The organism is Enterobacter sp. 296B2, from assembly GCF_034106185.1.
GTDB classification, from domain to species: domain Bacteria; phylum Pseudomonadota; class Gammaproteobacteria; order Enterobacterales; family Enterobacteriaceae; genus Enterobacter; species Enterobacter cloacae_N.
Window position 1 is genome coordinate 1 of sequence record NZ_JAWNCA010000015.1, and the last position, 56,548, is coordinate 56,548.

The following is a 56,548-nucleotide window of genomic DNA, read 5'->3' on the forward strand; positions in this document are numbered from 1 at the left end:
ATATTAGTAATTTCAACATTCATGTAGATGAATGTGCTAAATAATAACCAGTTGTTAAATTTTTGTACAAAATCACGCGACGATAGCGCAGCGACGCGCTTGTAGAGAAAACTTTCTCTATCATTTTGAATATTATTGGTTTTTCTTAATGTTCAACGTCTGGCAGGGCCGCCACCAAAGATACGGCACTCACCGTAAAAGAGAATTGCTTAACAAATTTGCAAAATGTATTGGCGCGTGTTTACGCCATTTGATACTTTCCGGCCTAATATTTTGCAGCATAAAACAACCAGATGAGAATTATTTTCATATAGTCCTCTTCTCAGATATCCGGCACAGGTCTCAAACAGGGGAGGCCTGGCAAGAATCGACGCAAGACGGCCATACGAGCGGTCAGTAATAAAAAAGTCGGTGATAGCAAGAAGTAAAAAAAGAACCTGACAGCAGCAAAAAAAACTCCTGCGCTGTACAGGCCCCAACAGGGGATTAAACAGCTGGCGAAAGCCAGTAATTATAATGAGTGGAGTACCAACACAATGTCCATCATCACAAAAAAAAATCTGGTAGCGGCGGGGATTTTAACTGCGCTAATCGCGGGCAACGCTGCAATGGCTGCGGACGTTCCTGCAGGTGTTCAACTGGCGGAGAAACAGACGCTGGTTCGTAACAACGGTGCGGAAGTGCAGTCTCTCGACCCGCACAAAATTGAAGGCGTTCCTGAGTCGAACGTTAACCGCGACCTTTTCGAAGGCTTGCTGGTGACTGACGTAGACGGCCACCCGGCACCGGGTGTGGCAGAAAAGTGGGAAAACAAAGATTTCAAAGTCTGGACCTTCCATCTGCGTAAAGATGCCAAATGGTCCGACGGTACACCGGTTACCGCCGAAGATTTCGTGTATAGCTGGCAGCGTCTGGCGAATCCAAACACCGCTTCTCCGTATGCGAGCTATCTGCAGTATGGCCACATCGCCAATATCGATGACATCATCGCTGGTAAAAAGCCGGTCACCGACCTGGGCGTGAAGGCGATTGATGCTAATACCTTTGAAGTGACGTTGAGCGAACCTGTTCCGTACTTCTATAAGCTGCTGGTTCACCCGTCCGTATCGCCTGTACCAAAATCCGCTGTCGAAAAATTTGGTGAAAAATGGACACAGCCTGCCAATATCGTGACCAACGGTGCCTATAAGCTCAAAGACTGGGTGGTCAACGAACGTATGGTGCTGGAGCGTAACCCGCAGTACTGGGATAACGCTAAGACCGTTATTAATCAGGTCACCTACCTGCCAATCTCTTCCGAAGTGACCGACGTTAACCGCTACCGCAGCGGCGAAATCGACATGACCTATAACAACATGCCGATTGAACTGTTCCAGAAGCTGAAGAAAGAGATCCCGAAAGAAGTTCACGTCGATCCGTATCTGTGCACCTATTACTACGAAATCAACAACCAGAAAGCACCGTTCACCGACGTGCGCGTTCGTACTGCGCTGAAGCTGGCACTGGATCGCGATATTATCGTGAACAAAGTGAAAAACCAGGGCGATCTGCCAGCGTACAGCTACACACCTCCGTATACCGATGGGATGAAGCTGGTTGAGCCTGAGTGGTTCAAGTGGTCACAGGAAAAACGAAACGAAGAGGCGAAAAAACTGCTGGCTGAAGCAGGATACACCGCAGATAAACCGCTGACGTTTAACCTGCTGTACAACACATCAGATCTGCATAAGAAACTGGCGATTGCGGTCGCGTCTATCTGGAAGAAAAACCTGGGCGTGAACGTTAAGCTGGAAAACCAGGAGTGGAAAACCTTCCTCGATACGCGTCATCAGGGGACCTTCGACGTGGCGCGTGCGGGTTGGTGTGCGGACTATAACGAACCGACCTCATTCCTGAACACCATGCTCAGCGACAGTTCCAACAACACGGCGCACTATAAGAGCCCGGCGTTCGACAAGATCATCGCCGAAACGCTGAAAGTGTCTGACGATGCGCAGCGCGCAGAGCTGTACGCGAAATCAGAAGAGCAGCTCGATAAAGATTCTGCAATTGTACCGGTTTACTACTACGTTAACGCCCGTCTGGTGAAACCGTGGGTAGGGGGTTATACCGGTAAAGACCCGTTGGATAACATTTCCGTTAAGAATCTCTATATTATCAAGCATTAATGGCAATACGTGGGGCGAGCCTGGCTTGCCCCACTGTGTCTACTTTGTAACATTCATCAGGCACACGCCAGAAGGTACGGGCAATGTTGAAATTTATCCTGCGTCGCTGCTTAGAAGCGATACCAACGCTATTTATTCTAATTACGATTTCCTTCTTTATGATGCGTCTCGCGCCGGGAAGTCCATTTACCGGTGAACGCACGCTGCCGCCGGAAGTTATGGCGAACATCGAGGCGAAGTATCACTTAAACGATCCCATCACCACTCAATACTTCAACTATCTGAAGCAGCTGGCGCACGGTGATTTTGGACCGTCATTTAAATATAAAGACTATTCCGTTAACGACCTGGTGGCCTCCAGCTTCCCGGTGTCGGCAAAACTGGGTGCTGCAGCATTCATTCTGGCCGTCGTTCTCGGAGTCACCGCAGGCGTTATCGCCGCGCTCAGACAAAATACCAAATGGGATTATGCCGTAATGGGGGTGGCAATGACCGGGGTAGTGATACCCAGTTTCGTTGTCGCGCCATTGCTGGTGATGATATTTGCCATCACGCTGAAATGGCTGCCCGGGGGCGGCTGGAACGGCGGGGCTTTGAAGTTCATGATTTTACCGATGGTGGCATTATCGCTGGCATACATCGCCAGTATTGCGCGTATCACCCGTGGTTCTATGATCGAAGTGCTGCACTCAAACTTCATCCGTACCGCACGCGCGAAAGGGCTGCCGATGCGCCGGATCATCTTCCGCCACGCGCTCAAGCCGGCGCTGCTGCCAGTGCTTTCCTATATGGGACCGGCATTCGTCGGCATCATTACGGGTTCAATGGTTATCGAAACGATCTATGGCCTGCCGGGCATTGGTCAGCTGTTTGTTAACGGGGCGCTTAACCGTGACTACTCGCTCGTTCTGAGCCTCACGATCCTCGTGGGCGCGCTGACCATTCTCTTTAACGCCGTTGTCGATGTGCTGTATGCCGTTATCGACCCGAAAATCCGTTACTAACGCTGGAGCACGCCATGATGTTGAGTAAGAAAAACAGCGAGGTGCTGGAAAACTTCAGTGAAAAACTGGAAGTAGAAGGTCGTAGCCTCTGGCAGGACGCGCGCCGTCGCTTTATGCACAACCGTGCCGCGGTCGCCAGCCTGGTGGTTCTGGTGATCATCGCGCTTTTTGTGACCCTGGCACCTATGCTGTCGCAATTTACCTATTTCGATACGGACTGGGGCATGATGTCCAGCGCGCCGGATATGGAGTCTGGCCACTATTTCGGTACCGATTCATCCGGCCGTGATTTGCTGGTGCGCGTGGCGATTGGTGGTCGTATTTCACTGATGGTCGGTATCGCTGCCGCGCTGGTGGCGGTGATTGTGGGGACGCTTTACGGCGCGCTCTCCGGCTACCTTGGCGGCAAAGTAGACTCAGTGATGATGCGTTTGCTGGAAATCCTGAACTCCTTCCCGTTTATGTTCTTCGTTATTTTGCTGGTGACCTTCTTTGGCCAGAACATTCTGTTGATCTTCGTGGCTATCGGGATGGTTTCCTGGCTGGATATGGCGCGTATCGTGCGCGGCCAGACGCTGAGCCTCAAACGCAAAGAGTTTATCGAAGCGGCGCAGGTAGGGGGCGTATCAACCAGTAATATCGTGGTTCGTCATATCGTGCCTAACGTGCTGGGCGTGGTGGTGGTCTATGCATCACTGCTGGTGCCAAGCATGATCCTGTTTGAATCCTTCCTCAGCTTCCTGGGGCTGGGTACGCAGGAGCCACTGAGCAGTTGGGGCGCGCTGCTGAGCGACGGCGCAAACTCGATGGAAGTTTCACCGTGGCTGTTGCTTTATCCGGCGGGTTTCCTGGTCGTCACCCTGTTTTGTTTTAACTTTATCGGCGATGGCCTGCGTGATGCCCTCGACCCGAAAGACCGTTAAGGAGCGCCGTCATGACAATAATTGAAACGGCCACCGCGCCTCAGGCGCAACAGCAGAGCAACCTTCTGCTGGATGTGAAAGACCTCCGCGTGACCTTTAAAACGCCGGACGGGGATGTGACCGCAGTCAACGATCTCAACTTTAACCTGAGCAAAGGTGAAACGTTGGGGATCGTGGGGGAATCCGGTTCCGGAAAATCCCAGACCGCCTTTGCGCTGATGGGCCTGCTGGCCGCGAACGGCGTGATTGGCGGTTCGGCAAAATTCAACGGCCGTGAAATCCTCAACTTACCGGAGCACGAGCTGAACAAGCTTCGCGCCGAGCAGATCTCAATGATTTTCCAGGATCCGATGACTTCGCTGAACCCGTATATGCGCGTCGGCGAGCAGCTTATGGAAGTTCTGATGCTGCACAAAGGCCTGGGCAAAGCGGAAGCCTTTGAGGAATCCGTGAAAATGCTGGATGCGGTGAAAATGCCGGAAGCGCGCAAGCGCATGCGCATGTTCCCGCACGAGTTTTCCGGCGGTATGCGTCAGCGCGTGATGATTGCGATGGCGTTGCTGTGTCGGCCGAAGCTGCTGATTGCCGATGAACCGACTACCGCGCTGGACGTGACCGTTCAGGCGCAAATCATGACCCTGTTGAACGAGCTTAAGCGTGAGTTCAACACGGCGATTATCATGATCACCCACGATCTCGGTGTCGTGGCAGGTATCTGTGACAAAGTGCTGGTGATGTATGCCGGGCGCACCATGGAATACGGCAAAGCGCGTGACGTGTTCTATCAGCCTGCCCATCCTTACTCCATTGGCCTGCTGAACGCGGTGCCGCGTCTTGATGCGGAAGGGGAATCCCTGCTCACCATTCCTGGCAACCCGCCAAACCTGCTGCGTCTGCCGAAAGGCTGTCCATTCCAGCCGCGCTGCCCGCACGCAATGGAAATCTGCAACAGCGCGCCGCCGTTGGAAGAATTTGCCCCAGGCCGTCTGCGCGCCTGCTTTAAGCCGCAGGAGGAGCTGGTATGAACGCAGTAGATGAAAAACGCAACGTGCTTCTCGAAATCGCTGACCTTAAGGTGCATTTCGACATCAAAGACGGCAAGCAGTGGTTCTGGCAGCCGCCGAAGACCCTGAAAGCGGTGGATGGCGTCACGCTGCGCCTGTACGAAGGGGAGACCCTGGGTGTGGTGGGAGAGTCTGGCTGCGGTAAATCCACCTTTGCGCGTGCGATTATCGGACTGGTGAAAGCCACCGGCGGCAAAGTAGCCTGGCTGGGTAAAGATCTGCTGGGCATGAAACCTGACGAGTGGCGCGACGTGCGCAGCGATATCCAGATGATTTTCCAGGATCCGCTGGCGTCATTAAACCCGCGTATGACCATCGGTGAGATTATCGCCGAACCGCTGCGCACCTATCATCCTAAGATGTCGCGTCAGGAAGTGCGCGACCGCGTGAAGGCGATGATGCTGAAAGTCGGCCTGTTGCCTAACCTCATCAACCGTTATCCGCACGAATTCTCCGGCGGCCAGTGCCAGCGTATTGGTATTGCCCGTGCGCTGATCCTCGAACCTAAGCTGATAATCTGTGATGAGCCGGTTTCCGCGCTGGATGTGTCTATTCAGGCGCAGGTGGTGAACCTGCTTCAGAAGCTGCAACGCGAAATGGGGCTGTCGCTGATCTTTATCGCGCACGACCTGGCGGTGGTAAAACACATCTCAGACCGCGTGCTGGTGATGTATCTCGGCCATGCCGTGGAGTTAGGTACCTACGATGAGGTGTATCACAACCCGCTGCACCCTTACACCAGAGCGCTGATGTCGGCGGTGCCGATCCCTGACCCCGATCTGGAAAAGAATAAAACGATTCAGCTTCTGGAAGGGGAATTGCCGTCGCCAATTAACCCACCGTCGGGCTGCGTGTTCCGCACGCGATGCCCGATGGCGGGGCCGGAATGTGCGAAAACGCGACCGGTGCTGGAAGGCAGTTTCCGACATGCGGTTTCCTGCCTGAAAGTAGACCCGTTATAATCGTAAGGGCTGACATGATGTCAGCCCTTATTTTTTGCGAGGTTATCGTGTCGCGTTTATTCACCTCAGCCCGTCGTCGGCTCTATCATCTTTTATTCGATCCCGAAACGGTATCGGGACGCCGTTTTGAAGGTCTCTGCGCGCTGTTTGCGTTACTTAGCGTAGTGGTCATATTTATTGAATCCGGTGTCGGTACGCAGTATCACCTGACATTTGAGGAATGGCATGCCTTTGTCTGGCTGGAATTGATTATCACCCTGGTCTTTACCGCTGAGTATATTTTGCGGGTAGTTTGTTGGCCCAACCCGGCAAAGTACGTCTTCAGCTTCTGGGGCTTCATTGATTTAGCCACTATCCTGCCGCTCTATGTGATGTGGTTGTGGCCGGAGATCAGCCTCAACTATGTTTTCGCCTGGCGAGCGATGCGCGTTATTCGGGTATTACGTATCCTGAAGTTGCTGCGCTTTATGCCGTCGCTGCGGGTATTCTGGAGCGCGATCGTCAGCGCACGACACCAGCTTATTCTTTTCTATTCGTTTATTGCCATCGTCATGATTGTTTTCGGCGCGCTGATGTATTTGATAGAAGGGCCGAAATATGGCTTCGCGACGCTCAATGCGTCCGTCTACTGGGCGATAGTGACCGTTACGACCGTGGGGTATGGCGATATCACGCCCCATACGCCGCTGGGGCGGATAGTGGCATCCGTGCTGATTCTGATTGGGTACTCGGTTATTGCCATCCCGACGGGGCTTATCACCACGCACATGAGCAGTGCGTTTCAGAACCATAAACAGCGGCGCAAATGTCCGAACTGCCACCAGGCCGATCATGAACATAGCGCGCGGTTTTGCAACCGCTGCGGAAGTGCGTTACCGGATTAAATAAAAAAGGCTGCCATCGCAGCCTTTTTTATTATTCGCGCCAGAGTATATGGCACAGCTTGTGGTCTTTCTCGCGACACAGCAGGACGCGGGCGAAGATGTCGTTAATTTCCCCTCCGTCTTCATCAGCCAGCCCAATTACCACTTCGGCAAAGAAGTCAGGATTCAGGTCGAAATCCACATGTTCGGCCCAGTCCTCTGAAGGGTCGAATAATTCGGCACCGCCGCGCTCTTCGAACTGCAGATTAAAGAGGATCACGTCTGCGGGATCGAGGTTATCAACCGCCAGTTCGAGAAAAATGTCATAGGCCTGCTCGAGCGTTTCGTCTTCGGTCAGGCGATTGTTCAGATCCATTTCCATGATGACTACCTGTTTAACATCGTTGGGCACGTTTTACAGCAACGGACTAAAGAAGTAAAACAGTCGTTCAGCTATTCGCTGCCATAGCGGACGTTTTACCCAGAGCCTGGCATCCAGCAGCCGCGAGCGGGAGATATAGTCATCCTGAACCGCCGCCAGGTCACCGCCAAAGCCGGCGTCATCAATCACCAGGGTGATTTCAAAGTTTAGCCACAGGCTGCGCATATCAAGGTTAACCGTGCCCACCAGGCTTAACTCGCCGTCAACCAGCACGCTCTTGGTGTGCAATAGCCCGCCTTCAAACTGATAAATTTTCACCCCGGCAGCCAACAGTTCGCTAAAGAAGGCACGGCTGGCCCAGCCCACCAGAAGGGAGTCATTTTTGCGCGGCAGAATGATACTCACATCGACACCGCGCTGCGCTGCGGTACAAATCGCGTGCAGCAGGTCATCGCTGGGGACAAAGTAGGGCGTCGTCATGATCAGATATTCACGCGCGGAGTAGGTTGCCGTCAGCAGCGCCTGATGAATCAAGTCCTCCGGGAAGCCTGGTCCGGAGGCGATGGTATGAATTGTATGGCCGCTGGCCTCTTCAAACGGCATGATATTGCCATCCGGCGGCGGCGGCAGGATACGCTTGCCGGTCTCTATCTCCCAGTCGCAGGAGTACACGATGCCCATCGAGGTGGCAATCGGCCCCTCCATTCGCGCCATCAGATCCACCCATTGCCCGACGCCGGAATCCTGTTTAAAGAAGCGCGGGTCAACCATGTTCATACTGCCTGTGTAGGCAATATAGTTATCTATCATGACCATTTTACGGTGCTGGCGAAGGTCCATCCGGCGCAGAAACACGCGCAGGAGATTAACCTTCAGCGCCTCAACCACCTCGATACCGGCGTTACGCATCATGCCCGCCCAGGGGCTACGGAAAAATGCCACGCTGCCCGCGGAGTCCAGCATCAGACGGCAGTGGATCCCCCGGCGCGCGGCCGCCATCAGGGATTCAGCGACCTGGTCAGCCATGCCGCCGGGCTGCCAGATATAAAACACCATCTCAATATTATGGCGAGCCAGCTGAATATCGCGAATCAATGCCTGCATGACATCATCGGACGACGTCAGTAGCTGGAGCTGATTGCCCTTCACGCCGCCAATCCCCTGGCGGCGCTCGCAGAGCTTAAACAGCGAGGAGGCGACGCTGCTGTTCTCCTCGGCAAAGATATGCTTGCAGGCTTTGAGATCGTTAAGCCACTTCGCAGTGGAAGGCCACATGGCACGCGCCCGCTCGGCCCGGCGTTTACCCAAATGAAGCTCACCGAAAGAGAGATAGGCAATAATTCCCACCAGTGGGAGGATATAAATGATCAGAAGCCAGGCCATGGCAGAGGGTACGGCTCTGCGCTTCATCAGGATGCGTAACGTCACACCCGCGATTAACAGCCAGTATCCCAGAATGACCAGCCAACTCACCACGGTGTAGAAGGTTGTCATAGTTAAAAAAATCCTTTTGAAAGCGTATTGTTATGAGTGTACGCATCAGGATTCATCTGGCAAATAAAAACGCCAGGTAAAAGCGCTGGTTTGCTGCCGGGTTGGGTTTATAATGGCGACTCTGTTTGAGAAAGAGTTGTAGACATGAAGCGCAGTAGAACAGAAGTAGGGCGCTGGCGCATGTTGCGACAGGTGAGTCGTCGTAAGGCTCGTTGGCTGGAGGCACAATCCCGCCGCAATATGCGTATCCACGCCATCAGAAAATGTGGATTGACCCGGCACCGCAATGCGTTGCTGTTCGCAGTCCAGGATATCTGAAACCCATGAGGGCACCGCAAGGTGCCCGCTGATTTTATAGTGTCTGATTTTGCGAATATCGTTATTGCGGCGATATTCCGGTTATTTTTAGCAAAAGGAGAGAGAGGTGTTTGCGGAGTTTGGTGTACTGAATTTCTGGACGTATGTTGTTGGCGCATTTTTTATCGTGCTGGTTCCCGGGCCAAACACCCTGTTTGTGCTGAAAACCGGGATTGGTCACGGAGTGAAAAAAGGGTATCTTGCCGCGACCGGTGTGTTTATCGGTGATGCGGTATTGATGTTTCTGGCCTGGGCGGGTGTTGCGGCATTGATCCAGACGACCCCCGTACTCTTTAATATCGTGCGCTATCTTGGGGCCTTCTATCTGCTGTGGCTGGGGGGCAAAATGCTCTGGTCGGTAATTACCCGTCAGAATAACGCTCAAGAGAGCGGAACCGAGCCGGCCAGCACGATCATGAAACGCTCCCTCGTCCTGAGCCTGACCAATCCAAAAGCGATTCTGTTCTACGTTTCGTTCTTTGTGCAGTTTATCGACGTGAATGCGCAAAATACCGGGACCTCTTTCCTGATCCTCGCCACCACGCTTGAGCTGATTAGCTTTATGTACATGAGCTTCCTGATCTTCTCCGGGGCGTTTGTCACGCGTTATCTGAAAACCAAAAAGAAGCTGGCAAAGTTGGGGAACGGGCTGATAGGGCTGCTGTTTGTTGGATTTGCGGCGCGGTTAGCGTCGCTGCATTGATGTGAAAAGAGGCTCCTGCTGGAGCCTTTTTACATCAGAACACTTTCTTATATGGCCGCACCGTCACTTTCGCATACACACCCGCCGCAACGTATGGGTCTGCGTCAGCCCAGGCCTGCGCCGCTTCCTGAGACTCAAACTCCGCAATGACCGTGGAGCCAGAGAAACCGGCGGCGCCAGGGTCATTGCTGTCAACAGCAGGCATTGGACCTGCGGTCAACAAACGGCCTTCGTCCTGGAGCAACTGCAGGCGAGCCAGATGGGCAGGGCGAACCGAGAGACGTTTTTCGAGGGAATCAGCGACATCTTCAGAGTAGATCACGTAAAGCACGGTGAAGCTCCTTAAGCGTAATAAAGTGTCAGTTACGTTATGTGAAAGGGCAATTAACTGCAATGTAAAGATAAAAGCAACGTTAATCCCCCGATCTGAGTGCCCCTTTTTTGACCACTCCAGCGCTTAAATTGCGCCAGAACAAAGTGTCTTATTGAATATGATTGCTATTTGCATTTAAAATCGAAGTTCGGTTTTTTAACGTTGATGATTATGATTTCGATGACCCTTGATTTACCTCGCCGCTTTCCCTGGCCGACGCTGCTGTCCGTAGTGATTCACGGTGCCGTCGTCGCGGGTTTGCTCTACACTTCGGTTCATCAGGTTATTGAAATGCCCGCACCCGCCCAGCCGATCTCGGTGACCATGGTCTCGCCAGCGGATCTCGAACCGCCGCAGGTTGCGCCGCCCCCGCCACAGCCTGTTGCTGAGCCTGAGCCGGAACCCGAGCCTGTCCCGGAACCACCGAAGGAAGCACCGGTGGTGATCCATAAACCTGAACCAAAGCCAAAACCTAAGCCGAAGCCAAAGCCGGTTAAGAAGGTTGAAGAGCGTCCAAAACGTGAAGAACGCCCGATTGAACCGCGCGCGACCCAGCCGGTCGAGAATACGGCGCCTTCGCGTCCGGTTATGAATAACAGCGCGCCGGCCGCGAAGCCGACGGTTGCCGCACCGGCAGGCCCACGTGCGTTGAGCCGTAATCAGCCTCAGTACCCGGCGCGAGCTCAGGCCTTACGCATTGAAGGCCGCGTACGGGTGAAATTTGACGTCACTGCGGATGGCCGCGTTGATAACGTGGAAATCCTGTCTGCTCAACCTTCAAATATGTTTGAGCGCGAAGTGAAATCGGCAATGCGCAGATGGCGCTACGAACCCGGTAAACCGGGTAGTGGACTGATCGTGAACATTGTTTTCCGCCTTAATGGCGGGGCGCAGATGGAATAAGAAAAGCCTCCGGAAGGAGGCTTTTTTTTGCCTGTCGTTCAGGCTGGCGGAAGCTGACGAGGTTTACCCTCGCTATCGACAGCTACATAAATAAACAGCGCTTCAGTTGCTTTATAGCGCTGCCCAATCGGTTCAGAAGAAACTTTCTTCACCCAGACTTCAATGTTGATGGAGATGGAGGTATTGCCGCGTTTTACGCAGCGGGCGTAACAGCAAACCACATCACCTACCGCAACCGGGCGCAGGAAGGTCATTCCATCCACCCGCACGGTCACCACGCGCCCATGAGCAATCTCTTTTGCCAGAATTGCGCCGCCCATATCCATCTGCGACATCAGCCAGCCGCCAAAAATATCGCCATTGGCATTAGTGTCAGCGGGCATTGCCAGTGTGCGTAAAACCAGTTCGCCCTGAGGGGCGTTATTTGTTGTCATTGTTTTAACTCATAACGGAAGACTTCAGGCGGGATGCTACTATGATTTCACAGCGGAGAGAATAGACCAGAACGCCTGTCGAACACGTTCTGGTCAGTCAGCAATCAGTGCTTATCGTCCTGCGGCATGTGGCGATAAATATAAACGCCGCTTAGCAGGGTGAAAATCAGCGTCAGGGCCGTCAGGCCGAAGACCTTAAAGTTGACCCAAATGTTTTGCGGCAGCCAGAAGGCAATATAGATATTGGCAAGACCGCAAAGGATAAAGAACACCGCCCAGGCGATATTCAGGCGAGACCAGACCTCCTGAGGCAGCGTCAGCTCTTTGCCGAGCATGCGCTGAATCAGAGGTTTTTTCATCACCCACTGGCTGATCAGTAAGGCACCCGCAAACAGCGCATAGATCACCGTAACTTTCCACTTAATGAATTCATCATTGTGGAAGAAAAGGGTTAGTCCACCGAATACGGCGACCAGGACGAACGTCACCAGCGCCATTTTTTCAACTTTACGGTAGCGCACCCAGCTGTAGATCAGCACAACCGCAGTCGCAATAATCAGCGCCGTGGTCGCAGCATAAATGTCATACAGCTTATAAAATGCGAAAAAGACAACCAGCGGTAAAAAATCAAGAAACTGCTTCATTCTGTGATTCCATCTTCTCTGTTGAGCCGGGAAAGATCATCCTCCCGGCATCAGGATTACTGACGAATTAACATATACAGGCGGAACAGATAGACCAGCAGTACCGCTGAAATCAGGTTGCTCAGCGTATTCGCGACCACCGCGCCAACATTCGGGGTTAATACCGCAAAATTGGGTGCAAACAGGAGCAGGAGCGTTTTTGCCAGCAGCCAGCCGATCACGGCGGGCGCTACCAGACGCATGTTCGCCCATGCCAGCCTGATGCTGCTGCGCATCGCGGTAAAAATCCCCATTTTATCCTGCACAACCATCACGGGAGCAAAAGCAAGCACGATAGCCAGTAACACGCCCGGCACCACGACCAGCATAATCCCCATCTGCACCAGCATGGTGGTTAAAAAGATCAGGATAAACAGCTTAGGTAAGACCGGCGCGCTGGCTCCAATCGCCCGTAAGGCGCTGACCCGGTGGCCCGCCGACACCAGCTGAATCATCAGCAGAACGCCACCTGCCAGAATCGCATTACCAATGAGCCCGGAGAAAGTGGATGCGGCAGAAGCCCGCAGCAGAATCTGTTGCTGCTCCGGCGTCATGTTTTGCACCAGTTCAAACAGCCCCACGCTTCCTGCCAGATGGTCGCCCTGGCTCAGGCTGGCAATCTGTTCTTCACTCGGTGAGAACGCATGACCCAGCACCACAGTGATAAAGGCGCAAAGCAACGCGATCAGTAAAAAGGTAATGAACTGATTGCGGAAAAAATTTCCCGTGTCACGGTAGACAGACTTCGCCGTGATAGACATGCACTCTCCTTGAGTATTGCAGGTGTTAATTAGCCGGCAATTGTACACCGGATGCACCTGCTGTGGCAGCATCAAGGCTTGTATGGAAAAGCATATCTTTGTAAAGCGGCGGTAATCCAAAGCGTGCCCGGGCACGATTACAGGCTTCATTGACCTGCCCATCTTCGCCGGACATGGCAAATTCCCGGCACGGGCTGGGGCGATCTTCATAGATAGCGCACCGGGTAGAGATGCCCGGCTCCCCCTGTAAGGCCGCGCAGCGGCTCTGCTTTTGGTTTGTGCCGCGCATACACCGCAGAAAAGGAGTGACTGGCTCAGTGAGATGAACCGGAACGGTACCGCCGCCATCGCTGGCTTCGGCCCAGTAGAAAGAGACTCGAAAATACGCACAACAGGCTCCGCACGTCATGCACGGGTTAACTTCACTCATGGCACACCTGCAAAAGAAGAACGCATCAAATCAACTTGTGAGAACGATAAATTATCCAGCCGCCAGAGGAAGAGCAAGAGGGAGAAAAGAGAAAATTTTGTAACTGTGAAATGCTAAAAATTGACATAGAAACAACTTATTGCTTTTCAGGGCGCCACAAAAAATTAACCCAGATCAATGAATGTTAACTTACTGGTTTTAATGTGATCTGTGGCAGATCACTTATTACTCTTTTGTGAGTATATTCTCATCCGCGATTAAAACCACAACGATGGAGCGGATATGAAAAAATTAGCGGTGGCAGCCCTTGTATTAAGCAGTCTCTCTGGCGGCGCGTACGCGCATGAAGCAGGCGAGTTCTTTATTCGTGCCGGTTCGGCCACGGTTCGCCCAACTGAAGGTTCGGATAACGTGCTGGGGATGGGCGGTTTTAACGTCAGTAACAACACCCAGTTGGGGTTAACGTTCACCTATATGGCGACGGATAACGTTGGCGTTGAGCTTCTGGCGGCAACGCCGTTCCGTCACCGGGTCGGTCTTGGGGCAACCGGTGATATCGCCACGGTTCACCACTTGCCGCCAACGCTGATGGCGCAATGGTACTTTGGCGATGCCAGCAGCAAGGTGCGTCCGTATATTGGCGCAGGTGTCAACTACACCACCTTCTTCGATGAGAAATTCAACGATACCGGGAAAGAGGCAGGTCTCTCCGATCTCAGCCTGAAAGACTCGTGGGGCATGGCGGGGCAGGTTGGTCTGGACTATCTGATTAACCGCGACTGGCTGATCAACGCCTCGGTCTGGTACATGGACATTGATACGGACGTGCGCTTCAAGGCGGGCGGTGAGCAGCAAAGCATCAATACGCGTCTGGATCCGTGGGTGTTTATGTTCTCTGCGGGTTATCGTTTCTAATTCAGGCTGTTCGATGCGCCCCCGAGGGGGCGCATTTCGTATATTACTTCTGAATCAAATAGCGAATGGTTGGCCCATCCTGCTGGATATCCAGCACCGTATAACCGTGGTTTTTTGCATCCAGCGGAATGTTGTTGATGGACTGCGGACAATCGCTGACCACCTCCAGAATTTCACCTTTTTTGAGCTGCGGTAGCGCCTCAAGCGTGGCAACCGCCGGATACGGGCAGGGTTCACCGACCATATCCAGTCGATAATCGGGGACGATCTCTTTCATGCAGCGTTCTCCTGCGTTTCAGTTTTAACGGTGGCGCGGCGGAAGAAACGTTTCTCCTGCGCAACAACCAGTAAAAAAGCGACCAGCAGCAGGGCATAGGTGACCAGCAGACCGCCAAGGGGACCGAAGGTGCTCAGCAGGTTGACCTTGTCCCAGTTCGTTGCAAGTACCGGAGAGACGTCGTCCCAGTAGTACGCCAGAATGGTTGAGCCGATGACGTTACCCAGCCCGACCCACCAGTAGTGCACCTGTCCCTCTACCGCGCGATACATCCAGCCGGTTTCACACCCGCCCGCCAGCACAATCCCGAAGCCAAACAGCAGGCCGCCAATCACCGCGTTTGGGCCAGCCCACATGATTTTCGGTTCCACGCCTAACTGAACGTAGCTGAAGATGCCGATAGCGCTCACCGCCATACCGGCAATGATTGCCTTCGCCATCATCGTCCGTCCGGTGATCCACATATCGCGAAACGCGGAGGTAAAGCAGATCTGCGCGCGTTCGATCAGCAGACCAAAGCCGACGCCGAACAACATCGCCAGGCCAAGCTTCGGCTGATTCATCGCCGTGCAAATGGCCCACGCGATCATGGCAAAAAAGACCAGCATACCCAGGCGGAAACGACGCTTTGCCTGGTCCGGCTTCTGGGTTAGCGGGGACGCCGCGCTGACTTTTGTTATTTTCACCGGGATGCGGAACAGCGGCAGCAGGGTGAATTTTGCCCCAAAGTAAGAGCCGATTGCCGTGGCGACAGCAAAAAACCAGGCATGAAGCGAGAACTGCGGAATCCCCGTAAAGAAAGCGGCCAGGTTGCAGCCCATCGCCAGGCGGGCACCAAACCCGGCAATTATACCCCCTGCTACCGCCTGCAGAATGCGAATACGGCTTTTGGGCATGCGCAGCTTAACGTTGTTTGCCCACAGCGCCGCGGCGAAGCAGCCGCCAAACATGCCGACAATCATTATCCCGTCGATGCGGGTAAGCGGTGTGCCTTCCAGGTGAATCAGTTTGAAGTAGCCCCACTCTTCGGTATGCACGCCTGCAAGTTGCAGCAGCTGACCACCCCAGCGGGTGAACTCGCCGGTGACGGCCCAGAAGGTGCCGGTAATGCCGAAATAATAAGTAGAGAGAATGCCTGCCGCGATGACGGCCGGAACTGGTGACCAGAACTTAACCAGGTAAGTCTGCTTGAAGTATTGCCATGACATGAATAAGCCTCTGAACTCAGAAGGATTAAAGATAAAAAAGAGTCCAGATCATACGCCTGCAGGCAAGAATGGGAAGCTATTCACACCGAAAATATCGAAGGGATCAATTTTGACGTGATCCTTTGTAGTGGATGGTGAAGGAGGCGTAACCGTCTGGCAGAGATGCCAGACGGTGGAGGGATTATGCTTTCCGCGTCGCCGCTTTCATTGCGGTCACGAACGCTTTCAATTCGTTCAGCATCTGCTCGGGCTTGTCCACGTTCTTCTCGATGATCTTCACTATCGCGGAGCCGGAGATGGCGCCAGCCGCCTTCGCCTCAATTGCCGCAGTGACCTGATCCGGAGAGGAAATCCCGAAGCCCTGCAGCGGAGGCGCGGCATGGTATTCGGCCAGCTTCTCCACCAGATGATGCAGCGGCAGTGCTGCTTTATTCTCGGCACCGGTCACGCCTGCGCGGGAGAGCAGGTAGGTATATCCGCGTCCGTAAGAGGCAATCTGGCGCAGCAGTTCGTCATCAGCGTTTGGTGGGCAGATGAAAATCGGGGCGACATTATGGCGCATTGCCGCCTGGCGGAACGGCGCAGACTCTTCAACGGGCACGTCTGCTACCAGCACCGAGTCAACACCCACGCGCGCGCACTCGGCGTAGAACTCGTCAACACCACGGTTAAACACCAGGTTGGCGTACATCAGCAGGCCAATCGGAATGGTCGGGTGCTTCTGGCGGATCGCCGCCAGCATCTCAAAGCACTGGGTTGGGGTTACGCCTGCGGCAAACGCGCGCAGGGTGGCGTTCTGGATGGTCGGGCCATCCGCCAGTGGATCGGAGAACGGAATGCCCAGCTCCAGCGCGTCGGCGCCGGCTTCGATCAGGGCGTCGATAATCTTCAGAGACTGCTCCGGGCCAGGGTCGCCCAGGGTAACGAAGGGAACGAACGCGCCTTCCTGGCGGGATTTCAGTTCAGCAAATGCATTATCGTAGCGTTCCATCAGATTTCCCCTCGTGCTTTCAGAATATCGTGAACGGTGAAGATATCTTTGTCACCGCGACCGGAAAGGTTAACGACCAGCAGCTGCTCTTTTTCCGGGTTCTCTTTCATCATTTTCAGCGCGTGCGCCAGCGCGTGTGAAGACTCAAGTGCCGGGATGATACCTTCGCTGCGGCACAGCGTTTTGAAGGCTTCCAGCGCTTCATCATCGGTAATGGAGACATAATCCGCGCGCCCCGTACTGTTCAGAAACGCGTGCTGCGGCCCAACGGACGGGAAATCCAGTCCGGCAGAAATCGAGTAAGACTCTTCAATCTGCCCTTCATCGGTCTGCATCATCGGGGCTTTCATGCCGAAGTAAATCCCCACGCGGCCATGCTTCAGCGGCGCGCCGTGCTCGCCGGTTTCAATCCCGTGACCGGCAGGCTCGACGCCAATCAACCCTACGCGGGTTTCGTCGATAAAATCGGCAAACATGCCGATGGCGTTAGATCCGCCGCCAACGCAGGCAATCACCGCATCCGGCAGACGCCCCTCTTTTTCAAGGATTTGCGCTTTGGTCTCTTCACCGATCATGCGCTGGAATTCGCGCACGATGGTCGGGAACGGGTGCGGGCCCGCCGCGGTACCGAGCATATAGTGCGCGGTTTCGTAGCTGCCTGACCAGTCGCGCAGCGCTTCGTTACAGGCATCTTTCAGCGTCGCGGAGCCGCTGTGCACCGGGATCACTTCCGCACCCATCAGGCGCATACGGAACACGTTCGGCGACTGACGCTCAACGTCTTTCGCGCCCATGTAGATGCGGCACTTCAGGCCGAGCAGGGCGCTGGCGAGCGCAGAAGCCACGCCGTGCTGTCCCGCGCCGGTTTCGGCGATGATTTCGGTTTTACCCATACGCTTTGCGAGCAGCGCCTGGCCCAGCACCTGGTTAGTTTTATGCGCGCCGCCGTGCAGCAGGTCTTCACGCTTAAGATACAGCGTGGTTTTGGTGCCTTCGGTCAGGTTGCGGCATTTGGTCAGCGCGGTTGGACGGCCGGCGTAGTTTTTCAGCAGGTCGGTAAACTCCGCCTGAAACGCAGGATCTTTCTGCGCGCTCACGAACGCTTCTTCCAGCTGGCGCAGCGCGGGCATCAGGATTTGCGGAACGTACATCCCGCCGAACTCACCAAAATACGGATTAAGTAATGTCGTCATCTTCTCTTCCTTAATATGCACGCAGAGTTTTAAACACTGAGGCCAGCTTGCTGGCATCTTTTATACCCGGTTGCGACTCTACGCCTGAATTGAAATCGAGGCCTGCACAGCCGGTTTGCGCGGCTTCCACACAGTTATCCGGACTTAGTCCGCCCGCCAGCAGGACGTTGTCCAGCTTTTCGCCGTTCAGCAGCGACCAGTCAAAACGCTGTCCGGTGCCGCCCTGACCGTTATCGAGCACGTATTTGTCAACGTGGTTAAGATTACGTGCGGGCAGGGTGCTGCCCACGCTTTGTGCTTTCCAGATCTGAACCTGCGGTGCCAGCGCATCGCGCAGGGCATTGATATACGCCTGATCTTCTTCGCCATGGAGCTGAACGGCACTCAGGGATAACGTCGCGGCTTTTGCCACAACGTCCGCGATATCCGCATTGCGGAATACGCCAACATAGCTCAGCGGGGCCGCTGCGATTACCTTGCGGGCCTGTTCCTCATTGACTGTGCGAGGTGAGGCGTCAACGAAGATCAAACCGCCATAGATTGCCCCAGCCTCATACGCGGCCAGTGCATCCTGTTCACGGGTTAAGCCGCAGACTTTGTTTTCACCCAGCAGCACGCGACGCACCGCCGCGTTGAGATCGTCATGCTCCATCATGGCGGAGCCAATCAAGAAACCGTTGGCGAAGTGGCTCAGCTCGCGCACCTGGGCGTAGCTGTTAATGCCGGATTCGCTGATCACCGTGACGCCAGAACCCAGACGCGGAGCCAGCTGGCGCGTGCGGTTCAGGTCAATCGACAGGTCGCGAAGATCGCGGTTGTTGATGCCGACCACTTTGGCTTCCAGCGCAATGGCACGCTCGAGCTCTTCTTCGTTACTCACTTCGGTCAGCACGCCCATTTTCAGGCTGTGCGCCACGGCAGCAAGCTGGCGATACTGTTCGTCGTCCAGTACCGAGAGCATCAGCAGGCAGGCATCGGCCTGGTAGAAACGCGCCAGCCAGATCTGATACGGATCGATAATAAAGTCTTTGCACAGGATCGGCTGCGGCGCGATGCCGCTGACGATCGGCAGAAAATCGAAGCTGCCCTGGAAATATTTCTCATCCGTCAGCACGGAGATAGCCGACGCATGATGCTTATAAATACCGGCGATACGCGCCGGGTCAAAATCGTCACGAATAACGCCTTTTGAGGGAGACGCCTTTTTGCACTCCAGAATAAAGGCGGTGCGTGCACCCTGCAGGGCGTCATAGAAACGACGGCTGCTTGGGACGACGTCATTCTGGAAACTGGCAAGCGGCTGCTCTGCTTTGCGTGCTTCCACCCAGATGGCCTTATCGGCAACGATTTTCGCTAAAACGGTCTGCATTCTTTACCCTCTTGCCGCAAGTGCGGTAACGCGATCGTAAGCTGCACCGGAGCGCAGTACATCCAGAACTTTTTGAGCATTGGCCTTCAGGTCTTCCTCACCGTGCAAACGCATCAGCATGGCGACGTTGGCAGCCACGGCGGCCTCATGAGCGGCCTCACCTTTACCTTGTAGTAAGCGCGTCAGAATGTCACGGTTTTCTTCCGGCGTACCGCCTGCCAGCGCTTCCTGATGGTACGGCGTTAAGCCGAAATCAGACGCCTCAAGCTGATAGCTGAGCACTTCGCCATCGTTAAGCTCGGCCACCAGCGTCGGCGCATGCAGCGAAACTTCATCCATTCCGCCGCTGTGCACCACGGCGGCGCGTTTGTAACCCAGCACGCGCAGCGTTTCGGCAATCGGCAGGACCAGCTCAGGGCTGTAAACGCCAATTAATGCCAGTGGCGGATGGGCCGGGTTGATCAGCGGGCCGAGCACGTTAAACAGCGTGCGGGTTTTAAGCTGCTGGCGAACCGGCATGGCGTGGCGGAAACCGGTGTGATATTTCGGCGCAAACAGGAAGCAAACGCCCAGATCGTCCAGCGCTTCGCGTGAACGCTCGGCATTCATCTCCAGGTTGATGCCAAAAGCGGCCAGCAGATCGGACGAGCCTGAACGGCTGGAGACGCTGCGGTTACCGTGTTTCGCTACCTTCAAACCACACGCCGCCGCCACGAACGCGCTGGCGGTGGAGATGTTAATACTGTTGCTGCCGTCACCACCGGTTCCGACGATATCGGCAAACTGATAGTCAGGGCGCGGGAACGGGGCGGCATTTTCCAGCAGGGCAGTGGCCGCGCCGGCGATCTCCTGCGGGCTTTCGCCGCGCACCTTCATGCTGACCAGCGCTGCCGCCAGTTGTTCAGGCTTCAGCTCACCGCGCACCACGGCGGAGAAGAGCTGGTGGCTCTCTTGCTGGCTCAGGGTCTGCGCCTGATATAGTTTTTCCAGAATCGGCTGCAGGGTGTTGGTCTGCTCCAGCTTCTGTAATGCCCAGTCAAGGGTCTGCTCCAGCAGGCGTGCGCCATTGGAGGTCAAAATAGATTCCGGGTGGAACTGCATCCCGCAGACGCGATCCGCATCGTGGCGTACCGCCATCACCATCCCTTCGAACGAGGCGTTGATGGTCAGCCCGGCCGGAATGTTGCTGCCGACCAGCGAATGGTAGCGCGCGACCGGGAGCGGATTCGGCAGCCCGGCAAACATTGCCTGGCCGTCATGTTCAATACTGGAGGCTTTACCGTGCAGGATCTCTCCCGCCTGGCCGACGTAGCCGCCGTAGGCTTCCACGATCGCCTGGTGACCCAGGCAGATACCGATAATTGGCAGCTTGCCGCGCATGCGGGTCAGCAGCTCGGGCATACAGCCCGCTTCGCTCGGCGCGCCCGGCCCCGGGGAGAGCATCAGCACCGGGTTTTGCATGGTCGCCAGACGGTCAATCAGGGTCTGAGCCGGAACGTGGTTACGGTAGATAACGACGTTGTGGCCATTTGCACGCAGCTGATCTGCCAGGTTATAGGTAAAGGAGTCGATATTATCGAGCAGCAGAATGTCAGCCATCAGAAAATCTCCTGTGCGTGGTGTGCGGTAGCGATGGCGCGCAATACCGCGCGCGCTTTACTGCGGGTTTCGTCAGCTTCAGACTGCGGAACAGAGTCGAGAACAATCCCGGCGCCGGCCTGAACGGTAGCAATACCGTCCTCTACGTAGGCGGAACGGATCACGATGCAGGTATCGAGGTCGCCGTGGGCGGTGAAGTAACCCACCGCGCCGCCGTAGCTCCCGCGCCGACGTCCTTCCGCTTCGGCGATAAGCTGCATGGCACGCACCTTCGGCGCGCCGCTCAGGGTGCCCATGTTCATACAGGCGCGGTAGGCGTGCAGCACGTCGAGGTCGCTGCGCAGCTCACCCACCACGCGGGAGACCAGGTGCATCACGAAGGAGTAGCGGTCGACTTTGGTCAGGTCCGCCACGTAGCGGCTGCCCGGCGTGCAAATACGCGCCAGGTCGTTACGCGCCAGGTCAACCAGCATCAGGTGCTCGGAGAGCTCCTTATGGTCGGTACGCATTTCCAGTTCGATGCGACTGTCCAGATCGCGGTCCAGCGAGCCATCGGCACGACGGCCTCGCGGACGGGTACCTGCAATCGGGTAGATCTCAATCTGGCGGCTGGTGGCGTCATATTTCAGCGAGCTTTCCGGCGAGGCGCCGAACAGCGTGAAATCGTTGTCCTGCATAAAGAACATGTACGGGCTCGGGTTGCTCTTCTTCAGCACGTCGTAAGCTGCAAGCGGCGACGGGCAGGGCAGAGAGAAACGGCGGGAAGGCACCACCTGGAATATCTCCCCGGCGCGAATCGCCTTTTGCATCTGGCGAACCACGGCACCGTATTGATCGTCGGTCTGGTTAACCTCACAGGTCATCTTCTCGACGCGCTGCACCGGTAGCGCAGGCGGCGCTTCCGTCATTTGCTGCTGCAGTTGGGCAATGCGGTGCTCCAGACGATTTTTCTCAGCGCCAGAAGACGTGAACAGGCTGGCCTGAATGCGGGTGTATTGTTTCTGATGGTCGATCACCAGCAGGGTTTCGGCCAGATAGAAACAGTAGTCCGGGCAGCGGTTGCCCTGCTCGGTTTCTGGCAAATCTTCAAAACCGGCAACCAGGTCGTAAGCAAACAGCCCGCCGAAGAACATGGCTTCACGCTCATCTTCCGGCACGGTCACCAGATTTTGCAGCAGTCGGAAGGCATCGAATACGGACAGCGAGCAGAGGCGCGCGTCTTCGTCCAGCAGCTGGCTTACCGGCGGGAAATGCAAAATTCGCAGGTCAGGGTGACGTTCATTGTCGATGCCCGCAGGCAGAGCCTCATCTAACAGCGGCAGCAGCGATGCGCCATTGTCAGAAAGCGCCTTAATGGTGACGGTGTCACCTAATGCGGTAATGCGCAGCGCGCTGTCGACCAGCAGCAGGCTTTTCAGATCGTCCTTGCTGTCGATATCCGCAGACTCCAGCAGCAGCGTCGCCGGACGCGCGCCGCACACCTGATGAAACAGCGCGGTCGGGTTGTGGCGATAGGCCGCCTCGCAGGTCAACAGTTCAAGATGGGGTTTGGCTGTTTGCATGTTGTTGTTCTCATTTATTCTGTTCAAAAAAAAGCCCGCTGGTTAGCGGGCGGGTATCTGTTTGCATTTCGCAGACGCGTGACACTGCCCGAATATCAGGTAGTGCGCCACCAACCGTGCAGAGTGAAATGTGCCGTCATTTTCAGATACCTTTATCGTGTGAACTTGCGTACTAGTTAACTAGTTCGGTGGCGTGTTGTCAACCCTTGATTTCAGAATTTCACGTTAAGTCGGTATCATGGCTGTTTCGGATGTCTCCAACCTGATATGGGAAGTGCTTTGAGCGATACCACCTACGCGATTATTTATGATTTACACAGCCATACTCAGGCTTCTGATGGCCTGCTGACACCCGAAGCCCTGGTTCATCGCGCGGTTGAAATGCGTGTCGGCACGCTGGCGATAACCGATCACGACACCACCGACGCCATTCCGGCAGCGCGCGCCGAGATTGCCCGCAGCGGGCTGGCGCTGAATCTGGTCCCCGGCGTCGAGATATCGACCGTCTGGGAAAACCATGAGATTCATATCGTTGGCCTGAACATTGATATAGAACATCCGGCACTTCTTGCCTTTTTGCAAGAACAAAAAACGCGTCGCAACCAGCGCGCGGAGATGATCGGCGAGCGCCTGGAAAAGGCGCATATTCCGGGGGCGCTGGAAGGAGCGCGAAAGCTGGCGAACGGCGGGGCGGTCACCCGCGGACATTTCGCCCGTTTTCTGGTTCAAGTGGGTAAAGCGACGACCATGGCGGAGGTCTTTAAAAAGTATCTGGCGCGCGGGAAAACCGGATACGTTCCGCCACAGTGGTGTACAATAAAACAAGCTATTGATGTGATTCATCATTCTGGCGGTAAGGCCGTGCTGGCCCATCCGGGACGGTATAATCTTTCTGCTAAATGGCTGAAAAGACTGCTGGCGCACTTTGCCGAATGCGGTGGCGAGGCGATGGAAGTCGCCCAGTGTCAGCAGGCGCCCAACGAGCGCGCGCAGCTCGCGACTTACGCCCGCCAGTTTGGCCTGCTTGGGTCACAGGGCTCTGATTTCCATCAGCCCTGCGCGTGGATCGAACTCGGGCGCAAGCTCTGGCTACCCGCTGGCGTTGAGCCGGTCTGGCAGCTCTGGGAGCAGCCGCAGCAAATTGAAGAGAGGGAAGTATGAGTCAGTTTTTCTATATCCATCCGGATAACCCGCAGCCACGTCTGATTAACCAGGCCGTGGAGATCGTCCGCAAAGGGGGCGTGATAGTCTACCCAACCGATTCTGGCTACGCGCTGGGCTGCAAAATTGAAGATAAAGGGGCGATGGAGCGTATCTGTCGCATCCGTCAGCTACCAGACGGCCATAACTTTACTCTGATGTGCCGCGATCTCTCTGAGCTGTCGACCTATGCTTATGTGGATAACGTGGCGTTTCGCCTGATTAAGAACAACACGCCGGGGAACTACACCTTCATCCTGAAAGGGACGAAAGAGGTGCCGCGCCGTCTGTTGCAGGAGAAGCGTAAAACCATCGGGATGCGCGTGCCGTCGAACCCGATTGCCCAGGCGCTGCTGGAGACCCTCGGCGAACCGATGCTCTCTACCTCGCTGATGCTTCCGGGAAGCGAGTTTACCGAGTCCGATCCGGAAGAGATCAAAGATCGCCTGGAGAAAGTGGTGGAGCTGATTATTCACGGCGGTTATCTCGGCCAGCAGCCGACCACCGTTGTGGATCTCACTGAAGATGCGCCGGAAGTGATTCGTGAAGGCGTGGGTGATGTTAAGCCTTTCTTGTAGAGGTGTAAGCAGATATACTACGCGGCCATCAAAGCAGGGCTCGGCCCTGTTTTGACCTGATTCGACGCCTGTGAAGGCGACACCTGAGGAAGCTCAATGAGCGAGAAGTTACAGAAAGTGCTGGCGCGCGCCGGCCACGGTTCACGCCGTGAAATCGAAGCCATTATTGAAGCGGGCCGCGTGAGTGTGGACGGTAAAATCGCCACGCTGGGTGACCGCGTTGAAATCGTACCGGGGCTGAAGATCCGCATCGACGGCCATCTTATCTCCGTAAAAGAGTCCGCAGAACAAATCTGCCGCGTGCTGGCGTACTACAAGCCGGAAGGCGAGCTGTGTACCCGCAACGATCCGGAAGGTCGTCCGACGGTGTTTGACCGTCTGCCAAAACTGCGCGGCGCTCGCTGGATTGCCGTAGGTCGTCTGGACGTGAACACTTGCGGTCTGCTGCTGTTTACCACCGATGGTGAACTGGCAAACCGTTTGATGCACCCAAGCCGCGAAGTGGAACGTGAATACGCGGTGCGCGTGTTTGGCCAGGTCGATGAGAATAAACTGCGCGATCTGTCGCGCGGCGTGCAGCTGGAAGATGGCCCTGCGGCGTTCAAAACCATCAAATTTACCGGTGGTGAAGGGATTAACCAGTGGTACAACGTCACCCTGACCGAGGGACGTAACCGCGAGGTGCGTCGTCTGTGGGAAGCGGTTGGCGTGCAGGTGAGCCGCCTGATCCGCGTTCGCTACGGCGACATTCTGCTGCCGAAAGGCCTGCCGCGCGGGGGGTATACCGAGCTGGATCTTACTCAGACTAACTACCTGCGCGAGCTGGTTGGCCTGACTCCGGAAACCACTTCTAAAGTGGCGGTGGAGAAAGATCGTCGTCGCATGAAGGCGAATCAGATCCGTCGTGCGGTGAAACGACACAGCCAGGTGAACAGCAATCGTCGCTCTGGCAGCCGGAATAACAACGGATAATTTAAAAAAAGCCCGGTGAACGTACCGGGCTTTTTTCTTTAGTAATCAATGCCAATTTGTGCTTTGATGCCTGCATCAAACGCATGCTTGACCGGACGCAGTTCGCTCACGGTATCTGCTAGCTCCAGAATCTCCCGATGACACCCGCGACCTGTCACGATAACCGTCTGATGCGCAGGTCGGTTCTTCAGTGCATCCAATACGTCCTCCAGCGGCAGGTAGTCGTAGGCGATCATATAGGTGATCTCATCCAGCAGCACCATATTTAACGCCGGGTCAGCCAGCATTCTTTTGGCGTGCTCCCAGACGGCAAGGCAGGCTGCGGTATCGGTTTCCCGGTTCTGCGTATCCCACGTAAACCCGGTCGCCATCACCTGAAACTCAACGCCGTGAGGTTCAAGCAAATTACGCTCACCGTTGGGCCATTCCCCTTTGATAAACTGGATGACCCCCACTTTTTGCCCGTGGCCGACGGCGCGGGTAGCGGTGCCAAACGCGGCAGTGGTTTTGCCTTTGCCGTTCCCGGTAAAAACGATGACGATCCCACGCTCGTCCTGGGCTGCCGCGACGCGGGCGTCAACCTGTTCCTTCAGGCGCTGCTGGCGCTGCTGATGACGCTCTTCGCTCATTGCGAAATCCCCGGTTTGCGGCCCGGCTGTGCATCAAAGGTCATTCCGGTTTTGCGGCGGCTGTCGTCACCCATCAGCCAGAGATAGAGCGGCATTATGTCTGCCGGGGTTTTCAGCTTCAGCGGATCTTCTGTCGGGAACGCGCAGGCACGCATGCTGGTGCGCGTACCGCCCGGGTTAATGCAGTTTACGCGCAGATGGCGGTTCTGATACTCCTCCGCCAGCACCTGCATCATGCCCTCGGTCGCGAATTTTGAGACAGCATAAGCCCCCCAGTTTGCGCGTCCCTCTCTGCCTACGCTGGAAGAGGTGAAGACCAGAGACCCGGACTCGGATTTGAGTAATAAAGGAAGCAAGGCCTGCGTGAGGAAAAAGGTGCCGTTGACGTTAACCTGCATGACCTGCTGCCAGATATCCGGATCCTGTTCATCCATCGGACGCACTTCGCCTAACAAACCGGCATTATGCAGCACGCCGTCCAGACGTGGGTAGTGGGTACTGATACGGCGGGCAAGTTCCTGGCACTCCGCTGGCGTGCATGTCAGCAAATCGAGCGTGTACCAGGGGGCCGGCGTGCCGCCTGCGGCTTCAATTTCCTTTGCTACCCCTTTGAGCTTTTCTTCGTTGCGCCCAATCAGAATGACGCTCGCGCCATACTCGGCATACGTCAGGGCCGCTTCGCGACCAATACCATCGCTGGCGCCGGTGACAAGAATGATTCGGTTCTGCAGCAGGTTTTTTTGCGGTTGATAATGCACGGTGACTCCTCAGGCGCACGGTATCTCAATCACGCCTTCATAATGACTTTTCGGCTTTATGCCCGAATTAGCGTGAGAATTCAATCAGTCTACAGGACGTATTACTGTAAAATTAACAATTTGCAAATATTTAAACCGCGGAGCGGGGATTCCTGAAGACGGCTCGCAGAGGTAATGTCACGGGCGAGACGCAGAGGCAGGGCTGTTGTACACTGCCGTGAAAGATTCGTGGTTAAATCAAGGTGGAACGCGTGGAATTACTTTCTCAATATGGGTTGTTTTTGGCCAAAATCGCGACGGTGGTAATTGCCATTGCGGTGGTTGCCGTTCTGATTGTTAACCTGACGCAGCGCAAGCGTCAGCGTGGGGAGTTACGCATTACCCGCCTGAGCGAACAGTATAAAGAGATGCAGGAAGAGATGTCCCTCTCGCTGCTTGATAGTCATCAACAAAAGCTGTGGCTGAAAGCCCAGAAGAAAAAGCATAAGCAGGAAGCCAAAGCCGCGAAGGCGAAAGCGAAGCTCGCGACGCCACAGTCTGACGCAAAACCTCGCGTCTATGTGCTCGATTTTAAAGGCAGCATGGATGCGCATGAAGTCGCCTCGCTGCGCGAAGAGGTGACTGCCGTGCTGGCTGTGGCAACGCCTCAGGATCAGGTCGTGGTGCGTCTTGAGAGCCCGGGCGGGGTGGTTCACGGTTACGGGCTGGCCGCCTCACAGCTGCAGCGCCTGCGAGAGAAGCAGATCCCGCTTACCGTGGCGGTGGATAAAGTCGCGGCGAGCGGTGGCTATATGATGGCCTGTGTGGCGGACAAAATTGTTGCGGCGCCGTTTTCCATCATTGGTTCAATTGGCGTGGTCGCACAGATCCCTAACTTTAACCGCTTCCTGAAAAATAAAGAGATTGATATCGAACTCCACACGGCGGGTCAGTACAAACGCACCCTGACGCTGCTGGGTGAAAACACGGAAGAGGGGCGTCAAAAATTCCGTGAAGATCTGAATGAAACCCACCATCTGTTTAAAGACTTCGTACACCGCATGCGCCCAACGCTGGATATTGAACAGGTGGCGACCGGTGAGCACTGGTACGGCATTCAGGCGCAGGAAAAAGGGCTGGTGGATGAAGTGGGTACCAGCGATGACCTGCTGCTCAACCTGATGGAAGGCCGTGAACTGGTAGGCGTGCGCTTTACCCAGCGCAAACGACTTATGGACCGCTTTACCAACAGTGCGGCGGAAAGCGCGGACCGCCTGCTGCTTCGCTGGCTACAGCGCGGACAAAAACCGCTGCTGTAAACAAAAACGCGAGGCATCTGCCTCGCGTTTTGCATTAATCGACCAGGTGATATTTCTCTGAAAGCGTATGCGCCAGGTATTTGAACATATTAAACACGGCGGTGCTTTTCGGGGTCGGTAACCCCTGCTCGTCAAGGAAGTATTCGCCGCTGAAAACCAGCACGCCATTACGCTGCTCAACGCCGGTGGCTTCAATGCCTGCGAGCGTATCTTCATGGTCACGAATAAGCTTGTTTGCTTCGATAAGCAGAGAGGCTCGGTCAATAGGTTGGGTCGTATTCTGCATAATCCACTCCTTAAACAGTGACAATAGTCTACGCCGGGGGCGCTTTGGGGGCAAATTTTCCCTGTAATGTGAGGGGATAAGATGCAGAGGGCAGGTTGGCGGGATTTGCTTTTGCATGCTAATAAAGTTGCGTAACGAATTTTATCAGGTAGAGTGTGCGCTTTCGTCATTCTGGCAACAGAATTGCTTGACATTCGACCGGGAATTCGTCACGAATTATACGAGATGTGAGAAAAATACCCGATAACTCAATGACCTGGATGTCGCCATTCTGACGTTCGGTAAGACATAGGGGTTGATATCCCCTGACGCAGTCGCAATATCATTGGCTCGTCGTCAGCGGAAGGGAAATCAACGTGCGGCGTATTCCTGGAAGAATTAAATTAGGTAAAGGTGAATATGGGTAAAGCTCTCGTCATCGTTGAGTCCCCGGCAAAAGCCAAAACGATCAATAAGTATCTGGGTAATGACTACGTGGTTAAGTCCAGCGTTGGTCACATCCGCGATTTGCCGACCAGTGGCTCAGCCAGCAAAAAGAGCGCAGACTCTACCTCCACCAAAGGGGCTAAAAAGCCTAAAAAGGATGAACGTAGCGCGCTTGTCAACCGCATGGGTGTTAACCCATGGCACAACTGGGATGCACAATATGAAGTGCTGCCCGGGAAAGAAAAAGTCGTTAACGAGCTGAAGCAGCTTGCTGAAAAAGCAGACCACATCTATCTCGCAACCGACCTTGACCGCGAAGGGGAAGCCATTGCGTGGCACCTGCGGGAAGTGATCGGGGGAGATGACAAACGCTACAGCCGTGTAGTGTTTAACGAAATTACAAAGAATGCGATTCGTCAGGCGTTTGAGAAGCCGGGCGAGCTGAATATCGACCGTGTAAACGCCCAGCAGGCGCGTCGCTTTATGGACCGCGTTGTGGGTTACATGGTTTCTCCACTGTTGTGGAAAAAGATTGCCCGCGGCCTGTCTGCGGGACGCGTGCAGTCGGTAGCCGTGCGTCTTGTCGTTGAGCGTGAACGCGAAATTAAAGCCTTCGTGCCGGAAGAGTTCTGGGAAGTTGACGCCAACGTCACCACCCCGGGCGGTGACGCGCTGCCGCTGCAGGTCAGCCATCACAACGATAAGCCTTTCCGCCCTGAAAACCGCGACCAGACCATGGCCGCCGTGGCGCTGCTGGAAAAAGCGCGATATCAGGTGCTGGAACGCGAAGATAAGCCGACCAGCAGCAAGCCTGGCGCGCCGTTTATCACGTCAACACTGCAACAGGCGGCGAGCACCCGTCTGGGTTACGGCGTGAAGAAAACCATGATGATGGCCCAGCGTTTGTATGAAGCGGGTTACATTACCTACATGCGTACTGACTCAACGAACCTGAGCCAGGACGCGGTGAACATGGTGCGCGGCTATATCAGCGACAACTTTGGTAAAAAATACCTGCCGGAGAGCGCCAACCAGTTCGCCAGCAAAGAGAATTCTCAGGAAGCGCACGAAGCGATTCGTCCTTCTGATGTCTCTGTGCTTGCCGAGTCGCTGAAAGATATGGAAGCCGACGCCCAGAAGCTGTATCAGCTGATCTGGCGTCAGTTCGTCGCGTGTCAGATGACGCCGGCGAAGTACGACTCCACTACGCTGACCGTTGGCGCGGGCGATTTCCGTCTGAAAGCGCGCGGCCGTATCCTGCGCTTCGACGGCTGGACGAAAGTGATGCCTGCGCTGCGTAAAGGTGATGAAGACCGTACGCTGCCTGCGGTAAACAAAGGCGACGAGTTGTCGCTTGTCGATCTGGTTCCGGCCCAGCACTTCACCAAGCCGCCTGCGCGCTTTAGTGAAGCGTCGTTGGTTAAAGAGCTGGAAAAACGCGGAATTGGCCGTCCGTCAACCTACGCGTCAATCATCTCAACCATCCAGGACCGCGGTTACGTTCGCGTAGAAAACCGCCGTTTCTATGCCGAAAAAATGGGGGAGATTGTCACTGACCGTCTGGAAGCTAACTTCCGCGAGTTGATGAACTATGACTTCACCGCGCAGATGGAAGACAGCCTCGACGAGGTGGCCAGCCACAAGGCTGAGTGGAAGAAGGTTCTCGACAGTTTCTTCAGCGACTTTACCAACCAGCTTGAGAAAGCGGAGAAAGATCCTGAAGAGGGCGGCATGCTGCCTAACCAGATGGTTCTTACCAGCATCGACTGCCCGACCTGTGGCCGTAAGATGGGTATTCGTACCGCGACAACAGGCGTCTTCCTGGGCTGTTCAGGCTACGCGCTGCCGCCAAAAGAGCGCTGCAAAACCACCATCAACCTGGTGCCGGAGAACGAAGTTCTCAACGTGCTGGAGGGTGATGATGCGGAGACTAACGCCCTGCGCGCCAAGCGCCGCTGCAAAAAATGCGGCACGGCGATGGACAGCTACCTGATCGATCCTAAACGCAAACTGCACGTTTGCGGTAATAACCCAACCTGTGATGGGTATGAGATCGAAGAGGGCGAGTTCCGCATTAAAGGCTATGACGGCCCGATCGTGGAGTGCGAGAAGTGTGGCTCTGAAATGCACCTGAAAATGGGGCGTTTCGGTAAGTACATGGCCTGCACCAACGACGAATGTAAAAACACGCGCAAAATTCTGCGTAACGGTGAAGTGGCTCCGCCGAAGGAAGATCCGGTTCCGCTGCCAGAACTGCCGTGTGAGAAATCCGACGCGTACTTCGTGCTGCGTGATGGCGCTGCAGGAGTCTTCCTGGCCGCGAACACCTTCCCGAAATCGCGTGAAACGCGTGCGCCGTTGGTAGAAGAGCTGTATCGCTTCCGCGATCGCCTGCCTGAAAAACTGCGTTATCTGGCCGATGCGCCACAGCAGGATCCTGAAGGCAATAAGACGGTGGTCCGTTTTAGCCGTAAAACGAAGCAGCAGTACGTGGCGGCAGAGAAAGAGGGCAAAGCGACCGGATGGTCCGCCTTCTATGTCGATGGTAAATGGGTTGAAGGCAAGAAATAATCTTCCTTAACCGTAACTTACCTGTAAAAGGGCCGGACATCCGGCCCTTTTTTATTACCTTATTATTATTTTTTGTTCCGTACTATACAGTCGGGCTATAAATGATATAGTGGTTATAGTTAACCCTTTTCTTATTATCAAATCGTCTTAAGCGATTGACCGCGTGCGCTAAATCGGATGGTCTGGCATGAAATTACAGCAGCTTCGTTATATCGTTGAGGTGGTGAATCACAACCTTAATGTCTCTTCTACCGCCGAGGGGCTCTATACCTCGCAACCGGGCATCAGCAAGCAGGTTCGCATGCTGGAGGACGAATTAGGTATTCAGATTTTCGCCCGCAGCGGTAAGCACCTTACCCAGGTGACGCCAGCAGGGCAGGAAATCATCCGTATTGCGCGGGAAGTCCTCTCCAAAGTCGATGCGATTAAGTCTGTGGCGGGGGAACACACCTGGCCGGATAAAGGCTCGCTGTATATTGCCACGACGCACACCCAGGCGCGCTATGCGTTACCGGGTGTTATTAAGGGCTTTATCGAGCGCTATCCGCGCGTCTCTCTGCATATGCACCAGGGTTCGCCGACGCAAATTGCTGAGGCGGTGTCGAAGGGCAATGCAGATTTTGCCATCGCGACGGAAGCACTTCATTTGTATGACGATCTGGTCATGCTTCCGTGCTATCACTGGAACCGCTCCATTGTGGTGACTCCCGATCACCCGCTGGCGGGCAAAGGGTCGGTGACAATCGAAGAGCTGGCGCAATATCCTTTAGTCACCTACACGTTTGGCTTCACCGGACGTTCTGAGCTTGATACCGCCTTCAACCGGGCCGGGTTAACGCCGCGGATTGTCTTTACCGCAACCGATGCCGACGTCATTAAGACTTATGTACGGCTTGGCCTGGGGGTAGGGGTAATCGCCAGCATGGCGGTCGACCCGGTATCAGACCCCGACCTGGTGCGTCTTGATGCGCATGATATTTTCAGCCATAGCACGACAAAAATTGGCTTCCGTCGTAGTACCTTCCTGCGAAGCTATATGTATGATTTTATTCAGCGCTTTGCCCCGCATTTAACGCGTGACGTGGTGGATACCGCCGTGGCATTACGCTCAAATGAAGATATTGAAGAGATGTTTAAAGATATCAAACTCCCCGAAAAATAATCACACCCGGTATCTTTCCCTGAGGGAAAGATACCGAAATATCGGCTTAAAGCTAAATTAGAATTATCATCATCTGCACTTTCCCTGCCATATATTGCCATTATCCTTTTAATTTGTGTGGTTTTAATGTCGTGAATTGGCGACAAAAATAGAAACTAATTAACGGCTACGCAAATTTTTCTTTTCAAATATTTATTTCTGGTCAAAAGATTGAATATTTCATGCCTCCTGATGCGTAAATTCACTGGCTTTTCGGCTAAAGTTTCTTTAGGATTTATCTCAACAGATGATTAATTGTACCAATTGTTTGGTCCTAAATGATAAGCGATATCGATTGTATGAGGTTAGCAATGCCTTCAGGAAGTGAAGAACCGCAAAGGGATCCTGCGCTCAAGCGTAAAGCCTGGCTGGCGGTCTTTCTCGTTTCCGCCCTGTTCTGGGTGATGGTTGCTCTCCTGGCCTGGAAATATTGGGGTTGAATATGGCAGTGACGGTACGTACAGAAACGGCAAAACGGATGTGTCAGCATCATGACACTGTTCACAAAGGACGCAAAGCCCCTGCGACAGCTGTGCCAGCGTCCTGGAAACTGACGCCGCAGCAGCAGGCTTTTATTGATGTGTTCGCGGAAGACGAACCCAAAAAACAATAATTTAGTTTATTGCGTAATGATGCAGCTAGTCTGAATAATGATTGTGCACCTTTGTACTCTTTAATAAATACACATCAGCAATATAGCACGAGGACCTGCCTCGGAATGTTTAATAAATAATGCCTGGTGTCCCTATGATGAATAACATGATGTCTCAAAAATACTGGTCATGGATCGGCGTTTTTACCCTGTCGATTCTGTTCTGGAGTCAGCTCATCTGGCTGGCCATCCACTAAATGATAAAACCTCGCTGCGGCGGGGTTTTTTGTTTTGCCCTCCTCTGGACCATTCCTAAATTTATCAATTCGGGTTGTTATCAAAACGTTACGACATCTTTGTGTTATCTTTAATTACGGCCCTGATGATTGTCAGGACATCTCTGTAATTAAGGAGGAGCTTATGTCGTTAACCCTACGCGAAGCCAGTAAGGACACATTACAGGCAGAAAATAAAACCTGGCACTACTATAGCCTGCCGCTGGCTGCCAGAACGCTTGGGGACATTTCGCGTTTACCCAAGTCATTGAAAGTTTTGCTGGAAAACCTATTGCGCTGGCAGGACGGTGATTCCGTCACTCTCGACGATATTCAGGCGCTGGCGGGGTGGCTTAAGAATGCCCATGCCGACAGAGAAATTGCCTACCGCCCGGCAAGGGTCCTGATGCAGGACTTCACCGGCGTGCCTGCCGTGGTGGATCTCGCCGCCATGCGTGAGGCGGTTAAACGCCTCGGTGGCGACACGGCTAAAGTGAACCCGCTTTCCCCCGTCGACCTCGTGATTGACCACTCCGTAACCGTTGACCACTTCGGTGATGACGATGCCTTTGGCGAGAATGTGCGTCTTGAGATGGAGCGTAACCACGAGCGTTATGTCTTCCTGAAGTGGGGCCAGCAGGCGTTCAGCCGCTTTAGCGTAGTTCCACCCGGCACCGGTATCTGTCACCAGGTTAACCTTGAATATCTCGGTAAAGCCGTCTGGAGTGAATTGCAGGACAAAGAGTGGGTGGCTTATCCGGACACGCTGGTGGGCACAGATTCCCATACCACTATGATTAACGGCCTCGGTGTGCTGGGCTGGGGTGTCGGCGGTATCGAAGCGGAAGCCGCCATGCTTGGTCAGCCGGTCTCCATGCTTATCCCTGATGTTGTGGGCTTTAAGCTCACCGGGAAGCTGTCTGAGGGCATTACCGCCACCGATCTGGTGCTCACCGTTACCCAGATGCTGCGTAAGCATGGCGTAGTGGGCAAATTTGTTGAATTTTACGGTGACGGGCTGGATTCGCTGCCGCTGGCTGACCGTGCGACCATTGCCAATATGGCGCCAGAATATGGCGCAACCTGCGGCTTTTTCCCCATTGATGACGTCACGCTGGAGTACATGCGCCTGAGCGGTCGCAGCGAAGAGCAGGTGGCGCTGGTGGAGGCGTATACCAAAGCGCAGGGCATGTGGCGTAATCCGGGCGATGAGCCGGTATTTACCAGCACGCTCGCGCTCGACATGGGAAGCGTTGAGGCGAGCCTCGCCGGTCCGAAGCGTCCACAGGATCGCGTGGCGTTAAGCGACGTGCCAAAAGCGTTTGCCGCCAGCAATGAGCTGGAAGTCAACGTGGCGAAGAAGGACCATCGCCCAATCGACTATGTTCTGAACGGACATCAGTATCAGCTCCCGGACGGCGCGGTTGTCATTGCCGCTATTACCTCCTGTACCAACACCTCGAACCCCAGCGTGTTGATGGCGGCCGGTCTGCTGGCTAAAAAAGCGGTTGAGCTGGGGCTGAAACCCCAGCCGTGGGTCAAGGCCTCGCTGGCACCGGGCTCGAAAGTGGTTTCGGATTACCTGGCACAGGCCAGGCTAACGCCGTATCTTGACGAGCTGGGCTTTAACCTCGTGGGCTACGGTTGTACCACCTGTATTGGTAACTCCGGCCCGCTTCCTGAACCTATTGAAACGGCAATCAGGCAGGGCGATCTGACGGTTGGCGCAGTCCTTTCCGGTAACCGTAACTTTGAAGGGCGTATTCACCCGCTGGTGAAAACCAACTGGCTCGCTTCGCCGCCGCTGGTGGTGGCCTACGCGCTGGCCGGGAACATGAATATTAACCTGGCGACCGATCCCATTGGTCACGACCGCAAGAATGAGCCTGTCTACCTGAAAGATATCTGGCCGTCATCGCGTGAAATTGCGATGGCCGTTGAAAAGGTTTCTACCGAGATGTTCCGCAAAGAGTATGCGGAAGTGTTTGAAGGTACGCCGGAATGGAAAGCCATCAACGTTGTGGGCTCGGACACCTATGACTGGCAGGACGACTCTACCTATATTCGTCTGTCGCCGTTCTTTGATGAGATGCTGGCCGAGCCTGCACCGCTTAAGGATATCCATGGCGCGCGCATACTGGCGATGCTGGGGGACTCCGTCACCACTGACCACATCTCTCCGGCGGGGAGTATCAAAGCCGACAGCCCGGCAGGCCGTTATCTGCAAAGCCGGGGAGTGGAGCGCCGCGATTTTAACTCTTACGGCTCGCGCCGCGGTAACCATGAAGTGATGATGCGCGGAACGTTTGCCAACATCCGCATTCGTAACGAAATGGTTCCGGGCGTGGAAGGGGGGATGACGCGCCATCTGCCGGGGACTGAAGTCGTGTCGATTTATGACGCAGCCGTCAAATATCAGCAGGAAGGTACGCCGCTGGCGGTTATCGCCGGGAAAGAGTATGGTTCCGGCTCCAGCCGTGACTGGGCGGCGAAAGGTCCACGTCTGCTTGGCGTTCGCGTGGTCATTGCCGAGTCATTTGAACGTATTCACCGCTCGAATCTAATTGGCATGGGGATCCTGCCGCTTGAGTTCCCGCAGGGCGTCACGCGCAAAACGCTGGGCCTGACCGGGGAAGAGCAGATTGATATTAGCGGCCTGCAAAACCTGCAGCCGGGCAAAACGGTGCCGGTGAAATTAACGCGGGCAGACGGGAAAACAGAGGTACTGGAATGCCGCTGTCGTATTGATACCGCAACCGAACTGACCTACTACCAGAACGACGGCATTTTACATTATGTGATCCGTAAGATGCTGGATTGATAAAAAAAGCCCGGCATTTGTGCCGGGCTTTTTACTCTCACTCTTTCAGCAGATGGCCCATTTTGGCCGCTTTGGTATCGAGATAGTGGGCGTTTTTCGGGTTGCGGCCGACAATCAGCGGCACGCGCTCGACGATGTTGATCCCCGCTTCGGTGAGGATCTCAACTTTTTTCGGGTTATTGGTTAGCAGGCGAACCTCGTCCACGCCCAGCAGCTTGAACATATCGGCGCACAGCGTGAAGTCGCGTTCATCGGCGGCAAAACCGAGCTGGTGGTTGGCTTCCACCGTATCGTAACCCTGGTCCTGCAGTGCATAAGCGCGGATTTTATTCAGCAGACCAATGTTACGACCTTCCTGACGGTGATAGAGCAGCACGCCGCGGCCTTCTTCGGCGATATGGGTAAGGGCTGCTTCGAGCTGGAAACCGCAATCACAGCGCAGGCTGAACAACGCGTCGCCGGTCAGACACTCCGAATGGACGCGGGACAGTACCGGCGTCTGCCCTGAAATGTCGCCGTAGACCAGCGCGACATGATCCTGTCCGGTTGCCAGTTCTTCAAACCCCACCATCAGGAAATCGCCCCATGGGGTTGGCAGTTTGGCTTCTGCCACACGTTTAAGCTGCATGTGATTCTCCAGAGTAGGCTGACACGTTTCGTGCCTTACGCCTGTTTTGCTTTCTGTATTTGTTCATTTTGCCACAAGCTCAGCACGTTCGCCTAATGGGCACCATGCTATATGAACGTTAAACGCACGATCCGACATATCCACCCATCGAATGAATTTCAGTTATGATTGTGAGGCTTAGCGAAAAAGGAGAAGACATGCTTTCAATCGCCAGACGTACGGCAGCAGGCGCGGCCATTTTACTGATTATGCCTTTGGCCGTGTGGGTCTCCGGCTGGATGTGGCAGCCGGGGCAGAATGCCACGTGGCTGAAAACGTTATACTGGGTAACGGAAACGGTCACGCAACCGTGGGGAATTATTACCCACGTCATCCTTTGCGGCTGGTTCTTGTGGTGCTTGCGCTTTCGATTGCGCGCGGCGCTAATGCTCTTTGCTATCCTCGGCGGCGCGATCGTTATTGGACAGGGTGTGAAGTCCTGGGTAAAGGATCATGTTCAGGAGCCAAGACCTTTTGTCGTCTGGCTGGAAAAAGCACACCATGTTCCGGTGGATGAGTTCTACAATTTAAAGCGTAAAGATCGCGGTGCGCTGGTGAAAGAACAGCTTGCGGAACAGGAAGATATTCCCAAATTCCTGCGTAAGCACTGGCAAAAAGAGACGGGTTTCGCGTTTCCTTCCGGCCATACGATGTTTGCGGCCAGCTGGGCGTTGCTGGGCGTTGGGCTGCTTTGGCCTCGACGTCGCACGATGACCATCGCGATTTTACTGGTTTGGGCGACAGGGGTTATGGGCAGCCGCTTGCTGCTGGGGATGCACTGGCCGCGGGATCTGGTGGTTGCTACGCTGATCTCCTGGATGCTGGTAACGCTGGCAACCTGGCTTGCAGAACGGTTCTGCGGCCCGCTCACGCCACCGCCTGAAGAGAAAGAAGAGATCGCCGAAAGGGAACAAAGCGACGCCTGACGGTTGATATTGTGCATTTCGCCCATAAATCCATGACGTGCGCGTTACTTTTTCCGTTTCGCGCCCGTCGCTAAAATGGTAGTTTATAAGGCTGATTGCGGTGGGTTGAACACACTTTATTCGCTTGAACCACATAACGGGAAGTAATGTGAAATATTTACTCATTTTCTTACTGGTATTGGCGATTTTTGTCATTTCAGTCACATTGGGTGCACAAAACGATCAGCAGGTGACGTTTAACTATCTGCTTGCGCAGGGCGAGTATCGCGTATCAAGTCTGCTGGCGGTCCTGTTTGCTGCAGGCTTTGCCATAGGCTGGCTGGTTTGCGGCCTGTTTTGGTTGAAGGTTCGTGTTTCTCTTGCGCGCGCTGAACGTAAAATTAAACGACTTGAGCATAATATTGCGCCTGCGTCCGACATTCCGGAAAGCTCAGGTGTGCCGGTCGTGAAGGAATAATCGACTATGCTGGAGTTGTTGTTTCTGCTTTTGCCTGTAGCCGCAGCCTATGGCTGGTATATGGGCCGCAGAAGTGCGCAACAAACAAAACAGGATGAGGCTAACCGACTCTCCCGCGACTACGTTGCGGGGGTGAACTTCCTCCTGAGCAATCAGCAGGACAAAGCGGTAGACCTGTTCCTCGATATGCTGAAAGAGGATACGGGGACCGTAGAAGCCCATCTCACTCTCGGTAACCTGTTCCGCTCTCGCGGCGAGGTTGACCGCGCCATCCGTATCCACCAGACCCTGATGGAAAGCGCGTCCCTGACTTACGAACAGCGTCTCCTGGCGGTACAACAGCTGGGCCGAGACTATATGGCCGCGGGGCTGTACGATCGCGCTGAAGATATGTTCACTCAGCTGGTAGATGAAACGGATTTCCGCATTGGCGCGCTGCAGCAGTTGCTACAGATTTACCAGGCCACCAGCGACTGGCAGAAAGCCATTGATACGGCCGAGCGTCTGGTGAAGCTGGGTAAAGACAAGCAGCGCGTTGAAATTGCGCATTTCTACTGCGAGCTTGCCCTACAGCAGATGGGCAACGACGACATGGATAAAGCCATGGCGTTACTGAAGAAAGGCGCCGCCGCGGACCGCAATAGCGCGCGTATCTCTATCATGATGGGGCGTGTTTTTATGGCCAGCGGCGACTACGCTAAAGCCGTTGAAAGCCTGCTGCGGGTTATTGACCAGGACAAAGAGCTGGTCAGCGAAACGCTTGAAATGCTGCAAACCTGCTATCAGCAGTTGGACAAGCAGGAAGAGTGGGTGGCATTCCTGCGCCGTTGCGTGGAAGAGAATACCGGCGCGACCGCTGAGCTGATGCTCTCAGACGTGGTTGAGCAATATGAGGGGAGCGACACCGCACAGGTTTATATTACCCGTCAGCTGCAGCGTCATCCCACGATGCGCGTATTCCATAAGCTGATGGATTACCATCTTAACGATGCGGAAGAAGGGCGCGCCAAAGAGAGCCTGATGGTGCTGCGCGACATGGTTGGCGAGCAGGTGCGCAGCAAACCGCGTTACCGTTGTCAGAAGTGTGGTTTTACCGCGTATACGCTCTACTGGCACTGTCCTTCCTGCCGTGCCTGGTCTACCATCAAGCCTATTCGTGGCCTTGACGGGCAGTAATTTTTTAAAACCCCTCATTTTAGTTACAACATACTAAAGTTTTACCTCTCTCTCAGCACCGTGCGGTTTGCCGGTCTGGCAGGCACGTAAATGGATTCTGTCAATTTAGGGCGGCGGCAGGTAGAATGCTGGCCGTTTATCTGTTCCGCGCCGCTGCGCGCCCATAGACGAAAAGGGCTGGTCATGACGTCTGTTACTTCTTCCACTTCCCGCGTTATTACGGATTCTCCTGTTGTTGTCGCGCTTGATTACAATAAGCGCGATGCTGCACTGGCCTTTGTCGACGGTATCGATCCCCGCGATTGTCGTCTGAAAGTTGGTAAAGAGATGTTCACGCTGTTTGGACCGCAAATCGTCCGCGATCTGCAGCAGCGCGGTTTCGATGTCTTCCTCGATCTTAAATTCCATGATATCCCGAACACCACGGCGCACGCCGTTGCCGCCGCTGCGGAACTGGGTGTGTGGATGGTCAACGTGCACGCGTCGGGCGGGGCGAGAATGATGACAGCCGCTCGCGAAGCGCTCCTGCCGTTCGGCAACGATGCGCCATTACTGATTGCGGTCACCGTGCTGACCAGCATGGACGAAAGCGATTTGCGCGACCTTGGCGTGACGTTGTCACCAGCCGAGCACGCTGAACGCCTGGCGCGTCTGACGCAGAACTGCGGCCTTGATGGCGTCGTCTGCTCTGCTCAGGAAGCGGTGCGCTTCAAGTCAGAGCTAGGCAACGCGTTTAAGCTGGTTACGCCGGGCATTCGTCCGGCAGGCAGCGACGTGGGCGATCAGCGCCGTATTATGACGCCTGAGCAGGCGTTGGCCGCAGGCGTTGATTACATGGTTATCGGGCGTCCGGTGACGCAGTCTGCCCACCCGGCAGAGACGCTTAAGGCTATCAACGCATCACTGAAAAAGGGGGCGTAATGACCGATTCCAACAGTCGTCTGGTCTACTCAACGGAGAGCGGGCGCATAGACGAACCGAAAACGAAAGCGGAGCGTCCGAAAGGTGACGGTATTGTCCGTATCCAGCGTCAGACCAGCGGACGAAAAGGAAAGGGGGTCTGCCTGATCTCCGGGATTGATCTGGATGATGCGGAACTGAACAAGCTGGCAGCCGAACTGAAAAAGAAATGTGGCTGCGGCGGTGCCGTTAAGGACGGCATTATCGAAATCCAGGGCGATAAACGCGATTTAATTAAATCGCTGCTTGAAGCCAAAGGCATGAAAGTTAAACTGGCAGGTGGTTAAAATAAATAAGCCACGGCAAATGCCGTGGCTCGTGTTATATACGTGCGTTAGTCAGACCTGAAATGCGATGCTAAATCGCCATAACGGGAAGGCTTATAGAATAATTATTTGCCGACCTGGTGACCGATAATACCACCGACAGCAGCGCCGCCTAATGTACCCAGCGTACTACCATCCGTTAATACTGCACCACCGAGCGCACCAGCGCCGGCGCCAATAGCGGTGTTACGGTCACGTTTAGACCAGTTAGAGCACGCGCTCAGGGACATTGCTACAGTGATTGCCAGAACAGCGGCGGCTAATTTTTTGCTGGTTAAGGTCATAATACTTTCTCCTGAATTATCGATTCACGGAAAGATGTACACGTTAAGTATAGTCAAAATGAATACTTAATTCTTTTTCCCGTGAAAGCTGGTCGCGCAGGCGTTACGTAATCACGCAAGTGATAGTCACTTCCTGTTATATCGCTAACATTAATTTTACGACTTTACGGCAGGTTAAACAGGTAAAAACTCTTAAAGGAAGGTTAGGAATCCTCTCAGACGAAGGGGACATATGCGCCCGGCATACGGGCGCAAAAAGGAGTCAGGCGGAGGTTTTAATAATATCGACAATGAGACCGTCTTCTTCCAGTTTAATACGATGTTCATCGCTTAACCTTTCGTCGGTAATTACGCGGCTGAAGCGCGCGGCTGGACCCATGGTGTAAGGATGAACGACACCAAATTTGGAACTGTCGGTCAACACAATGGCTTCACATTCTTTTTCCAGGACGGCATTAACCACGTCAGATCGCATCATATCCCGGCCGGTGAAGCCTGTCTCCGGCTGCCAGCCGTCAATCCCGATAAACGCCTTACTGAAATGAACCTGCTGGACATACTGCCGGGTCAGCGGGCCTACCATGCTTTCACTCTTTTTCTGGTAAATGCCGCCCAGTAAAATCACCTCGCAGCGCGTCTCTTTGAGCAAATGGGCGATATAGCTGCTGACGGTGATGATGGTAACGTCTTTTTGTTCGGCGAGCGTACGTGCCAGCAGGGCGTTGCTGCTGCCGTTTTCAATAAACACCGTCTCGCCTGGGTTTACCAGCGATGCGGCAAATTCTGCCAGTTCTCGTTTAAGCGCGTAGTTATTCATCATGCGCGTCTCAACATCGTCGCTGTCCAGCGGCACGGCATAGCCATGCGCACGGCGCAGGTAGCTCTGTTTTTCCAGCAGATTAAGATCCTGACGGATGGTGACTTCGGAAACGCCGGTGGTTTTCGCGAGTTCGACTACGCTTACGCGCCCCTGATCGATGACCATCTGCAAAATGAGTTGTTGTCGGGAATTCATAGCATCCAATTAATAAAGCGAAACGAGGTCTGGGACAGTGGGATTAGACTTCCCACGGCGCTTTAGGCTGTCGGTTTCCGGGGGCATTGTCAGCGCCATCCTGAGCGAGGAGTTCAGACTTCAGGATCTCGAGATTACGGATCGCAGAGTGATAATCACCCGCCACCAGGATATCCAGCACGGTATCAATACGTTGTGCTACAGCTTGTGGATCAATAGTTGACATAATCTCTCCCCAGGAACGAAAAGTTAATAATTTCAATGATGCAGAAAATAGGGTCAAAAGAGAAGGGAAAAAACGCCATAACGAAATTACATAAACGAAAGTGAACCTCTTTATGGCCTTAACGCTGTTGTCGCGCTTGATATCGTTTTAGCCAGCGCTCGAATGCGGCAGCGGGCATCGGCTTAGCGAAAAGAAAGCCCTGCCGTTCGTTGACGCCGTTCTTGGTCAGAAAGGCGTCCTCTTTTGCGTTCTCCACCCCTTCGGCAATCACCTGCAGGTTTAGCGCCTGCGCCACTGCGACAATGGCGCGCACCAGAGACTGGGAGACAGACTGCTTATGAATATCTCTGACAAAAGCCTGATCGAGCTTAATAGCGTCAATAGGAAAACGCGCCAGTTGGGAGAGAGAAGAGTAGCCGGTACCGAAATCGTCCAGATGAATTTGTGCCCCGAGCCGGCTGAATTGCTGGATCACAGAGAGCGCCAGCTCTTCGTTTTCGATAAGACAGCTTTCGGTCAACTCGACATCGATAGGGCAGTACTCAAAATGCAGATCCTTAAGCGCCTGCTTTAACTCACTGAAAATTGTCTGGTCGGCGAGCTGACGTGCTGAGACGTTCACCGCCACGCGCAGGTTAATTCCCTTGTCTCGCCATTTTGCCACCTGCCGTACCACATCAAGCATCACCCAGCGACCCAGCGGGACAATCAAACCGGACTCCTCGGCATAAGAGATAAATTCCAGAGGAGGGATCAGCCCGCGCTCGGGCGACTGCCAGCGGACCAGCGCTTCAAGGCTTCTGACCTCGCCGCGCCAGGTGATTTTTGGCTGGTAGTGGATCAGGAGCTGATCGTTATCCAGTGCTTTACGCAGGTTGGTGTCCAGCCACAGATACTCAAACACGCGCTGGTTCATCTCGGGGGAGAAGACGCAGAACTTGCCACGGCCGTTTTCCTTGGCGGTGTACATAGCGGTGTCGGCATTGCGAATCACGCTTTCCCGATCGTTCCCGTGTTGCGGCGCGAGGGCGATTCCCAGGGAGCAACCGGTGTAAACCTCAATCAGACCGATTCTGAACGGCTGACGCAGGCGGGTCAAAATGCGCGACGCCATCGCTTCCAGAGAGCCCTGAGAGGTATGGGTGGCCATAAAGATAAACTCATCGCCACCGAGCCGCGCTAAAACTTGCCCCTCATCCAGGCAACTCAGAAGGGCAAGAGCAACCGCCTGCAGCAGCTGATCGCCGAACATATGTCCGTAGGCATCGTTGACCTTTTTGAAGTTATCCAGGTCGAGGTACACCACGCCAACCTGCGTATCGCCGCGGTTGGCTATGGCGCCTGAAATCAGCTCGTGGATCGCGTTGCGGTTTGGCAGGCCGGTGATGGTATCAGTATTGGCCAACACGCGCAGGCGCTCCTGCGCCCGCCGTTCTTCGGTAATGTCGGTCCCTGAACAGATAAGAAAAATTTCATTTTTACCGCTGCCGCTGTGAACGAATTTATTTCTGAACAGAAACAAGCGTTGCCCTTTACGCGTTTTGATCCAGCGTTCGACTTCGTAGGAGCTGCTGTTGCGAAAGATACCCGCAATGTTGCGCTTTGAGGCTGCCGCTTCGCTGCGGCTCATGAACAGTTCAAACACGTTCTGGCCAATGACTTCGTGTTCTTTCAGACCGGTGTACTCTTCACTCAGGCGGTTAAAACGCTGGATATTGCCGTTTTGATCGAGAATAACAATGACGGAATTCGCTTCAGAAACAACCTGTTCTGCAAAGGAGAGCCCCTGAGCCAGATCGCGTGCCACGGAGGGTGTATCGTTCCAGGCGGAGGCCGTGCCGGCCCACTCGTTGCGGGTTATTTTTCGTCCGACAAGATGGACGGGAACTTCTTCGCCATAAAGAGAAAGGTTCATAGAAATGCTGGAGGTAATCACCGTTAGCTGGCGGATCAGTGCGGCCTGATCGTCGGTCAGCGTGACCACCTGAGTGACGTCTGCATTTTCGCTGGCAGCAAGGTGCAGAACGTTGCTATCAGCCGACAATCGCCACCACGGGCTGTGAGTACCCGTGTAACGAAACAGCAAATTCTGCACAAGTTCGTCGATCATGATTTCTCCCGCCGCGACGTATTAGCGCACAAATTATTCATTTGCCGTCGACTTTTCCGTTGAAAATTGCGGCAAAGCCGCAGTAAACACATTTTTTCCCTGTTTTCTTACAACATAACGCGTCAGGCAGAAAAGAAAGCTGAGCGTATAAAATTCACGTGACCGAGTAGGACAGCACTCTTTTACTGTAGATAATTATGGCCATTTTGGGCGAGCCGGGACTGAAAAAAGTAAGAAAAATGATGCTTTTGCGGGGGGAAAGACGGGAGAAAAAATTGTCGGCCTTTCCGAACGGAAATGACCGACAATTTAGCAGAGGTTATCAGGCGACAGGGCGCGCAATAATACTGCGGGTTTCCATGCGAACTTCAGCGATAGTCACGTCAATCACGTCAGTGACTTTGTAAACCGTCTCGCCTTTAATTTGCACGGTGCCGCTTTCCTGACTGCAGATCAGTTCGTCACGAACGGCGTGCAGGAACGGAGCAGGGATAAAGGCTACCGCACCGTTATCCACCAGGCGTACGCGCATTCCGCCGCGGCTGATATCAACGATCTCCGCCGCGAAACGGGTATCGGTACCGGCTTTATCCTGCAGGAAGCGCGCATAAAGCCAGTCTCCTACGTCACGTTCCGCCATGCGGTTCAGACGGCGACGCTCAGCCATCTGTAGGGTCGTGTCGTCCTGAGGACGGGCAATGGTTTCGCCCTTGATAATCGCTTTCAGCAGGCGGTGGTTAACCATATCGCCATACTTGCGGATTGGGGATGTCCAGGTGGCGTAGGCCTCAAGACCGAGGCCGAAGTGCGGGCCTGGCTCGGTGCTGATTTCCGCGAAGGACTGGAAGCGGCGAATACGGCTATCCAGGAAACCGGATGGCTGAGCGTCCAGCTCGCGGCGAAGCTTGCAGAAGCCTGGCAGCGTCAGCACTTCTTCCGGATCAACATGCACATCGTGATTCTTCAGCAGAGCCGCCAGCGCTTCGGTATTGGCCGGATCGAATCCGGTGTGAACGTTGTAAATACCAAAGCCCAGCCTGTCGCGCAGCACGCGTGCGGCACAGATGTTGGCGGAAATCATTGCCTCTTCAACGATGCGGTTCGCAATGCGTCGCGGTTCGGCCACGATGTCCAGCACTTCACCTTTCTCGCCCAGAACAAAGCGATAATCCGGTCGGTCTTTGAACACCAGCGCGTGGGTTTTACGCCACTCGCCGCGGTTCAGACAGATGCGGTGCAGCAGACGGAGCTGCGCGGCTATGGCGTCTGATTCTGGTTTCCAGCTGCCGGTATTTTCCAGCCAGTCGGAGACGTTATCGTAGGCCAGCTTGGCTTTGGATTCGATGGTGGCGGCAAAGAACTCGATATCGTCTTCAATCGCGCCATCGGCGGCAATGGTCATGCGGCAGGCAAGAACCGGACGCACCTCATTTGGGCGCAGCGAGCAGAGGTCGTCAGACAGTTCGCGCGGCAGCATCGGGATGTTAAAGCCTGGCAGGTAGTTCGTGAACGCGCGGATTTTCGCCGTTTCGTCCAGCTTGCTGCCTTCTACGATCCAGGCGGTGGGATCGGCAATGGCGACGGTCAAATGCAGTTTGCCATCGGCGCTCTCTTCAGCGTAGAGCGCATCGTCCATATCTTCGGTGCTGGCGCTGTCGATGGTGACAAACTCCAGCGCGGTGAGATCGCGGCGCGTCAGACCTTCATCCTGCATCTCGGTTGCCACGCCGTTCGGCGCTTCTTTTTCAAGATTATGGCGCGCCAGCGTGACCCACCACGGGACGAAATGGTCATCGCCAAAGGTGATGAACTGGGTCAGTTCAGCATAGAAACCGCGGTCGCCTTTCAGAGGATGACGGCGCATTTCTGCTACGGCCCAGTCACCTTCTTTAAAATCATGCTCAACGCCGCGGGCGGCGCGGCACGGAATGGCATCTTTCAGCAGGGGGTGATCCGGCACGACAGAAAGACGATCGTCCTTTCTCTGCACTTTGCCCACAAAGCGGGTCAGGAACGGCTCGATCAGTTCTTCCGGCTCGGCGGATTCACGTTCTTTCTCGGTATGGATGACGGCCATGACGCGATCGCCATGCATCACTTTCTTCATCTGCGGTGGCGGAATGAAGTAGCTTTTCTGCGCGTCAACTTCAAGGAAGCCAAAGCCCTTTTCCGTGGCTTTCACGACCCCTTCTGCACGCGGCGTCTGGGAATGCAGTTGCTGTTTAAGCTGCGCTAGCAGCGGGTTGTCCTGAAACATAATGTTCTATTTTCGTAGCCATTGAGCGGCTGACAGTTTTACGCGATTCTCACTGCTACAGCAAGCGCTCTTTGGGGAAAGAGTGTGGTTATTCCGCTTTGCCGGAAGCGACTTTTAGCCGATTGAGCCAGCCCTCCAGCGCGCATTGGCTCAGCAGGTTGATCGCCTGAACGGCAGTAAGTCCTTCTTCCGTTAGCGGGGTAAATTGTGCGGCACTGAAGCGGTCCGGTGAGCGTGTCAGCAATTCGGCTGCTGCCGTAAGCGCCGGAGGAGGATGCGAAATCGTTTCCCGGCTGTTTATCAGGATCTCACCCGTCAGGTCGAGCAAGGTCGGTTCATGACACAGTACCGGCGTCAGCGCCTCAAGCGCGGGCTCTGCCTGCCAGCGGGAGAGGGACTCAAGTTGATGCGCACTGGCATAGCGAAGCTCGACAACGGGCAGAAGCACTATCCACGCGTCGGAGCACGCCGGCAGGCTGTGTGGCTGAATATGATGGCCCGGCAACCAGCGAACGGGATGGCCAAGCAGCGCGTGAAAGACGGCGACCACGCGCGCCTGAAAACCGATAAAGCCGATTATCTGGTTAATCACCACTATGTCATAGGTAGACAGACCTACCTCATCAAGCTCGTTTCGCGCCTTATCATCAATGACGTCAGGCGAGCTGGCGAGCTGGCGGGCGTACTGGGTGATTTGCGCCAGCCGTCGGTTACTTTCGCGGGAGGAGTCGGGACCCGGCAGCGGGGCGAGGAGGGCGGCGTAGTGGTTGCACAGCCGCTGAACGCCGCAGGCCTGCGCCACCGTCAACGCGGTACTTAACCGATCGTAGGCGCTGAGCGTTCGCAGGCGGTTTACGGGAAGTGAGAGTGGGAACAGCTGGTGGCATAAGGATCTGGCTGGAGCAAGCCAGCCGGTACAGGCGGCGACAATCTCATCTGGCAGGGCTAAATCGAGCAAAAAACGATCGTCGACGTTAGCGGCTTCGGGCACCAGAGGCAGCACATCCGGCTGCGCGTGGTTTGACTGGGTTTCGTGATACCAGTGGCCTTTGCCGGAAAAACGGCGTTGTTCCATGTGCGTTCCTTGATCTCAAAATGGCGATCAATATCCTGGCGTAAGGCAGATAAAGGGAAAAATATTGTTAGGTGATAACAAATAGCAGAACGGAATAACGAAGGGGGGAGTGCGGAGGGGGAAAGCTCTCTTCCCGTGCGGGAAGAGAGCCACAGCTTATTTAATTTCCAGCTCGTTCATTGCAGCGATGTTGAAGCCGCCGTCAACGTGAACCACTTCGCCGGAGATACCTGCGGAAAGATCAGAGCACAGGAATGCAGCAGAGTTACCCACATCTTCAATGGTAACGGTACGACGAATCGGGGTAACCGCTTCGCAGTGTGCCAGCATTTTACGGAAATCTTTGATGCCGGACGCCGCCAGGGTACGGATAGGACCCGCAGAGATGGCGTTAACACGCACGCCTTCTGGACCCATTGCGTTTGCCATGTAGCGTACGTTGGCTTCCAGAGACGCTTTCGCCAGACCCATAACGTTGTAGTTAGGGATAGCACGTTCAGCGCCCAGGTAGGACAGGGTCAGCAGGGCTGCGCCCGGGTTCAGCATCGCGCGGCAGGATTTTGCCATCGCTACGAAGCTGTAGGAGCTGATGTCGTGAGCGATTTTGAAGCCATCACGGGTAACCGCGTTCACGTAGTCGCCGTCCAGTTGGTCGCCAGGAGCGAAGCCAATGGAGTGAACGAAACCGTCGAATTTCGGCCATGCTTTTGCCAGTTCAGCAAACATGCCGTCGATGCTTTCGTCTTGTGCAACGTCACATTCCAGAACAATGCTGGAACCCAGCTGCGCGGCAAACTCTTCAACACGGCCTTTCAGCTTGTCGTTCTGGTAGGTGAACGCCAGCTCAGCGCCTTCGCGATGCATTGCCTGTGCGATGCCGTATGCGATGGACAGTTTGCTGGCAACGCCAGTCACCAGAATGCGCTTACCGGAAAGAAAACCCATAGCTTTAATCCTTATATTCATTGCTTATTTTGCCTTGTAATTCATAGCGTTACAGGCAGTATTTCAAAATCATTCGAAATTAGCTCGAAATTATAGCCCACTCACGGCCCCTTGTGTCACGATATTTCTCGCCGATCTCTGAAGACGAATGCCCTAAAAGGTGAGGCGCGGGCTGGCGGGGGCTCAAAATTTCAGCATTCGTCCAGTATATCACCCGGCAGCAGCTTCGCCTCATCCAACCAGCGAGGATCCGCTATCCGTCCCTGGCGTCTTCAACGAAACGCGCAACGACAATAAAGAATACCGGGACGAAGAAGATCGCGAGAAGCGTACCGCTAATCATGCCGCCAAACACCCCGGTGCCGATAGCGTGCTGCGTGCTGTCACTCGCGCCACGCGCCAGCATCAGTGGCACCACCCCTAACGTAAAGGCTAACGATGTCATCAGAATAGGGCGCAGGCGCTGGCTTGCGGCCTGTATCGTTGCCGCCAGCAGGGATTGTCCTTCCCGGTGGAGCTGCTTTGCAAACTCGACAATCAGAATGGCGTTCTTGGCGGAGAGGCCTATCAGGGTAATAAGACCGACCTTAAAGAAAACATCATTCGTCATGCCTGCAACGGAAACGGCAGCCACCGCACCGATAAGCCCCAGGGGAACGACCAGCATCACCGCAAAGGGAATTGACCAGCTCTCATACAGGGCGGCGAGCACCATGAACACGACCAGTATCGACAGAACGATCAGACCCGGGAGTTGAGATTCGGATTTTCTCTCCTGCAATGAACTCCCGGCCCACTCGCCGGCCATCCCCTGCGGTAAATCTCGTGACAACGTCTCCATGGCCTTCATTGCGGTACCGCTGGATGTGCCCGGGGCCGCACTGCCGGTAATGCGGATAGCAGAATATCCCTGATAACGCGTCAACTGCTGCGGCGCAACGTTCCAGGAAAGCGTCGCAAACGTAGATACTGGCACCATTTGCCCCATACGGTTTTTTACCGATAATTTCAGGATCTGCTCAGGCTGCATGCGGTAAGGGGCATCGGCCTGAATAATGACCTGCTGAACGCGGCCATTGTTCGTGTAGTCATTAACGTAGTACGACCCCATGGTGACCGAGAGCGTCTGGTTGATTTCATCAAATGAAACGCCCAGTGCTTCTGCTTTTTCCCGGTCAATGTGAAGGGCCAGACTTGTTCCTTCCGGCAGACCGTCTATATACACGTCACTCAGTTCAGGACGCTGATTAGCCTTCACAACCAGCGCATCGGCCGCACTCTTTAACGCCTCGTAGCCCAGTCCCGCCCTGTCCTGCACGTACCAGGTGAAGCCCGAGGAGGTGCCCATATCCGAAATGGCCGGCGGGAGCAGGCTCATCGTGACGGCATCAGAGACGCTCGCCATGCTGGCCTGTATATGGTCGGCTTCATTTTGTGCAGTCGAACCCTGCCGATCTTTCCAGTCTTTCAGCGTGGTGAAGCCCATGGCCGAATTCGGGCCCGATCCTGAAAAACCAAACCCCAGGATCATAATGTTGCTTTCAATATCCGGCCGGGCCGCAATTTCCTCTTCAAATTTTTTAACCACGTTCAGGGTGCGCTGCATGGTGGCATCGGAAGGCAGCTGAATTGAGGACATAAAATAGCCCTGATCTTCATCCGGCAGAAAGGACGAGGGCAGCGAAGAAAGCCCCAAAAACAGCGCAGCGCAAAGCGCAACGTACAGCAGCAGCATACGCCCGGTTCGTCTCAGCACCACGCCCAGCCCGGATTCGTACCACGTCGTGAGCGTACGAAAGCGGGCGTTAAACCCTGCCGCGAACCTGCCACCACCGTGCTTCTCTGCGCTGTGAGGCTTAAGTAGCGTCGCGCAAAGCGCGGGAGTCAACGTGAGGGCAAGAAATGCCGACAACAGTATCGATACCGCCATGGAGATACAAAATTGCCGATAAATAATCCCGACGGATCCTTCGGCGAACCCCATGGGAATAAAGACGGCGGTAAGTACCAGCGTGATCCCGATAATTGCCGGCGTGATTTCATTCATGGCCTCCCGGGTCGCGTCGCGCGGAGAGCGTTTTTTTTCTTCCATCAGACGCTCAACGTTCTCCACGACCACAATAGCGTCATCTACGATAATCCCTATCGCCAGAACCATGCCGAACATGGTCAGAATATTGATGGAGTATCCACTCAGTAGCATCACCGTGAAGGTGCCAAGAAGTGCGACGGGGGCAACAATCGCCGGGATAAGCGTACAGCGTATCTTGTGCAGAAACAGCAGCATCACGAGGAAGACCAGGACCATCGCTTCCACAAATGTCTGCACCACCTTCATGATGGAAAGCTTCACAAAAGGCGCGGTATCGAAGGGAACCGTAAACATCATTCCTTCCGGCAACACCTGAGAAAGTTCGTCGATGCGCGCGCGTACGCCTGCAGCCGTGCTCATCGCATTGGCGCCGGGCGATAACTGGACTGCCGCAGCCGTTGCGGGGACCCCATTTTCGCGGATGCCGAAAGCGTAGCTTTGCAGGCCGGACTCAATGCGTGCGACGTCGGACAGCTTCAGCCTTGCGCCGGACGCCTCTGATTTCAGTGTAATATTCCTGAAAGCCTCTACGGAAGCGAGCTGCCCCTTGACGGCGATCGGATACGTTACGCCTTGCCCTTCAGATGCCGGTTCATCTCCCGTCTTGCCGGGCGAAACCAGGGCATTTTGCTGGCCAACAGCGTTAAGCACATCGCTCACAGAAAGTCCGTAGCTATGAAGCTTCATTGGGTCCAGCCAGATGCGTAGCGCTTTTTCGCCACCAAAAAGCTGAATTTTCCCTACTCCAGGTACGCGGCGAAGTTCGTCGCTGACATGCCGGGCGAAATAATCGCTTAAATCGGCCTCCTCAAATTTACCGGTTGGAGATTTCAATCCCACCATCATTAAAAATCCGGAATTGGCCGCCTCGACGTTGATACCATTTTGCCTGACCGCCTGTGGCAAACGCGGCTCCACAATTTTGATCTGGTTCTGAAGGTCCATCTGCGCCAGCTTGATGTCCGTGCCGGGCTTAAACGTCACGGTAATAGACGCAGAACCGGTTGTGTCACTGGATGATTCGAAGTAGAGCAAATTATCGACGCCAGATATTTCGCGCTCAATTAACGACACCACTGAAGTATTCATAATATCGGGGCTGGCACCCGGGTAGGTGACAGAAATAATGATCCCAGGCGGTGCCACCGCCGGATACTGCGCAACCGGCAGCCGGGGGATAGACAAAACACCTGCCAGGACGATAAAAAGCGCCACTACCCAGGCGAAAATTGGACGTTCAATAAAAAAATGAGGCATTAATTTAACTTCCAGATACGTGAATTTCGTCGTCGGTTGACACGCGCTAGCCGGTATCCCTGAGGAGAACGACGGTTATTAGTGAGGTTTATCATTATGGGTAACAGGTATATGGCTATTTCAGTGAGTTATTTTTGTTCAAATGGTGTGATGGAAACTCTACAGCTCGCCTGTTTAGCGGACATGGGCGGTTTATGGAGAGAGTGTGGAGCGAAACAGCGCGGTTGTTTAAATCATTCTCATGATGAGGTAAAGCGGTGCACCGCCAAAAAACAGAATTAAATAACACTCGTAGTAAAACACCAGATCGTTAAAATCTGGCGTAGCGTTCAGCAGAACAGTGAACGTAATAATGAGATAAACAAAAATCACCATCAGCCAGAAGGCGATGAGAAGTAATTCTGTGAACGCACCTGCTTTGTTTTGTATTATCAGAGAGACAACCGACAAGGCAATGCAGCCATAGATAATGGGGGAAGAGGGCAGCGTTGTGGCGACTTTTTCATCCATTTTATGCATCAGTATCAGCCACGTATAAAGTAATCCCCACGTTAGCAGCAGGAACAGGGAGAATATGCCGATTTTTTTAGGAGAGAGGTATTTCGAAAGTTCCATGTTCATTATCTCAACCAAATTCAGAAAGCCTTTAAGCGACAGGGGTATTTACTACGTTAAACGGAAGATGGTTTAACTCCGAATAACTATTCTGGACTGTCATTGTCGAGCCTTTATTGACTGAATGTGTAGGCTGTATGGAGAAATTGCCGGACACTTAAATTAACCCAGGAAATTTTCGCGGCCACGGCACTTTTTCCCGGAGCCTGTGTCTTATTGTGCTAAAGATATCTGATAGCGTGCTCAAAGGGATTTCACCCGCGGAGATAAAATGAACAAAAATACTCTAATCCTTGTTGTTGAAGATGAAGACGAAATTGCCGATATACTGATGAGTTACTTAGAGCGTTCAGGGATGAAAACGCTGAGAGCCCGGCAGGGCGAACAGGCGATAGCGCTCAATCGACTCCATAAACCGGATCTTATCTTGCTGGACATCCATTTGCCCCTGTGCGATGGCTGGAGCGTACTCACGACGCTCCGCCAGGAAAGTACCGTGCCTGTTATTATGGTGTCCGCTCTCGATCAGGACGTGGATAAGCTGATGGGGCTGCGGCTTGGCGCGGATGATTACGTCATCAAACCTTTCAACCCATCCGAAGTGGTCGCGCGGGTTGAAGCGGTGCTGCGCAGAACCAAACCGGCTCTCCAGCAGGCGGGGGCCGTGCCTCTCAGGACGCCTTTTATTACGGTCTATCCGGACGATTTCTACGTTGAGGTCACCGCGGGCGAAGAGGTGGTCTCGCCGGTATTAACGACGACGGAATTTAAACTTCTTACTTATCTGGTGAGATACCCGCGTAAGGTCTGTTCCAGGGAAGAGTTACTCAACGCGTGTCTGCCGGAGGGCGATACGCTCGACAGGACGGTAGACAGCCATATGAGCAAGCTGCGTAAAAAGCTGGAGCTTGCGGGCCTTTATGGCATTCCTGAAAGTATCAGGGGGATGGGCTATCGGCTTGGGGAGAAAAAATGAGCAGAGATTCTGTCCTGAGTCGGCAGATCTTAACGTATATGCTGCTGCTGACGTTTACGATAATTGCCATTGCGGTACTGGGCTCCTGGTTTTTTTACTCTTTTATTCTCGATCACCTCCCCGGCGGCGCCGTTGCGGGTGATGATGAGCAGATGACGATGTGGGACTGGGTGTGGATCGGGACCGCCACAACAATCAGTCTGATAACCGCGATATTTTTAACGATCAAACTTTCTTCGCGAATACTCACCCCGTTAAACGCGGTAGCGTCCAGCCTGAGAAAAATTTCTCAGGGTCAACTGGACGCCCGGGCTTATTGTGCCAGCTCCCGGCTCGGAGAGGTCAATCATCTGGTCACGGATTTCAATGAAATGGCGGAAAAACTCCAGACGCTGGATATTCAGAGGAAATCCTGGAATGCCGCCATTGCCCATGAGCTGCGAACCCCGGTCACGATTTTACGCGGTCGGCTTCAGGGGCTGGTTGACGGCGTCTTTGAGCCGGATCCGCAGCTCTTTAATAACCTTCTCAGGCAGACTGAGGGGTTGACCCGTTTGATTGAAGATCTCCGGGTGATCAGCTCGGACGGCGGGGCGGGTTATACGTTGTATAAATCCAGAACAGACCTCAAAGGCACAATCCAGGATGCGCTTGATACTTTCATGCCCGAGTTCAAACGCAACCAATTTACGCTTAAGACTGAGCTGAGAGAACAGCGATGCGTGTTCGACCCCTTGCGCATCAATCAGTGTCTGGCCGTTCTGTTTGACAACGCATTACATTATTCAACTTCGCGGAAACTCATCGTAAAAAATGGCGTCTCTGATAAAGGCAATTTTATTCTTATTCAGGATGGCGGGCCGGGCATCCCCAGAGAATTTCATGATTTCTTATTTCAACCCTTCCAGCGGGATAATGGTGCCAGAGAGTTGAATCCTGAAGGATGTGGTTTAGGCTTATCGGTGGTAAAAGCCATCATGCTGGCTCATGGTGGCGACGTAACGTATACCTTATCGAAGCAAAACCACTCCCTGTTCAAGCTGACCTGGCCCGATGCCTGAGCCCTGGCGGGAGGTCAGCCTGGCCTGTCCGCCGATAGCGGCAACTGCCATATAGCGCCTAATTTTGTATCCCACTCCAGCGGGGTAATACGCAGTTTGCCTCGTTTTGGGCTTAAGGTTATTTCACTGAAGTAAATTTCATTGCTTTTTAGCATGAGGTCAACGCGGCAGTAGTCAAGGCCATTCGCCAGCTCCTGAGCGGCCAGCAAAGCCTCACGGAACAACCCTGGCTCGCCGGGCGCTACCGGCGTATTAGGGTATTCCATCCGGAAAGGCTGTAAATTCCAGTATCTGTCGTAAACGTTGATAAACTCTCTGCCGCGGTCATCCGTAAAATCGGCCTCAACATAGTGGGCGATGCCGTGAAAACAGTGAATTCGCAGCATTTCCGGCGTGCTGTTCCTGTCCGCATTATTGAAAAGATCGACATAAGGCTCACACAGTATAACGGGTATAATATTTTTGTACTGCCACTCGCGCGTGGTGTAATACAAATTCTTCTTTAATGCGAGATTGAGCTTTTTTCGGGCCTGCCGGTAATTGAACTGGTCTTTGTTTGTACAGATTATTGTGCTACCACTATCATGATTGCACTTAAGGACGAATTGATCGGGCAGTGTTGAAAAATCAATATGCGAAAACCTGCGGTATACTCCAATCAGTGGCACCGCTTTTACTCGCGTTGTTCTGGACGCAACGTATTCACGGACTGCGAGTTTATCGGCAAGCATTGTGTAGAGATTATTATGGTCATAGACCAGTCGATGGCAGATTTTTTCACTCAACGTAGTGGGTGATTTAATGTCAGGGGTTTTCCCTGATGTCTTTTCGAGCCTTGCAGTATGAAAATTAAGGTCCGTCATTAAATATGAACGGCATTTTCTGATGAGATACTCTGCGTATTTCAGAACATAAGTGGCGGTGTTCATTTCTTCTCCTCCGTAATATCCGGATATTCTGGAGAAGAACTGTTGATGGATAGTGCTTAAACTATGGAGCAGGGATGGAGACAAAAAATTAAAGGATTAAATAGCGCGTGCAGACTATTTAATCCTTATTTAAGCGGAGCAATCTGTGTTTACCGCGGCACTTAACGGTCCTTTCTCCACGCATCGGCGGTCAATGCTTCACCGAAATGACCGGCAATCAGCCTTTTCGTCAGCTCATGAAGCGGGGAGGCCATCACATCCGCCGTGCTGCCGCGCTCGACGACTTCCCCCTGGTGCATAACCATCACCTGGTCGCTGATGTGCTTCATCATTCCCAGATGCTGGGTGACGTAGATATATGAGATCCCCTGTTTTTCCTGCAATTCCAGCATCAGGTTAATCAGCTGCGAACGCATCGACATATCCAGCGAGGCAAGCGCTTCGTCAGCAACGATCACTTTCGGGCGCAGAATCAACGCGCGCGCCAGGCCCAGACGCTGTTTCTGACCCGGGGCCAGCATATGCGGGTAGTAGCTTTCATGATCCGGTAACAGCCCAACCATACGCAGGGTTTCGAAGATACGCTTGCGGCGCGCCTCTGGCTCCAGTTCGGTATTCAGACGCAGAGGGAAATCAAGGATCTGCGAAATGCGCTGGCGTGGATTAAGCGAGGTTGACGGATCCTGGAAGATCATGCGGATGCGCTGGCTGCGGAAAGAGTAATCGCCAAACTGCAGAGGATGATCGTCAATCAACACTTCTCCAGCGGTGGGCTCGACCATGCCGGCAAGCATCTTCGCCAGCGTGGATTTGCCGGAGCCGTTTTCGCCAATGATCGCCAGCGTCTGTTTTTCACGCAGGGTAAAACTCAGCGGCTTCACCGCTTCGACAGTCTGACGATGAAACAGCCCCGTGCGGTAGCGAAAGGTCTTACTCAGATTGCGGACTTCCAGCAAGGTTTCGACCATT

General features: G+C 54.2%; 57 protein-coding genes and 1 other annotated feature. Of the genes, 27 read left to right on the forward strand and 30 right to left on the reverse strand.

Annotated elements, in window-relative coordinates; all coding sequences use genetic code 11:
• Nucleotides 1-536 precede the first annotated feature (536 nt).
• The 6 genes from oppA (at nt 537) to URZ40_RS12710 (ending at nt 7,005) form a co-directional block, all read left to right on the forward strand.
• On the forward strand, nt 537-2,168 hold the full coding sequence (gene oppA / locus URZ40_RS12685) for an oligopeptide ABC transporter substrate-binding protein OppA (protein ID WP_028013430.1): 1,632 nt from the start codon (nt 537-539) through the stop codon (nt 2,166-2,168).
• Between the two features lie 83 nt (nt 2,169-2,251).
• Nucleotides 2,252-3,172, forward strand: a complete 921-nt coding sequence (gene oppB, locus URZ40_RS12690; protein ID WP_028013429.1) for an oligopeptide ABC transporter permease OppB — start codon at nt 2,252-2,254, stop codon at nt 3,170-3,172.
• Between the two features lie 14 nt (nt 3,173-3,186).
• The gene (oppC, locus tag URZ40_RS12695) at nt 3,187-4,095 is read left to right on the forward strand and encodes an oligopeptide ABC transporter permease OppC (protein ID WP_116339411.1); all 909 of its coding nucleotides are present in this window, start codon (nt 3,187-3,189) and stop codon (nt 4,093-4,095) included.
• An 11-nt stretch (nt 4,096-4,106) separates the two neighbouring features.
• The gene (locus URZ40_RS12700; RefSeq protein ID WP_061097981.1) at nt 4,107-5,120 is read left to right on the forward strand and encodes an ABC transporter ATP-binding protein; all 1,014 of its coding nucleotides are present in this window, start codon (nt 4,107-4,109) and stop codon (nt 5,118-5,120) included.
• Nucleotides 5,117-6,121 carry a murein tripeptide/oligopeptide ABC transporter ATP-binding protein OppF gene (oppF, locus tag URZ40_RS12705; protein WP_116339415.1) on the forward strand — a complete coding sequence of 335 codons (1,005 nt, stop codon included), beginning with the start codon at nt 5,117-5,119 and terminating at the stop codon, nt 6,119-6,121. Before URZ40_RS12700 ends, oppF begins: the two co-directional genes overlap by 4 nt.
• A 14-nt stretch (nt 6,122-6,135) precedes the next feature.
• Nucleotides 6,136-7,005, forward strand: a complete 870-nt coding sequence (locus tag URZ40_RS12710) for an ion transporter (RefSeq protein ID WP_204320744.1) — start codon at nt 6,136-6,138, stop codon at nt 7,003-7,005.
• Nucleotides 7,006-7,036: 31 nt separating this feature from the next.
• Here URZ40_RS12710 and URZ40_RS12715 read toward each other — a convergent pair whose 3' ends face one another.
• Both URZ40_RS12715 and cls read right to left on the reverse strand, forming a co-directional pair.
• On the reverse strand, nt 7,037-7,366 hold the full coding sequence (locus URZ40_RS12715) for an HI1450 family dsDNA-mimic protein (RefSeq protein ID WP_006810881.1): 330 nt from the start codon (nt 7,364-7,366) through the stop codon (nt 7,037-7,039).
• Nucleotides 7,367-7,399: 33 nt separating this feature from the next.
• Nucleotides 7,400-8,860 (reverse strand): cardiolipin synthase, encoded by a 1,461-nt coding sequence (gene cls, locus URZ40_RS12720; protein WP_028013424.1) that lies wholly within the window; start codon nt 8,858-8,860, stop codon nt 7,400-7,402.
• A gap of 144 nt (nt 8,861-9,004) precedes the next feature.
• Here cls and URZ40_RS12725 point away from each other — a divergent pair, with 144 nt between their 5' ends.
• Nucleotides 9,005-9,178: a YciY family protein gene (locus URZ40_RS12725; RefSeq protein WP_086379783.1), complete on the forward strand. Its 174-nt coding sequence runs from the start codon at nt 9,005-9,007 to the stop codon at nt 9,176-9,178.
• A gap of 106 nt (nt 9,179-9,284) precedes the next feature.
• On the forward strand, nt 9,285-9,920 hold the full coding sequence (gene leuE, locus URZ40_RS12730; RefSeq protein WP_028013423.1) for a leucine efflux protein LeuE: 636 nt from the start codon (nt 9,285-9,287) through the stop codon (nt 9,918-9,920).
• Nucleotides 9,921-9,954: 34 nt separating this feature from the next.
• Here leuE and URZ40_RS12735 read toward each other — a convergent pair whose 3' ends face one another.
• Nucleotides 9,955-10,251 carry a YciI family protein gene (locus URZ40_RS12735; protein ID WP_049006872.1) on the reverse strand — a complete coding sequence of 99 codons (297 nt, stop codon included), beginning with the start codon at nt 10,249-10,251 and terminating at the stop codon, nt 9,955-9,957.
• A gap of 222 nt (nt 10,252-10,473) precedes the next feature.
• Between URZ40_RS12735 and tonB the strand changes: the two genes are divergently transcribed.
• Nucleotides 10,474-11,196 carry a TonB system transport protein TonB gene (tonB, locus tag URZ40_RS12740; RefSeq protein ID WP_193532760.1) on the forward strand — a complete coding sequence of 241 codons (723 nt, stop codon included), beginning with the start codon at nt 10,474-10,476 and terminating at the stop codon, nt 11,194-11,196.
• A gap of 38 nt (nt 11,197-11,234) precedes the next feature.
• On the opposite strand, the gene yciA is transcribed toward tonB, so the two are convergent.
• The 4 genes from yciA to URZ40_RS12760 all read right to left on the reverse strand — a co-directional run bounded on the left by yciA (nt 11,235) and on the right by URZ40_RS12760 (nt 13,504).
• Nucleotides 11,235-11,630: an acyl-CoA thioester hydrolase YciA gene (gene yciA / locus URZ40_RS12745; protein ID WP_028013420.1), complete on the reverse strand. Its 396-nt coding sequence runs from the start codon at nt 11,628-11,630 to the stop codon at nt 11,235-11,237.
• Between the two features lie 104 nt (nt 11,631-11,734).
• Nucleotides 11,735-12,274 carry a septation protein A gene (locus URZ40_RS12750; protein WP_061097985.1) on the reverse strand — a complete coding sequence of 180 codons (540 nt, stop codon included), beginning with the start codon at nt 12,272-12,274 and terminating at the stop codon, nt 11,735-11,737.
• A gap of 56 nt (nt 12,275-12,330) precedes the next feature.
• Nucleotides 12,331-13,074: a YciC family protein gene (locus URZ40_RS12755; RefSeq protein ID WP_023292236.1), complete on the reverse strand. Its 744-nt coding sequence runs from the start codon at nt 13,072-13,074 to the stop codon at nt 12,331-12,333.
• 25 nt (nt 13,075-13,099) lie between these two features.
• The gene (locus tag URZ40_RS12760; protein ID WP_061097987.1) at nt 13,100-13,504 is read right to left on the reverse strand and encodes a YkgJ family cysteine cluster protein; all 405 of its coding nucleotides are present in this window, start codon (nt 13,502-13,504) and stop codon (nt 13,100-13,102) included.
• Between the two features lie 282 nt (nt 13,505-13,786).
• Between URZ40_RS12760 and ompW the strand changes: the two genes are divergently transcribed.
• Nucleotides 13,787-14,419, forward strand: a complete 633-nt coding sequence (gene ompW / locus URZ40_RS12765; protein ID WP_116339472.1) for an outer membrane protein OmpW — start codon at nt 13,787-13,789, stop codon at nt 14,417-14,419.
• A 43-nt stretch (nt 14,420-14,462) separates the two neighbouring features.
• Here the strand turns inward: ompW and yedF are convergent, their stop codons facing one another.
• The 8 genes from yedF to trpL form a co-directional block, all read right to left on the reverse strand.
• Nucleotides 14,463-14,696: a sulfurtransferase-like selenium metabolism protein YedF gene (gene yedF / locus URZ40_RS12770; protein ID WP_003856774.1), complete on the reverse strand. Its 234-nt coding sequence runs from the start codon at nt 14,694-14,696 to the stop codon at nt 14,463-14,465.
• Nucleotides 14,693-15,904 carry a selenium metabolism membrane protein YedE/FdhT gene (gene yedE / locus URZ40_RS12775; protein ID WP_320720635.1) on the reverse strand — a complete coding sequence of 404 codons (1,212 nt, stop codon included), beginning with the start codon at nt 15,902-15,904 and terminating at the stop codon, nt 14,693-14,695. The genes yedF and yedE overlap by 4 nt, the downstream gene beginning before the upstream one ends.
• A 181-nt stretch (nt 15,905-16,085) precedes the next feature.
• On the reverse strand, nt 16,086-16,895 hold the full coding sequence (gene trpA, locus URZ40_RS12780; protein ID WP_116339476.1) for a tryptophan synthase subunit alpha: 810 nt from the start codon (nt 16,893-16,895) through the stop codon (nt 16,086-16,088).
• A complete protein-coding gene (trpB, locus tag URZ40_RS12785) occupies nt 16,895-18,088 on the reverse strand; it encodes a tryptophan synthase subunit beta (RefSeq protein ID WP_028013413.1) in 1,194 nt (397 codons plus the stop codon). Before trpB ends, trpA begins: the two co-directional genes overlap by 1 nt.
• A 10-nt stretch (nt 18,089-18,098) precedes the next feature.
• Entirely contained in the window at nt 18,099-19,457 is a 1,359-nt protein-coding gene (trpCF, locus tag URZ40_RS12790; protein ID WP_320720636.1) for a bifunctional indole-3-glycerol-phosphate synthase TrpC/phosphoribosylanthranilate isomerase TrpF, read from the reverse strand.
• Nucleotides 19,458-19,460: 3 nt separating this feature from the next.
• Nucleotides 19,461-21,056 carry a bifunctional anthranilate synthase glutamate amidotransferase component TrpG/anthranilate phosphoribosyltransferase TrpD gene (trpD, locus tag URZ40_RS12795; RefSeq protein WP_028013411.1) on the reverse strand — a complete coding sequence of 532 codons (1,596 nt, stop codon included), beginning with the start codon at nt 21,054-21,056 and terminating at the stop codon, nt 19,461-19,463.
• Nucleotides 21,056-22,618: an anthranilate synthase component 1 gene (locus URZ40_RS12800; protein WP_320720637.1), complete on the reverse strand. Its 1,563-nt coding sequence runs from the start codon at nt 22,616-22,618 to the stop codon at nt 21,056-21,058. Before URZ40_RS12800 ends, trpD begins: the two co-directional genes overlap by 1 nt.
• A 25-nt stretch (nt 22,619-22,643) precedes the next feature.
• Nucleotides 22,644-22,737: a sequence feature (Trp leader region), on the reverse strand.
• Nucleotides 22,714-22,758 (reverse strand): trp operon leader peptide, encoded by a 45-nt coding sequence (gene trpL, locus URZ40_RS23185; RefSeq protein WP_116341108.1) that lies wholly within the window; start codon nt 22,756-22,758, stop codon nt 22,714-22,716. (Overlaps the previous feature by 24 nt.)
• 139 nt (nt 22,759-22,897) lie before the next feature.
• On the opposite strand from trpL, the gene rnm reads away from it, so the two are divergent.
• The 3 genes from rnm (at nt 22,898) to rluB (ending at nt 25,368) form a co-directional block, all read left to right on the forward strand.
• A complete protein-coding gene (gene rnm, locus URZ40_RS12805) occupies nt 22,898-23,779 on the forward strand; it encodes an RNase RNM (RefSeq protein ID WP_407065513.1) in 882 nt (293 codons plus the stop codon).
• Nucleotides 23,776-24,396 (forward strand): L-threonylcarbamoyladenylate synthase, encoded by a 621-nt coding sequence (locus URZ40_RS12810; RefSeq protein WP_003856793.1) that lies wholly within the window; start codon nt 23,776-23,778, stop codon nt 24,394-24,396. Before rnm ends, URZ40_RS12810 begins: the two co-directional genes overlap by 4 nt.
• A 96-nt stretch (nt 24,397-24,492) precedes the next feature.
• Nucleotides 24,493-25,368: a 23S rRNA pseudouridine(2605) synthase RluB gene (rluB, locus tag URZ40_RS12815; protein ID WP_028013408.1), complete on the forward strand. Its 876-nt coding sequence runs from the start codon at nt 24,493-24,495 to the stop codon at nt 25,366-25,368.
• Nucleotides 25,369-25,406: 38 nt separating this feature from the next.
• On the opposite strand, the gene cobO is transcribed toward rluB, so the two are convergent.
• Together cobO and URZ40_RS12825 are read right to left on the reverse strand one after the other, a co-directional pair.
• Nucleotides 25,407-25,997 (reverse strand): cob(I)yrinic acid a,c-diamide adenosyltransferase, encoded by a 591-nt coding sequence (gene cobO / locus URZ40_RS12820; RefSeq protein ID WP_316379288.1) that lies wholly within the window; start codon nt 25,995-25,997, stop codon nt 25,407-25,409.
• The gene (locus URZ40_RS12825; RefSeq protein ID WP_320720639.1) at nt 25,994-26,755 is read right to left on the reverse strand and encodes a YciK family oxidoreductase; all 762 of its coding nucleotides are present in this window, start codon (nt 26,753-26,755) and stop codon (nt 25,994-25,996) included. Before URZ40_RS12825 ends, cobO begins: the two co-directional genes overlap by 4 nt.
• 251 nt (nt 26,756-27,006) lie before the next feature.
• Between URZ40_RS12825 and sohB the strand changes: the two genes are divergently transcribed.
• On the forward strand, nt 27,007-28,053 hold the full coding sequence (sohB, locus tag URZ40_RS12830; RefSeq protein ID WP_116339489.1) for a protease SohB: 1,047 nt from the start codon (nt 27,007-27,009) through the stop codon (nt 28,051-28,053).
• 34 nt (nt 28,054-28,087) lie between these two features.
• Here the strand turns inward: sohB and URZ40_RS12835 are convergent, their stop codons facing one another.
• Entirely contained in the window at nt 28,088-28,339 is a 252-nt protein-coding gene (locus URZ40_RS12835; RefSeq protein ID WP_003856804.1) for a YciN family protein, read from the reverse strand.
• Nucleotides 28,340-28,738: 399 nt separating this feature from the next.
• Between URZ40_RS12835 and topA the strand changes: the two genes are divergently transcribed.
• The 6 genes from topA (at nt 28,739) to acnA (ending at nt 36,225) form a co-directional block, all read left to right on the forward strand.
• Nucleotides 28,739-31,336, forward strand: a complete 2,598-nt coding sequence (gene topA, locus URZ40_RS12840; protein WP_163330854.1) for a type I DNA topoisomerase — start codon at nt 28,739-28,741, stop codon at nt 31,334-31,336.
• Between the two features lie 187 nt (nt 31,337-31,523).
• Complete coding sequence (gene cysB / locus URZ40_RS12845) at nt 31,524-32,498, forward strand: HTH-type transcriptional regulator CysB (protein WP_061097998.1); 975 nt, start codon at nt 31,524-31,526, stop codon at nt 32,496-32,498.
• 338 nt (nt 32,499-32,836) lie between these two features.
• Nucleotides 32,837-32,977, forward strand: coding sequence for a YmiA family putative membrane protein (locus tag URZ40_RS12850; RefSeq protein WP_213743510.1), 141 nt, complete (start codon nt 32,837-32,839; stop codon nt 32,975-32,977).
• Nucleotides 32,978-32,979: 2 nt separating this feature from the next.
• On the forward strand, nt 32,980-33,150 hold the full coding sequence (locus URZ40_RS12855) for a hypothetical protein (protein ID WP_032644881.1): 171 nt from the start codon (nt 32,980-32,982) through the stop codon (nt 33,148-33,150).
• A gap of 137 nt (nt 33,151-33,287) precedes the next feature.
• Nucleotides 33,288-33,386, forward strand: coding sequence for a small membrane protein YmiC (gene ymiC / locus URZ40_RS12860; protein WP_226857662.1), 99 nt, complete (start codon nt 33,288-33,290; stop codon nt 33,384-33,386).
• Between the two features lie 163 nt (nt 33,387-33,549).
• The gene (acnA, locus tag URZ40_RS12865) at nt 33,550-36,225 is read left to right on the forward strand and encodes an aconitate hydratase AcnA (RefSeq protein ID WP_116339493.1); all 2,676 of its coding nucleotides are present in this window, start codon (nt 33,550-33,552) and stop codon (nt 36,223-36,225) included.
• 37 nt (nt 36,226-36,262) lie between these two features.
• Here acnA and ribA read toward each other — a convergent pair whose 3' ends face one another.
• Nucleotides 36,263-36,853 (reverse strand): GTP cyclohydrolase II, encoded by a 591-nt coding sequence (gene ribA, locus URZ40_RS12870; protein WP_028013401.1) that lies wholly within the window; start codon nt 36,851-36,853, stop codon nt 36,263-36,265.
• 197 nt (nt 36,854-37,050) lie between these two features.
• Between ribA and pgpB the strand changes: the two genes are divergently transcribed.
• From pgpB to yciH, 5 genes are all read left to right on the forward strand, one after another.
• The gene (pgpB, locus tag URZ40_RS12875) at nt 37,051-37,818 is read left to right on the forward strand and encodes a phosphatidylglycerophosphatase B (RefSeq protein WP_116339495.1); all 768 of its coding nucleotides are present in this window, start codon (nt 37,051-37,053) and stop codon (nt 37,816-37,818) included.
• A 148-nt stretch (nt 37,819-37,966) separates the two neighbouring features.
• On the forward strand, nt 37,967-38,275 hold the full coding sequence (locus URZ40_RS12880) for a LapA family protein (RefSeq protein WP_014884085.1): 309 nt from the start codon (nt 37,967-37,969) through the stop codon (nt 38,273-38,275).
• A gap of 6 nt (nt 38,276-38,281) precedes the next feature.
• Nucleotides 38,282-39,451, forward strand: coding sequence for a lipopolysaccharide assembly protein LapB (lapB, locus tag URZ40_RS12885; RefSeq protein WP_151413139.1), 1,170 nt, complete (start codon nt 38,282-38,284; stop codon nt 39,449-39,451).
• A 183-nt stretch (nt 39,452-39,634) separates the two neighbouring features.
• Entirely contained in the window at nt 39,635-40,372 is a 738-nt protein-coding gene (pyrF, locus tag URZ40_RS12890; RefSeq protein WP_233003084.1) for an orotidine-5'-phosphate decarboxylase, read from the forward strand.
• Nucleotides 40,372-40,698, forward strand: a complete 327-nt coding sequence (gene yciH, locus URZ40_RS12895; RefSeq protein WP_045630534.1) for a stress response translation initiation inhibitor YciH — start codon at nt 40,372-40,374, stop codon at nt 40,696-40,698. Before pyrF ends, yciH begins: the two co-directional genes overlap by 1 nt.
• A gap of 104 nt (nt 40,699-40,802) precedes the next feature.
• On the opposite strand, the gene osmB is transcribed toward yciH, so the two are convergent.
• From osmB to URZ40_RS12940, 9 genes are all read right to left on the reverse strand, one after another.
• Nucleotides 40,803-41,021, reverse strand: coding sequence for an osmotically-inducible lipoprotein OsmB (osmB, locus tag URZ40_RS12900; RefSeq protein ID WP_008501216.1), 219 nt, complete (start codon nt 41,019-41,021; stop codon nt 40,803-40,805).
• Nucleotides 41,022-41,283: 262 nt separating this feature from the next.
• Nucleotides 41,284-42,036 (reverse strand): DNA-binding transcriptional regulator YciT, encoded by a 753-nt coding sequence (locus tag URZ40_RS12905; RefSeq protein ID WP_316379285.1) that lies wholly within the window; start codon nt 42,034-42,036, stop codon nt 41,284-41,286.
• Nucleotides 42,037-42,079: 43 nt separating this feature from the next.
• Nucleotides 42,080-42,262 (reverse strand): hypothetical protein, encoded by a 183-nt coding sequence (locus URZ40_RS12910; protein ID WP_320720640.1) that lies wholly within the window; start codon nt 42,260-42,262, stop codon nt 42,080-42,082.
• 118 nt (nt 42,263-42,380) lie between these two features.
• Nucleotides 42,381-44,372 (reverse strand): cyclic di-GMP phosphodiesterase, encoded by a 1,992-nt coding sequence (gene pdeR, locus URZ40_RS12915; RefSeq protein WP_320720641.1) that lies wholly within the window; start codon nt 44,370-44,372, stop codon nt 42,381-42,383.
• A 322-nt stretch (nt 44,373-44,694) separates the two neighbouring features.
• Nucleotides 44,695-46,629: an exoribonuclease II gene (locus tag URZ40_RS12920; RefSeq protein ID WP_116339505.1), complete on the reverse strand. Its 1,935-nt coding sequence runs from the start codon at nt 46,627-46,629 to the stop codon at nt 44,695-44,697.
• Nucleotides 46,630-46,717: 88 nt separating this feature from the next.
• Nucleotides 46,718-47,704: a CMD domain-containing protein gene (locus URZ40_RS12925; protein ID WP_320720642.1), complete on the reverse strand. Its 987-nt coding sequence runs from the start codon at nt 47,702-47,704 to the stop codon at nt 46,718-46,720.
• Between the two features lie 156 nt (nt 47,705-47,860).
• Nucleotides 47,861-48,649, reverse strand: coding sequence for an enoyl-ACP reductase FabI (fabI, locus tag URZ40_RS12930; protein ID WP_003856831.1), 789 nt, complete (start codon nt 48,647-48,649; stop codon nt 47,861-47,863).
• 253 nt (nt 48,650-48,902) lie between these two features.
• A complete protein-coding gene (locus URZ40_RS12935) occupies nt 48,903-51,998 on the reverse strand; it encodes a multidrug efflux RND transporter permease subunit (RefSeq protein ID WP_320720643.1) in 3,096 nt (1,031 codons plus the stop codon).
• A gap of 228 nt (nt 51,999-52,226) precedes the next feature.
• The gene (locus URZ40_RS12940; RefSeq protein WP_302218150.1) at nt 52,227-52,613 is read right to left on the reverse strand and encodes a transporter; all 387 of its coding nucleotides are present in this window, start codon (nt 52,611-52,613) and stop codon (nt 52,227-52,229) included.
• Nucleotides 52,614-52,884: 271 nt separating this feature from the next.
• Between URZ40_RS12940 and URZ40_RS12945 the strand changes: the two genes are divergently transcribed.
• Both URZ40_RS12945 and URZ40_RS12950 read left to right on the forward strand, forming a co-directional pair.
• Complete coding sequence (locus tag URZ40_RS12945) at nt 52,885-53,589, forward strand: response regulator (RefSeq protein ID WP_116339513.1); 705 nt, start codon at nt 52,885-52,887, stop codon at nt 53,587-53,589.
• Nucleotides 53,586-54,650, forward strand: a complete 1,065-nt coding sequence (locus tag URZ40_RS12950) for an ATP-binding protein (protein WP_320720644.1) — start codon at nt 53,586-53,588, stop codon at nt 54,648-54,650. Before URZ40_RS12945 ends, URZ40_RS12950 begins: the two co-directional genes overlap by 4 nt.
• Nucleotides 54,651-54,664: 14 nt before the next feature.
• On the opposite strand, the gene URZ40_RS12955 is transcribed toward URZ40_RS12950, so the two are convergent.
• Complete coding sequence (locus URZ40_RS12955; RefSeq protein ID WP_316379280.1) at nt 54,665-55,579, reverse strand: ATP-grasp fold amidoligase family protein; 915 nt, start codon at nt 55,577-55,579, stop codon at nt 54,665-54,667.
• 161 nt (nt 55,580-55,740) lie between these two features.
• On the reverse strand, nt 55,741-56,547 hold the full coding sequence (sapF, locus tag URZ40_RS12960; protein ID WP_028013385.1) for a putrescine export ABC transporter ATP-binding protein SapF: 807 nt from the start codon (nt 56,545-56,547) through the stop codon (nt 55,741-55,743).
• Nucleotide 56,548: the final 1 nt, after the last annotated feature.

Excerpts from the sequence above, each read along its gene's own strand:
- URZ40_RS12835 (WP_003856804.1), bottom strand. The coding sequence starts at position 28,339 with ATGCAGAATACGACCCAACCTATTGACCGAGCCTCTCTGCTTATCGAA.
- yciH (WP_045630534.1), top strand. The coding sequence starts at position 40,372 with ATGACCGATTCCAACAGTCGTCTGGTCTACTCAACGGAGAGCGGGCGC.
- URZ40_RS12950 (WP_320720644.1), top strand. The coding sequence starts at position 53,586 with ATGAGCAGAGATTCTGTCCTGAGTCGGCAGATCTTAACGTATATGCTG.
- URZ40_RS12955 (WP_316379280.1), bottom strand. The coding sequence starts at position 55,579 with ATGAACACCGCCACTTATGTTCTGAAATACGCAGAGTATCTCATCAGA.
- fabI (WP_003856831.1), bottom strand. The coding sequence starts at position 48,649 with ATGGGTTTTCTTTCCGGTAAGCGCATTCTGGTGACTGGCGTTGCCAGC.
- URZ40_RS12935 (WP_320720643.1), bottom strand. The coding sequence starts at position 51,998 with ATGCCTCATTTTTTTATTGAACGTCCAATTTTCGCCTGGGTAGTGGCG.
- URZ40_RS12945 (WP_116339513.1), top strand. The coding sequence starts at position 52,885 with ATGAACAAAAATACTCTAATCCTTGTTGTTGAAGATGAAGACGAAATT.
- pyrF (WP_233003084.1), top strand. The coding sequence starts at position 39,635 with ATGACGTCTGTTACTTCTTCCACTTCCCGCGTTATTACGGATTCTCCT.
- oppB (WP_028013429.1), top strand. The coding sequence starts at position 2,252 with ATGTTGAAATTTATCCTGCGTCGCTGCTTAGAAGCGATACCAACGCTA.
- URZ40_RS12800 (WP_320720637.1), bottom strand. The coding sequence starts at position 22,618 with ATGCAAACAGCCAAACCCCATCTTGAACTGTTGACCTGCGAGGCGGCC.
- URZ40_RS12910 (WP_320720640.1), bottom strand. The coding sequence starts at position 42,262 with ATGTCAACTATTGATCCACAAGCTGTAGCACAACGTATTGATACCGTG.
- URZ40_RS12725 (WP_086379783.1), top strand. The coding sequence starts at position 9,005 with ATGAAGCGCAGTAGAACAGAAGTAGGGCGCTGGCGCATGTTGCGACAG.
- cls (WP_028013424.1), bottom strand. The coding sequence starts at position 8,860 with ATGACAACCTTCTACACCGTGGTGAGTTGGCTGGTCATTCTGGGATAC.
- yedF (WP_003856774.1), bottom strand. The coding sequence starts at position 14,696 with ATGAAAGAGATCGTCCCCGATTATCGACTGGATATGGTCGGTGAACCC.
- lapB (WP_151413139.1), top strand. The coding sequence starts at position 38,282 with ATGCTGGAGTTGTTGTTTCTGCTTTTGCCTGTAGCCGCAGCCTATGGC.
- oppA (WP_028013430.1), top strand. The coding sequence starts at position 537 with ATGTCCATCATCACAAAAAAAAATCTGGTAGCGGCGGGGATTTTAACT.
- URZ40_RS12920 (WP_116339505.1), bottom strand. The coding sequence starts at position 46,629 with ATGTTTCAGGACAACCCGCTGCTAGCGCAGCTTAAACAGCAACTGCAT.
- URZ40_RS12710 (WP_204320744.1), top strand. The coding sequence starts at position 6,136 with ATGATGTCAGCCCTTATTTTTTGCGAGGTTATCGTGTCGCGTTTATTC.
- sapF (WP_028013385.1), bottom strand. The coding sequence starts at position 56,547 with ATGGTCGAAACCTTGCTGGAAGTCCGCAATCTGAGTAAGACCTTTCGC.
- URZ40_RS12940 (WP_302218150.1), bottom strand. The coding sequence starts at position 52,613 with ATGGAACTTTCGAAATACCTCTCTCCTAAAAAAATCGGCATATTCTCC.
- yciA (WP_028013420.1), bottom strand. The coding sequence starts at position 11,630 with ATGACAACAAATAACGCCCCTCAGGGCGAACTGGTTTTACGCACACTG.
- URZ40_RS12925 (WP_320720642.1), bottom strand. The coding sequence starts at position 47,704 with ATGGAACAACGCCGTTTTTCCGGCAAAGGCCACTGGTATCACGAAACC.
- yedE (WP_320720635.1), bottom strand. The coding sequence starts at position 15,904 with ATGTCATGGCAATACTTCAAGCAGACTTACCTGGTTAAGTTCTGGTCA.
- pdeR (WP_320720641.1), bottom strand. The coding sequence starts at position 44,372 with ATGATCGACGAACTTGTGCAGAATTTGCTGTTTCGTTACACGGGTACT.
- pgpB (WP_116339495.1), top strand. The coding sequence starts at position 37,051 with ATGCTTTCAATCGCCAGACGTACGGCAGCAGGCGCGGCCATTTTACTG.
- URZ40_RS12810 (WP_003856793.1), top strand. The coding sequence starts at position 23,776 with ATGAGTCAGTTTTTCTATATCCATCCGGATAACCCGCAGCCACGTCTG.
- trpA (WP_116339476.1), bottom strand. The coding sequence starts at position 16,895 with ATGGAACGCTACGATAATGCATTTGCTGAACTGAAATCCCGCCAGGAA.
- tonB (WP_193532760.1), top strand. The coding sequence starts at position 10,474 with ATGACCCTTGATTTACCTCGCCGCTTTCCCTGGCCGACGCTGCTGTCC.
- topA (WP_163330854.1), top strand. The coding sequence starts at position 28,739 with ATGGGTAAAGCTCTCGTCATCGTTGAGTCCCCGGCAAAAGCCAAAACG.
- URZ40_RS12850 (WP_213743510.1), top strand. The coding sequence starts at position 32,837 with ATGAGGTTAGCAATGCCTTCAGGAAGTGAAGAACCGCAAAGGGATCCT.
- rluB (WP_028013408.1), top strand. The coding sequence starts at position 24,493 with ATGAGCGAGAAGTTACAGAAAGTGCTGGCGCGCGCCGGCCACGGTTCA.
- trpB (WP_028013413.1), bottom strand. The coding sequence starts at position 18,088 with ATGACGACATTACTTAATCCGTATTTTGGTGAGTTCGGCGGGATGTAC.
- URZ40_RS12760 (WP_061097987.1), bottom strand. The coding sequence starts at position 13,504 with ATGAGTGAAGTTAACCCGTGCATGACGTGCGGAGCCTGTTGTGCGTAT.
- acnA (WP_116339493.1), top strand. The coding sequence starts at position 33,550 with ATGTCGTTAACCCTACGCGAAGCCAGTAAGGACACATTACAGGCAGAA.
- ribA (WP_028013401.1), bottom strand. The coding sequence starts at position 36,853 with ATGCAGCTTAAACGTGTGGCAGAAGCCAAACTGCCAACCCCATGGGGC.
- URZ40_RS12905 (WP_316379285.1), bottom strand. The coding sequence starts at position 42,036 with ATGAATTCCCGACAACAACTCATTTTGCAGATGGTCATCGATCAGGGG.
- URZ40_RS12750 (WP_061097985.1), bottom strand. The coding sequence starts at position 12,274 with ATGAAGCAGTTTCTTGATTTTTTACCGCTGGTTGTCTTTTTCGCATTT.
- URZ40_RS12700 (WP_061097981.1), top strand. The coding sequence starts at position 4,107 with ATGACAATAATTGAAACGGCCACCGCGCCTCAGGCGCAACAGCAGAGC.
- URZ40_RS12855 (WP_032644881.1), top strand. The coding sequence starts at position 32,980 with ATGGCAGTGACGGTACGTACAGAAACGGCAAAACGGATGTGTCAGCAT.
- cysB (WP_061097998.1), top strand. The coding sequence starts at position 31,524 with ATGAAATTACAGCAGCTTCGTTATATCGTTGAGGTGGTGAATCACAAC.
- osmB (WP_008501216.1), bottom strand. The coding sequence starts at position 41,021 with ATGACCTTAACCAGCAAAAAATTAGCCGCCGCTGTTCTGGCAATCACT.
- ompW (WP_116339472.1), top strand. The coding sequence starts at position 13,787 with ATGAAAAAATTAGCGGTGGCAGCCCTTGTATTAAGCAGTCTCTCTGGC.
- ymiC (WP_226857662.1), top strand. The coding sequence starts at position 33,288 with ATGAATAACATGATGTCTCAAAAATACTGGTCATGGATCGGCGTTTTT.
- URZ40_RS12755 (WP_023292236.1), bottom strand. The coding sequence starts at position 13,074 with ATGTCTATCACGGCGAAGTCTGTCTACCGTGACACGGGAAATTTTTTC.
- trpD (WP_028013411.1), bottom strand. The coding sequence starts at position 21,056 with ATGGCTGACATTCTGCTGCTCGATAATATCGACTCCTTTACCTATAAC.
- oppC (WP_116339411.1), top strand. The coding sequence starts at position 3,187 with ATGATGTTGAGTAAGAAAAACAGCGAGGTGCTGGAAAACTTCAGTGAA.
- trpCF (WP_320720636.1), bottom strand. The coding sequence starts at position 19,457 with ATGCAGACCGTTTTAGCGAAAATCGTTGCCGATAAGGCCATCTGGGTG.
- cobO (WP_316379288.1), bottom strand. The coding sequence starts at position 25,997 with ATGAGCGAAGAGCGTCATCAGCAGCGCCAGCAGCGCCTGAAGGAACAG.
- oppF (WP_116339415.1), top strand. The coding sequence starts at position 5,117 with ATGAACGCAGTAGATGAAAAACGCAACGTGCTTCTCGAAATCGCTGAC.
- URZ40_RS12715 (WP_006810881.1), bottom strand. The coding sequence starts at position 7,366 with ATGGAAATGGATCTGAACAATCGCCTGACCGAAGACGAAACGCTCGAG.